The sequence below is a fragment of the Actinosynnema sp. NPDC049800 genome, assembly GCF_040656635.1.
In the GTDB taxonomy this organism is placed as follows: Bacteria; Actinomycetota; Actinomycetes; order Mycobacteriales; family Pseudonocardiaceae; genus Actinosynnema.
On record NZ_JBFAMT010000004.1, the window covers coordinates 115344 to 173014 of the forward strand.

General features: G+C 67.9%; 48 protein-coding genes (2 of these 48 cut by a window edge). 28 read left to right on the forward strand and 20 right to left on the reverse strand.

Annotated elements, in window-relative coordinates:
• Nucleotides 1-556: the 3' portion of a zinc ribbon domain-containing protein gene (locus AB0I91_RS07575; protein WP_498776632.1), read on the forward strand. 8 nt of this gene lie to the left of the window's left edge; the window shows 556 of its 564 coding nt (coding positions 9-564); its start codon lies off the left edge, out of view; its stop codon occupies nt 554-556.
• Nucleotides 557-733: 177 nt separating this feature from the next.
• On the opposite strand, the gene AB0I91_RS07580 is transcribed toward AB0I91_RS07575, so the two are convergent.
• The 3 genes from AB0I91_RS07580 to AB0I91_RS07590 all read right to left on the reverse strand — a co-directional run bounded on the left by AB0I91_RS07580 (nt 734) and on the right by AB0I91_RS07590 (nt 2284).
• Nucleotides 734-1072 (reverse strand): hypothetical protein, encoded by a 339-nt coding sequence (locus AB0I91_RS07580; protein WP_499635836.1) that lies wholly within the window; start codon nt 1070-1072, stop codon nt 734-736.
• Nucleotides 1073-1183: 111 nt separating this feature from the next.
• Nucleotides 1184-1366, reverse strand: a complete 183-nt coding sequence (locus AB0I91_RS07585) for a hypothetical protein (protein WP_499635839.1) — start codon at nt 1364-1366, stop codon at nt 1184-1186.
• 339 nt (nt 1367-1705) lie between these two features.
• Nucleotides 1706-2284: a hypothetical protein gene (locus AB0I91_RS07590; protein ID WP_499635842.1), complete on the reverse strand. Its 579-nt coding sequence runs from the start codon at nt 2282-2284 to the stop codon at nt 1706-1708.
• 23 nt (nt 2285-2307) lie between these two features.
• Here AB0I91_RS07590 and AB0I91_RS07595 point away from each other — a divergent pair, with 23 nt between their 5' ends.
• Together AB0I91_RS07595 and AB0I91_RS07600 are read left to right on the forward strand one after the other, a co-directional pair.
• Complete coding sequence (locus tag AB0I91_RS07595) at nt 2308-2613, forward strand: hypothetical protein (RefSeq protein WP_499635845.1); 306 nt, start codon at nt 2308-2310, stop codon at nt 2611-2613.
• A 476-nt stretch (nt 2614-3089) separates the two neighbouring features.
• Complete coding sequence (locus AB0I91_RS07600; protein ID WP_499635848.1) at nt 3090-3458, forward strand: serine hydrolase; 369 nt, start codon at nt 3090-3092, stop codon at nt 3456-3458.
• Nucleotides 3459-3605: 147 nt separating this feature from the next.
• Here AB0I91_RS07600 and AB0I91_RS07605 read toward each other — a convergent pair whose 3' ends face one another.
• The 5 genes from AB0I91_RS07605 to AB0I91_RS07625 form a co-directional block, all read right to left on the reverse strand.
• Nucleotides 3606-4187, reverse strand: a complete 582-nt coding sequence (locus AB0I91_RS07605) for a dihydrofolate reductase family protein (protein ID WP_499635850.1) — start codon at nt 4185-4187, stop codon at nt 3606-3608.
• A 67-nt stretch (nt 4188-4254) separates the two neighbouring features.
• Nucleotides 4255-5076, reverse strand: coding sequence for an AraC family transcriptional regulator (locus tag AB0I91_RS07610; RefSeq protein WP_499636141.1), 822 nt, complete (start codon nt 5074-5076; stop codon nt 4255-4257).
• Nucleotides 5077-5175: 99 nt separating this feature from the next.
• On the reverse strand, nt 5176-5583 hold the full coding sequence (locus AB0I91_RS07615) for a hypothetical protein (RefSeq protein ID WP_498776620.1): 408 nt from the start codon (nt 5581-5583) through the stop codon (nt 5176-5178).
• Complete coding sequence (locus AB0I91_RS07620) at nt 5561-11668, reverse strand: RHS repeat-associated core domain-containing protein (protein ID WP_499635852.1); 6108 nt, start codon at nt 11666-11668, stop codon at nt 5561-5563. The genes AB0I91_RS07615 and AB0I91_RS07620 overlap by 23 nt, the downstream gene beginning before the upstream one ends.
• Nucleotides 11669-12159: 491 nt before the next feature.
• Nucleotides 12160-13317 (reverse strand): mandelate racemase/muconate lactonizing enzyme family protein, encoded by a 1158-nt coding sequence (locus tag AB0I91_RS07625; protein WP_498776616.1) that lies wholly within the window; start codon nt 13315-13317, stop codon nt 12160-12162.
• Between the two features lie 123 nt (nt 13318-13440).
• On the opposite strand from AB0I91_RS07625, the gene AB0I91_RS07630 reads away from it, so the two are divergent.
• The 4 genes from AB0I91_RS07630 (at nt 13441) to AB0I91_RS07645 (ending at nt 17837) form a co-directional block, all read left to right on the forward strand.
• A complete protein-coding gene (locus AB0I91_RS07630; protein WP_498776614.1) occupies nt 13441-14133 on the forward strand; it encodes a FadR/GntR family transcriptional regulator in 693 nt (230 codons plus the stop codon).
• A gap of 48 nt (nt 14134-14181) precedes the next feature.
• Nucleotides 14182-14313, forward strand: coding sequence for a hypothetical protein (locus tag AB0I91_RS07635; RefSeq protein ID WP_498776612.1), 132 nt, complete (start codon nt 14182-14184; stop codon nt 14311-14313).
• A gap of 96 nt (nt 14314-14409) precedes the next feature.
• Nucleotides 14410-15831, forward strand: coding sequence for an ABC transporter substrate-binding protein (locus AB0I91_RS07640; protein WP_499608363.1), 1422 nt, complete (start codon nt 14410-14412; stop codon nt 15829-15831).
• Nucleotides 15832-15833: 2 nt separating this feature from the next.
• Nucleotides 15834-17837 (forward strand): ABC transporter permease, encoded by a 2004-nt coding sequence (locus AB0I91_RS07645; protein ID WP_498776608.1) that lies wholly within the window; start codon nt 15834-15836, stop codon nt 17835-17837.
• On the opposite strand, the gene AB0I91_RS07650 is transcribed toward AB0I91_RS07645, so the two are convergent.
• Nucleotides 17745-18623 carry an Imm52 family immunity protein gene (locus AB0I91_RS07650; protein ID WP_499635855.1) on the reverse strand — a complete coding sequence of 293 codons (879 nt, stop codon included), beginning with the start codon at nt 18621-18623 and terminating at the stop codon, nt 17745-17747. The two genes, AB0I91_RS07645 and AB0I91_RS07650, sit on opposite strands and share 93 nt — an antisense overlap.
• Before the next feature lie 354 nt (nt 18624-18977).
• On the opposite strand from AB0I91_RS07650, the gene AB0I91_RS07655 reads away from it, so the two are divergent.
• From AB0I91_RS07655 to AB0I91_RS07665, 3 genes are read left to right on the forward strand one after another with little or no spacing between them, the layout of a single operon-like run.
• On the forward strand, nt 18978-21332 hold the full coding sequence (locus AB0I91_RS07655) for a xanthine dehydrogenase family protein molybdopterin-binding subunit (protein ID WP_499635858.1): 2355 nt from the start codon (nt 18978-18980) through the stop codon (nt 21330-21332).
• The gene (locus AB0I91_RS07660) at nt 21329-22174 is read left to right on the forward strand and encodes an FAD binding domain-containing protein (protein ID WP_499608372.1); all 846 of its coding nucleotides are present in this window, start codon (nt 21329-21331) and stop codon (nt 22172-22174) included. The genes AB0I91_RS07655 and AB0I91_RS07660 overlap by 4 nt, the downstream gene beginning before the upstream one ends.
• The gene (locus tag AB0I91_RS07665) at nt 22171-22668 is read left to right on the forward strand and encodes a (2Fe-2S)-binding protein (RefSeq protein WP_499635860.1); all 498 of its coding nucleotides are present in this window, start codon (nt 22171-22173) and stop codon (nt 22666-22668) included. The genes AB0I91_RS07660 and AB0I91_RS07665 overlap by 4 nt, the downstream gene beginning before the upstream one ends.
• 158 nt (nt 22669-22826) lie before the next feature.
• Here AB0I91_RS07665 and AB0I91_RS07670 read toward each other — a convergent pair whose 3' ends face one another.
• The 4 genes from AB0I91_RS07670 to AB0I91_RS07685 all read right to left on the reverse strand — a co-directional run bounded on the left by AB0I91_RS07670 (nt 22827) and on the right by AB0I91_RS07685 (nt 26764).
• Complete coding sequence (locus tag AB0I91_RS07670; RefSeq protein WP_499635862.1) at nt 22827-24860, reverse strand: hypothetical protein; 2034 nt, start codon at nt 24858-24860, stop codon at nt 22827-22829.
• A 496-nt stretch (nt 24861-25356) separates the two neighbouring features.
• Complete coding sequence (locus tag AB0I91_RS07675; RefSeq protein ID WP_499635864.1) at nt 25357-25650, reverse strand: DUF3027 domain-containing protein; 294 nt, start codon at nt 25648-25650, stop codon at nt 25357-25359.
• Nucleotides 25651-25693: 43 nt separating this feature from the next.
• Nucleotides 25694-25948, reverse strand: coding sequence for a hypothetical protein (locus tag AB0I91_RS07680; RefSeq protein WP_499635867.1), 255 nt, complete (start codon nt 25946-25948; stop codon nt 25694-25696).
• Nucleotides 25949-26083: 135 nt separating this feature from the next.
• Complete coding sequence (locus AB0I91_RS07685) at nt 26084-26764, reverse strand: SDR family NAD(P)-dependent oxidoreductase (protein WP_499636144.1); 681 nt, start codon at nt 26762-26764, stop codon at nt 26084-26086.
• A 23-nt stretch (nt 26765-26787) separates the two neighbouring features.
• Here AB0I91_RS07685 and AB0I91_RS07690 point away from each other — a divergent pair, with 23 nt between their 5' ends.
• Together AB0I91_RS07690 and AB0I91_RS07695 are read left to right on the forward strand one after the other, a co-directional pair.
• Entirely contained in the window at nt 26788-26931 is a 144-nt protein-coding gene (locus tag AB0I91_RS07690) for a hypothetical protein (protein ID WP_499635870.1), read from the forward strand.
• A complete protein-coding gene (locus tag AB0I91_RS07695; RefSeq protein ID WP_499635873.1) occupies nt 26928-27731 on the forward strand; it encodes a tetratricopeptide repeat protein in 804 nt (267 codons plus the stop codon). The genes AB0I91_RS07690 and AB0I91_RS07695 overlap by 4 nt, the downstream gene beginning before the upstream one ends.
• Nucleotides 27732-28220: 489 nt before the next feature.
• On the opposite strand, the gene AB0I91_RS07700 is transcribed toward AB0I91_RS07695, so the two are convergent.
• On the reverse strand, nt 28221-28544 hold the full coding sequence (locus AB0I91_RS07700; RefSeq protein WP_499635876.1) for a hypothetical protein: 324 nt from the start codon (nt 28542-28544) through the stop codon (nt 28221-28223).
• 676 nt (nt 28545-29220) lie between these two features.
• On the opposite strand from AB0I91_RS07700, the gene AB0I91_RS07705 reads away from it, so the two are divergent.
• The 3 genes from AB0I91_RS07705 to AB0I91_RS07715 all read left to right on the forward strand — a co-directional run bounded on the left by AB0I91_RS07705 (nt 29221) and on the right by AB0I91_RS07715 (nt 34504).
• A complete protein-coding gene (locus AB0I91_RS07705) occupies nt 29221-29742 on the forward strand; it encodes a hypothetical protein (RefSeq protein ID WP_499635879.1) in 522 nt (173 codons plus the stop codon).
• 317 nt (nt 29743-30059) lie between these two features.
• Complete coding sequence (locus AB0I91_RS07710; RefSeq protein ID WP_499635881.1) at nt 30060-32969, forward strand: AAA family ATPase; 2910 nt, start codon at nt 30060-30062, stop codon at nt 32967-32969.
• Nucleotides 32970-33109: 140 nt separating this feature from the next.
• Entirely contained in the window at nt 33110-34504 is a 1395-nt protein-coding gene (locus AB0I91_RS07715; RefSeq protein WP_499635884.1) for a hypothetical protein, read from the forward strand.
• Nucleotides 34505-34582: 78 nt separating this feature from the next.
• On the opposite strand, the gene AB0I91_RS07720 is transcribed toward AB0I91_RS07715, so the two are convergent.
• On the reverse strand, nt 34583-34759 hold the full coding sequence (locus AB0I91_RS07720; protein ID WP_499635887.1) for a hypothetical protein: 177 nt from the start codon (nt 34757-34759) through the stop codon (nt 34583-34585).
• A gap of 1338 nt (nt 34760-36097) precedes the next feature.
• Nucleotides 36098-36943 (reverse strand): MarR family transcriptional regulator, encoded by an 846-nt coding sequence (locus AB0I91_RS07725; RefSeq protein ID WP_499635890.1) that lies wholly within the window; start codon nt 36941-36943, stop codon nt 36098-36100.
• 243 nt (nt 36944-37186) lie between these two features.
• Here AB0I91_RS07725 and AB0I91_RS07730 point away from each other — a divergent pair, with 243 nt between their 5' ends.
• The 9 genes from AB0I91_RS07730 to AB0I91_RS07770 all read left to right on the forward strand — a co-directional run bounded on the left by AB0I91_RS07730 (nt 37187) and on the right by AB0I91_RS07770 (nt 48013).
• Nucleotides 37187-37363 carry a hypothetical protein gene (locus AB0I91_RS07730; RefSeq protein ID WP_499635893.1) on the forward strand — a complete coding sequence of 59 codons (177 nt, stop codon included), beginning with the start codon at nt 37187-37189 and terminating at the stop codon, nt 37361-37363.
• Complete coding sequence (locus tag AB0I91_RS07735) at nt 37360-37509, forward strand: hypothetical protein (protein WP_499635896.1); 150 nt, start codon at nt 37360-37362, stop codon at nt 37507-37509. The genes AB0I91_RS07730 and AB0I91_RS07735 overlap by 4 nt, the downstream gene beginning before the upstream one ends.
• A 1303-nt stretch (nt 37510-38812) precedes the next feature.
• On the forward strand, nt 38813-38935 hold the full coding sequence (locus AB0I91_RS07740) for a hypothetical protein (RefSeq protein WP_499635897.1): 123 nt from the start codon (nt 38813-38815) through the stop codon (nt 38933-38935).
• Between the two features lie 407 nt (nt 38936-39342).
• On the forward strand, nt 39343-40653 hold the full coding sequence (locus AB0I91_RS07745) for an N-6 DNA methylase (RefSeq protein WP_499635898.1): 1311 nt from the start codon (nt 39343-39345) through the stop codon (nt 40651-40653).
• Nucleotides 40625-41824 (forward strand): restriction endonuclease subunit S, encoded by a 1200-nt coding sequence (locus AB0I91_RS07750; protein WP_499635900.1) that lies wholly within the window; start codon nt 40625-40627, stop codon nt 41822-41824. Before AB0I91_RS07745 ends, AB0I91_RS07750 begins: the two co-directional genes overlap by 29 nt.
• Nucleotides 41815-42771 (forward strand): hypothetical protein, encoded by a 957-nt coding sequence (locus AB0I91_RS07755; RefSeq protein WP_499635903.1) that lies wholly within the window; start codon nt 41815-41817, stop codon nt 42769-42771. The genes AB0I91_RS07750 and AB0I91_RS07755 overlap by 10 nt, the downstream gene beginning before the upstream one ends.
• Nucleotides 42772-43236: 465 nt before the next feature.
• Complete coding sequence (locus AB0I91_RS07760) at nt 43237-44907, forward strand: DUF262 domain-containing protein (protein ID WP_499635906.1); 1671 nt, start codon at nt 43237-43239, stop codon at nt 44905-44907.
• Nucleotides 44907-47177, forward strand: coding sequence for a DUF262 domain-containing protein (locus AB0I91_RS07765; protein ID WP_499635909.1), 2271 nt, complete (start codon nt 44907-44909; stop codon nt 47175-47177). The genes AB0I91_RS07760 and AB0I91_RS07765 overlap by 1 nt, the downstream gene beginning before the upstream one ends.
• Before the next feature lie 284 nt (nt 47178-47461).
• Nucleotides 47462-48013, forward strand: coding sequence for an IS110 family transposase (locus tag AB0I91_RS07770; protein WP_499635912.1), 552 nt, complete (start codon nt 47462-47464; stop codon nt 48011-48013).
• Nucleotides 48014-48878: 865 nt separating this feature from the next.
• Here AB0I91_RS07770 and AB0I91_RS07775 read toward each other — a convergent pair.
• Entirely contained in the window at nt 48879-49853 is a 975-nt protein-coding gene (locus AB0I91_RS07775) for a hypothetical protein (protein ID WP_499635915.1), read from the reverse strand.
• A 383-nt stretch (nt 49854-50236) separates the two neighbouring features.
• On the opposite strand from AB0I91_RS07775, the gene AB0I91_RS07780 reads away from it, so the two are divergent.
• Both AB0I91_RS07780 and AB0I91_RS07785 read left to right on the forward strand, forming a co-directional pair.
• Nucleotides 50237-51001, forward strand: a complete 765-nt coding sequence (locus AB0I91_RS07780) for a hypothetical protein (RefSeq protein ID WP_499635918.1) — start codon at nt 50237-50239, stop codon at nt 50999-51001.
• Nucleotides 51002-51432: 431 nt separating this feature from the next.
• Complete coding sequence (locus AB0I91_RS07785; RefSeq protein WP_499635921.1) at nt 51433-52626, forward strand: pentapeptide repeat-containing protein; 1194 nt, start codon at nt 51433-51435, stop codon at nt 52624-52626.
• Between the two features lie 81 nt (nt 52627-52707).
• Here AB0I91_RS07785 and AB0I91_RS07790 read toward each other — a convergent pair whose 3' ends face one another.
• Complete coding sequence (locus AB0I91_RS07790; protein ID WP_499635924.1) at nt 52708-53631, reverse strand: 3'-5' exonuclease; 924 nt, start codon at nt 53629-53631, stop codon at nt 52708-52710.
• 188 nt (nt 53632-53819) lie between these two features.
• Between AB0I91_RS07790 and AB0I91_RS07795 the strand changes: the two genes are divergently transcribed.
• Nucleotides 53820-55970 carry an ATP-binding protein gene (locus AB0I91_RS07795; RefSeq protein WP_499635927.1) on the forward strand — a complete coding sequence of 717 codons (2151 nt, stop codon included), beginning with the start codon at nt 53820-53822 and terminating at the stop codon, nt 55968-55970.
• A gap of 22 nt (nt 55971-55992) precedes the next feature.
• Here AB0I91_RS07795 and AB0I91_RS07800 read toward each other — a convergent pair whose 3' ends face one another.
• Together AB0I91_RS07800 and AB0I91_RS07805 are read right to left on the reverse strand one after the other, a co-directional pair.
• Nucleotides 55993-57111 (reverse strand): ThiF family adenylyltransferase, encoded by a 1119-nt coding sequence (locus AB0I91_RS07800; RefSeq protein ID WP_499635929.1) that lies wholly within the window; start codon nt 57109-57111, stop codon nt 55993-55995.
• A gap of 74 nt (nt 57112-57185) precedes the next feature.
• Nucleotides 57186-57317, reverse strand: coding sequence for a hypothetical protein (locus AB0I91_RS07805; RefSeq protein WP_499635932.1), 132 nt, complete (start codon nt 57315-57317; stop codon nt 57186-57188).
• Between the two features lie 325 nt (nt 57318-57642).
• Between AB0I91_RS07805 and AB0I91_RS07810 the strand changes: the two genes are divergently transcribed.
• Nucleotides 57643-57671: part of an AfsR/SARP family transcriptional regulator coding region (locus AB0I91_RS07810; RefSeq protein WP_499635935.1), annotated on the forward strand (this coding region is incomplete at its 3' end). 2159 nt of the annotated region lie beyond the right edge of the window; the window shows 29 of its 2188 annotated nt.

The following is a 57671-nucleotide window of genomic DNA, read 5'->3' on the forward strand; positions in this document are numbered from 1 at the left end:
CACGTGTCCGAAGTGCTTCACCGCCGATGACGTGCTGCCTCCCCGCAGGCTGCCCGACGGCGTGCTGCAGTACCGCTGCACCAACCGGCAGGCGCACGGCGACCACGAATGGCTGACCACCCGCAAGGCGGTCCAACCGCCGAGCGAAGTGCAGGAAGGCGTGACCGACGACCTGCTCGAACCACTCGACCACTGCATCGACCCCGACGACCCCTTCCTCGAGTACGGAATCGTCGAGCACCGCCTGCGCACCCGCTTCCCCGACCTGTTCGCCGCGCACGTCGCCGAACAGGGACATTCCATGTTCGGCTCCCGCGCCTACACCGCATCCAGCGTCCGCTTCGGCGTCGCCCTCGGTCGACTGGAACGCACCGGCACCCTCATCAGCCAGTACGGACCGGCGACAGGCGCGTGGCGCTACAACGGCCAGGTCACGTACTGGACCAGGGCAGCACCACCGACCCAGCACCGCAAGACCTGGGCCGAGTACTGCACCGAGACCGGCCGCTCCCCCGAGTGGACCGACGACGACCGACACGGCCTGACCCACCCCTGAATGAGCCTTCCCGACGAAGGCACGGCCGGCGCGAGGAACCAGTCGGCGTCACGCCACGACTGCCCCTGGACCAAACCGCTGCTGCCCCACCACTGCCGCGTGGACCTGAGATGAGCGATCAACGGCAGGTACTTGCCTGCCAAGCCCTTCCTGCGTACTCGGGCGATGCAACGGAAGCTACCCCGCTCCCGCGGGATCCGGCAAAGCCTCGATCAGCATTCTCAGGCCTGTTGGCGCCCCGCCCAGATGGCCAATTGCCGACCTCTTCACGAGCCTGGCCGCGACGATCAGCTCCACCAGATCGCCACTCTCGTAAACTTCCGAAAGGATGCCCAGTGGCGTGACAAGAGATGATTCGAGGGAATCACCCAAGGAGTCGAGCAGGGCCGTGTCATCGGTGAACACCATATTGATCAGCGAGCGAACCACCGCCCTCAATACCACTACGTCGACCTCTTCCGCAATGCGTCCAGCACCGCTCCAGTCGGGCAGCCAAGCCGGCAGTCGATCAACCAATCCAACACCCCCGAAAGATCATTGCGCCGAAGAGCTGTACACCAGCGGCTGAAGCCCAGTATGTCCTGCAACGCGATCGAAGCGGTGTTCGCGGACTCAAGTTCCGACACGTCATGTCCTGCGCAACTCCCAGTCAACGTCGACGGTCACGGCGTAGCCCGGTTCGAGGTGCTGGTACCGGGCTACGGCGGTGACCGTCGGCGAGGTGCCGTCCACGCTGCCGTTGGTGCTGTCCTCGCCGGCCACGGTCAGGCGGGTCATGTCGCCTTCGCCGTCGACGATGGTGGCGACCACGGCGCGGTCGGTGGGGTTCGTCAGTGACGTTCAGCAAAGGCCGACACTCTACTGGTAGGTCTACTGGAGCCTTCGTCACCAATATCGGGTCGGAAAGGCCACTGCCAGCGGAACGCACCTGGTCATCAAGTGCGGCCGGAACGCCAAAACCGCTGCCACAGCCGGCCACCGACCAAGCAGCCGTCACCCGACTCGGCGGCCGCCGACGGCAATGAGTGCACGGCATCCTCAGCGGGTACCACCACGCTGCCAGATCTGCTCGGACGAGACTCGCGCCGGCACAGCGTCACCGCGGTGACACGCCCGCCGGTCCGAACCCCATGGCCGGGCGGCTCCGGATCACACAGTCGCCCGCACGCAGCGGCTGTCGGTGGCCTCCAGGTCGGGGTCCAGGAAGTACCCGAGGCCCTCTGCTTCCACGAACGCCTCCGGGACCGTCGAACCCAGCCCCGCGCTCAACCTCAGGTAGTCCAACCGCGGCACCGGCCGCGGACGGCGGAAGAGCACGATGGCCGACAACGACCCCACCGACGAAGCAACCGACTCGACCAACTCGCCCGGCGTCGTGGCGGTCACCTCCAGATCCGGATAGACCAACACCTCCGCGCCGACCCTGAGCCCGGACACCACGTCGTCCAGATCCTCGGCACCAACCAGGTACCAATCCTCACCGTAACGCCCGCCGGCGCGCCGCTCCATCAGCAACACCGGCCCGGCGGATGGCCCGACCGCATCGCGCACCGCAGCCCAGAAGCCGTGGTCCGCCCGAGGAGGTGGGATCTCGTCGTCGTCCGGATCACCCTCTTCCTCGAAGTAGTCGACGTAGAGCCCGCACTCACCGACGACTTCGACGAGCGCCGACAGCTCGCCCGGCGCATACACGTTGAGGTAGAAGTCGAAGCTGACCTGTACACCCACCCGCCGCCCAGGTCGAGGTGGGTGTGGTAAGCCGCTCCCCTGAGCATGGCTCGGACCAGGAGCTCGACCTCCTGTCGGCCTACGACACGCCCGTTGTACAGCTCACCCAGTTCTTCCGACGGAAGCTCATCCATGAAGACGTGCCGCAACACCGCCTGATGGGCACCGAACGACTCCATGACCGTGCGCACCGCGCAGACATAGCGGTCCTCGACCTCGATGTAGTCCCGCAGAGTCAGTTCCCGACCGTCGAAGACCTGCCCGACCTCGTCGAACGACGTCCAGCCCCACTCACCCCCGGAACGCGCACGCGCGCGCTCGAACGGTGAGTGCTTCGAGATGCTGAGGTAGTACATCACTTCCTCATTCGTTGCAGCGGAACTGGCGAGCGACACCGGCAGGTCGACCGGTCGTGACGCGGAGAAGAGGACGCCACCTGGCACGCGACGGACGAGTTCCACGCCGCAGGCCGGCCACCGCGCTCATGAACAGCCCTGCGATCACTGAACCACTACACCACACCGGATTCCACACCCTGTTGGCTTGGTCGCGAAGGCGATCGAGCGAGGAGCGCACAGGTGAGCCTCGGCGCTGCCGTGCCCGGCCGGTTCACGGTGACCGCCTCCGAGACGGTGTCGGCCTGGCCGGTGACGGACAGGTAGGCGTGGCCTGCGCATGTCCCTTGGCCGCCAGGGCCAGTCCTCCCGTCCAGCAGGAGCCCGGCGACCGGTAGGAGCGTGGAGACGATGACGACCACGAACATGGTGATCCCACCTTGGTCTTCGCGGGCCCCTAGCCGGACCAGGTGGGCCGCAAACGTCAGCCGTGGACGGGTGAAGCGCTGGGACCGGCCGGAGGCATCCGAGCTCGCATCGACGACCTGGCCCGCCTCGCCTCAGCCCTCCTCGACGGCACCGCGCCCGGCACCGCCGCCCTGCACCCCGTCGAGAACTTCACCGGCCCGGTGGTGCGCATCGGCGCGGCGTGGCTCACGATCGAGCGCAACGGGCGCGCCATCACGTGGCACAACGGCGGCACCGGCGGCTTCCGCAGCTGGCTGGGCCTGGACCTCGCGGCCGGCACCGCGGTGGCCTTGCTCTCCGCGACCGCGATCCCGGTGGATCAGCATGGTTTCGCCCTGCTCGAACAGCTCACCGAGGACGAAGGCCGCTGACCGGACCGGCAGCGATGTACGACGGAAACCCCTGCCGCAGGGAGGTGCTGATGCGATCAGCGGCCGCCCGACACAGTACGGCGATGCGCACACACAGCCCCGATCTCGCGTAACCATCCACAGTGGACGTGGACCCGCTCGGCTTGGTCAACGGCACACCCGATAACGCAGGTGAAGCACCCGGTTGCCCTGGATCGCCACGTCGGGATCCTCCAGCAGGTGCTGCGCGTCGACCGACCCGAAGTAGCGCTTGCCGGACCCGAACACCACGGGCACGACGTCCATGCGCACCTCATCGACCAGACCCGCGGCGAGCACCTGGCCGCCGACGTCGCCGGCAGCGACCTCGACCACGCGGTCACCCGCGAGCTCCTGCGCCTTGGCCACCGCGGCCTCGACGCCGTCGACGAAGTGGAACGGCGCCGCGGGATCCCAGCCCTCCGGCCGCGGCCGGTGCGTCACGACGACCACGTGGTCGATCCCGCCCGGAGGCTTCCCGTCCCAGCCGTCCGTCAGGTCGAAGACGTGGCGGCCCACGACGGTCACCCCGATCCGGTCCCAGTACGGCCGGGTGTAGTCGTAGGACGTCTGCGACACCTTCAGCACGCCGCTCTCGTCCAGCGGGACGTCACCGTTGGACAGCCAGTCGAACAGCGGTCCGGGCTGGTCGGCCTCGTCCGCGATGAAGCCGTCCACCGACACCGAGCTGTACAGGACCACCTTGCCCACGGGACTCTCCTCTGCTTCGGGGTGGGCTCAAAACTAGCCTGCCGTGAGCGGTCGCTCTTGTAAGAAATCAATCGGCCGGCAGCGGCCAGCCGTCCAGCGCGTGGCCGGGGTGTTCGCGCAGGAACCGCCGCCGGACTTCGACGTACCGGGTCGGCGTGAGCCCGGTGAACGCCCGGAACTCGTGGCCGAAGTGGGCCTGGTCGAAGTAGCCCGCGCCACCGGCGAGGTCGCCCCAGTCGACCGGTTCGGCGGGGTTGATCGAGAGCACGGTGGTGGCGAAGCGGTGGGTGCGGGCCAGCCGCTTCGGCGTGACGCCGACGACCTCCTTGAACCGCCGTGCCAGATGAGTGCTGCTGACACCGGCCGCCGCGCTCAGGTCGCCGATCGCCACGGCCCCGCCGGTCGCCGCGATGACGCTGCTCGTGTGGCGGACCAATCCCAGGCCGGCGGTCTCGCACAGCCGGCGCATCAGCTCTTCCTCGAGCAGCGTCAGCATCTCGTGCGGTCCGTCCGCCGTGGCCAGCCGGTCCCGCAGCCGAGCGATGGCGGGCCGGCCCCACACCTGCTCCACGGTCACCGGCCGGTCGCACAACTCGGCCGCGGGCATCGGCAGGAACGGCGCCAACCCCCACGGCTTGAAGTGCACGCCGACGGACCGGGTCCACAGTGGATAGCCGAACTCGAACGCGCGGGTGGGCGTGGTGACCACGCAGCCGTCGGCGTACTCGGCCGTCGCGACCTCCGCGCCGCCGCGGATGCGGAACGGCGCCCCGAGGTTGACGATGAGCAACCCGGCCGGCATCGGCGGCAGCGTCAGCCGGGCGTACGGCGGCGCACCCTCCAGGTAGTAGAGGTCGTCGATCAGCCCGTCCAACGGCGGTCGCGGCACTCTGGACACGTACTCCACGCCCACAGCATCGCCGACGCCCGCCGGCACCGCGCGCCGGGATGGCCCAGGCCCGCCGCCGACCACGGTGACAAGGTTCGGTTATTCGAGGAAGAACGCCACGCTCATTCGACTGGCGAGTCCGGGCTCGTCCACGTTCACCCTGACCCTCGCTCGACCACTGGGTTGACGAACGGTGAAGCACATCACGTCGTTGGCATCGTGAATGACGAACCGGCCGGACCTCGTGACGATCTCGCCGTCGAAATACGTGACACCGTCCACGAGGCCCGCCTCGGACCTGAAGATCCCGATCTCGACCGGCCCGTCCACGGACGGCTGCACCGAGAGGTAGACGGAATCCGGACCGGCGCTCACGTACTCGGCGGCCGGATCCCAGAGGTCGTGGAGGAACGCGCTCTCGGGATCTTCGATCATGATGAGCCCGTGGTCGACGAAGAACGTCGCCCGCCCGATGAGCGACTCGTCAGGGCTCGATTGGAAAGTCATAGTTTCCCCGGTTGATCTGCGTCACCACACCGGCCTGCTGCCGGGCGCAGGGCCAGCAGTGCGGGTACCCGGTCTGGAAGGTGTCGAACGGAGCGTCCTCGACCAACCTGGTCGCGCCCTGGTGGTCGGTGATCCAGTTGCCCTGCGGCCGGCCGGGCTGCGCCTTGGTGCCAGGTGTCCTCGCATCACAGGTGTGGCACCCGTGCCGGTCTCCGGCCTCATTCGTCAGATCCTGCACGCCCGGCGCGTCCTTGTCACCACCCGGCAGCGCGACACCCTCCCTGGCGTTCGGCCCCGGACCGAGCGTCAGGTCGCAGAGCCGTGACTCGTCGACGTTGTGCACCAGGAGGGAGATGGGGCCGGCCAGCACGTAGTAGGTGTGGACGTCGTCGACCGTCAGGTCGAAGGTCCGCTGCGCGGTGCTGTGGGCGCGGACGGCGCCGACCCGGGCACGGGCGCCGGTCGCGGTGCGAAGCAGGTCGCCCGCGCGCAGGTCGCCCGCGTCGGTCCAGCGGCCCGGTGCCACGGACCAGAACGGGTGGTTGGCGGTGGTCGTGATCTTGTGCTCCACCCCGCCGCCACCTTGGACCACGAGGTCGACGTACTCCTTGTCGTGGTCGGTGCGGATCGCACGGGTCACCTGTCGGTTCTCGGTACGTCCGGTGGCGGGGTCGGTGACGCGCACCGCGTCACCCGGCGTGACCGACTCGATCGTCTTGGTCGTGCCGTCGGCCATGAGAACGCGCGTGCCGGCCGTAAAGCTGTGCTTGCGCCGCACCGGGCAGGATTCGGGCGCTTTCTTCTTCGTCGCCGCTTTAGCCTTGGCGGCCAGTGCCTTGGCCCGTTCCGCCGCCTGCGCCGCGGCCTTCTTGGCGGCCGCCTCCGCTGCCGCGCGCGCCTTGGCGGCTTTCTCGGCGGCGGCCTTCGCGGCGGCAGCGGCGGCGGCCTTGGCGGCTTCGGCGGCCTTTTCCGCGCCCTGGATGATGGCGCGGGCCCACTTGATCTCCTGGAAGAAGGTGACCACGGCCTTGCCGGCGCGGAAGATGGCTTCGGCGATCTTCTTGGCCTTGAAGATCTTGCCCCAGGGCAGGGCGCCGATGACCATGGAGACGCAGGCGCCGATGTCGCCCTTGAGGCAGTTGACGATGTCGTTGATCCCCAGGAACTCCATGAGGATCTGGCCGCCCGCCTCCAGGATGACGTCGAGCAGGCTCTTGCTCTGGATCTGCTGCGCCTTGGCGACGTCCTCAGGGCTGGGTCCGGTGGGCTGGGCGGCTCCGGTCTCGGACGGTGAGCCGCTGCCGCCGCCCGCGTCGACCACCGCGCCGGTCGGGTCGGTGTAGGACAGCGGGTTGTTCTCGGCGTAGGCGTAGGCGGAGATGGCCGGCCCTGGTTGGGGCATGGGGTCGGTGCTGGTGAAGCGGCCGGTGTCGGGGTTGTAGTTGCGGGCGCGGAGGTAGTAGTTGCCCTCGCCCGAGGTGGAGTCCTGGTAGGCGCCGGTGTACTCCAGCGGGTTCGCGGGACCGGAGGGATCACCGGGCTTGAGGGTGTCGCCCTCGCGGGGGTTGCCGAACGGGTCGTAGTCGTAGCCCGCCTCGGGGACGCCGTTGGGGCTGAGCATGTTGGCCACGCCGCCGAGCCAGTCGTGCGTGTAGGCGTGCGCGCCGGTGGTGGGGTCGAGCAGGACCAGTGGCTCGTCGTCGGGGCCGTAGGTGAAGCCGCGGCGCTCCGTGACCGCACCAGCGGCGTTGCTGGTGGTGTCCAGGGCGATCTGGGGCAGCGTGCCGTTGACGTCCCAGCTCCAGCGCTGGGTGGTGGCCGCTTGGCCTTCACCGGACGTGGCGGTCAGGCGCAGGCCGGTGGCGTCGTAGGCGAACGCGGTGGTCCGGCCCCCGGTGGTGGCACTGGCCAGGGTGTTGTCGAGGTGGTAGGCGAACGTGTCCCGACCGGCCTTGGTCTGGTTGCCGTTGAGGTCGTAGTCGAAGTCGGTGACCGTGCTGGGCCAACCGCTCGCCTCGCCGTCGGGGCGGTTGCCGGTGTGCTGCGGCGTGACGATGCGCTTGCGCAGCTGGTCGGCGGCGTCGTAGAGGTAACGGGTGGTGTCGCTGCCGGCGGTGCCGGTGCGCTTCTGGGTCAGGCGGTTGCCGACCAGGTCGTAGCTGTAGTCGATGCGCCCGGCGGCCTCGGCGTGCCGGTCGCAGCTGGTGGCGGCGTAGCAGGCGGAGGTGACGCGGTCGGCCGGGTCGTAGGCGTAGGCGACGGCCTCGGACACCCCGCCGCGGGTCGTGGTGACCTTGATCGGGTTGCCCACGGGGTCCAGGTCGAGCCGGTAGGCCGAGATCGGGTCCTGCACGTCGACCGGTGGTCCGGTGCCCGGGGTGCGATCGGTGCCGATGCCGGTCAGCCGGCCGGCGTCGTCGTAGGTTCGCCGCTCCACCAGGCCGGTGCCCTGGGGCAGGGTGGTGCTGGTGCGACGGCCCGCGACGTCGTAGCCGAACCGCCACGTGGCCGCGTCCGGGCCCGCGGCGCCGCCGCTGACGGTCAGCTCGGACAGCCGGCTGTCGGCGTCGTAGCCGCTGGTGACGCGGGTGCCGTCGGGGTAGGCGCGGGCGGTGATGTTGCCGCGCACGTCGTAGTCGTAGTCGAACGTCTCGCTGCGCCCCGCCGCCTCCTCGCGGGTGACGCGAGTGATCTGGTCCTCGTCGTCGTAGGACACCTTGCGCACGCCGAGCGGGTCGCCGTAGCCGGTGACGCGGTCCTTGGCGTCGTAGGCCCACGTGTACTTCGGTCCGCTGTTGCCCAGAGCCCGCTCGGTGCGGCGGCCGACGATGTCGTAGGTGTCGACGATGGTGCGCTTGGCCCGTTCGGCGTCGCTGATCCACTCGTGCTCGCCGCGGGTGAGCGCGGCGACGAGGTTGTTCTCCACGTCGTAGGTGGCCTCGACGCGGCGGCCCAGCGGGTCGGTGGTGCTGGTGGGACGTCCGGCCCGGTCGTAGTCGATGCGCCGGACGTGGTGGTTGGGGTCGCGGATCGCCGCGAGCAGGCCGTCCGCGTGGTAGCTGTAGACGGTGGCGTCGACGTGCGGCGCGTGCGGGTGGAACCGGGCGTCGGGGGCGTGGACGCTCTCGATCTGGTTGTCCTCGCGGTACCGGTAGTGGGTGGTGTGCTCGTTGGCGTCGGTGACCGAGGTCAGCCGGTTGTTGGCGTCGTAGGTCGAGACGGTGGTGTGGTCGAGGGGGTCGACGACCTTGGTGCGGTTGCCCGCCAGGTCGTACTCGAAGTGCGTGGTGAACCGCTCGCGGTCCGCGCCCTCGACGTTGCCGCGCGGCTCGGTGACGCCGGCGAGCAGGCCGTCGTCGGTGTAGGTCCACGTGGTGACGCCGCCGGTGGCGTTCTCCTGGCGGATCTTGTTGCCGGCCTCGTCGTAGGTGGTCTTCGTGGTGTTGCGCCCGGCGTCGGTGTTCGCGGTCTGGCGGCCGTTGCGGTCGTAGCCCATGGTCAGGCTGCGGCCCAGCGCGTCCTTGCTCTCGGTGACCTGGCCGGTGTTGTCGCGCTGGAACTCCGACGGCTTGTTGAACTCGTCCACTGTGGACGTGGTGCGGTCCAGCTCGTCGACCTTGATGTCCTTGTGGACGACCTGACCGCCGGGGTACGGGCGGGAGATGCGCACGAGGTTGTCGTTGGCGTCGTAGCGGTACGTGGTGGTGAAGTCCGCTTCGACCGCCCCCGGCACGTTGCCTCGCGGTGAGATCGTCTGGTGCAGCAGGCCCTTGGCGTTGTACCGGTAGGCGGTGACGATGTCCTGCTCACCGCGCCCCATCTCGATCCGCACCGCGGCTCGACGCCCGGCGTTGGTGTAGGTGATCGAGGTGGTCTTGCGCGGATCGGAGACCTTCGCCAGCCGTCCGTTGTCGAGGTAGTGGTACTCGACCTTCACGTGCTCGGGGTTGACGGTGCTGGTGACCCGGCCGACCTCGTCGTAGTTCGTGCGCCACGAGTGGTGCTTGCCCGGTTCGGACACCTCGACCACGCGGTCCTGCGCGTCGAAGCGGTACTCGGTGGTGAACGCCCGACGGTCGGCGCCCCGCACCGTCCCGCGCGGGTCGGTCGAGGCGATCCGGCGACCGGTGGTGTCGTACTTGGCCTCGGTGCGCCGCCCCTCCGGTGAGGTCACGGCCGCGAGCAGCCCGGAGTTGGCTTGGCCGGGCGGGATGTGCTCATAGCGGGTGACCTTGCCGCGCTGGTCGGTCGTGGTGGTGCGCAGGCCGCGCTCGTCGTAGGTGTGGTTGATCGAGTGGTTCTCGGCGTCGGTGCTGCGGACCAGCTCGTTGAACTCGTTGTAGGTGTTCTTCCAGACGTTGCCCTTGGCGTCGACGAACTCGATCGGGTTGTTGCGCTCGTCGTACTTCGTCTTCTCGTCGAAACCCTGCGGCGCGGCGCGTCGAATCGGGTTGCCGTTGGCGTCGTGCTGCGACTCGTGCTGGTTGTGGCTGCCGTTGACCAGGAGGTTGCGGTTGAGCGAGCCGTCGTAGCGGTGGTTGTCGGTGTCACCCGCCCCGCGCCTGGTGTAGAGCAGCACGTTGCCGCGATAGCCGTCGCGGACTATCACACCGTCCGCGTCGGTCGTGGTCGCCTCCTGCTCGTCCGCGTTCCAGGCGAACGCGGTGGCGTTGCCGACGGCGTCGAGCTGCCGCGCCATCCGCCCGGACGCGTCGTACTCGTTGCGCACCAACGTGGTCCGGTGGGGCTGCGGGTCCGTGACGTCGACCAGCCGCCCCTCGGCGGAGTAGCCGTAGCGCCATTGACCGGCGCGGGCGTCCTTGTAGACCGCCAACCTGCCGGCCTCGTCGTACTCGTACTGGACCTTGCGGTGGTCGGGCAGCGTCATCGAGCGGATCAGACCGCCCTCGACCCGCGCGCGCACCACCCGCCCGGACGGGTCGGTGATCGTGATCTCCTGCTCGCCGTACGCGAGGGTCACGCCCACGCCGCGCGGCGTGCGGATCGACACCAGGCGACCCTGCGCGTCGAACCCGTACACCTGCTGGCCCACCGTGACCAGTTCCCAGCCGGCGTCGGTCTTGCGCAACGTCGAACGCACACCGGGCGGACGCCGGTAGCCGCCGTCGACCAGCCGGTACAGCACGCTCGCGCCGTCGTCGGCCAGCACGATCGCGCCCTCGTCGGTCTGCGTCACGCGCATGCCGTACGACCACGCCCACCCCGGCCCGAACAGCCCCGGAGCGGTCAACGTCGAGGAGTACACGCGCGTGGAGGAGAACGGGACGCCGAACGACGCCATCACCAGATCGGGCTCGATCCGGGTGAACGCGCCGGTCGCCGTGTTGACGCCGTCACCGCGGAACGCCTGCCGCGCGGCGGTCGTGCTCAACGCCGACCCGCAGCCACAACCGGACGTCTGCTCGACCGGGATCTCCGGTGGCACGACCGTCGTGCGCGGACGCGTGTTCGGCCCCGGCGCGGACACGAGCTCGCCGCCCTCGTCCAGGATGGCCGCCAGCGTGACGAAGTACTCCTTGCCCGGGTCGAGAACCCAGCCCTCGCCCGCGCCGAACGTGCGGCAGAACTGGCGCACCGCGCCGCACGGGGTCTGCAACTCCGAGCGCGGCAGCACCGTCGAGGACTGCTCGGCGCCCGTGGCCGCGTCGAACACCCGCGCCCGCCACGACGACCACGCCCGGTCGTCCTCCCGCACGTCGAAGTAGGCGACCAGCGAGGTGTCGCCCAGCGCGAACCCCGGTCGCGTCAGGACTCCGGCGAACACCTCCTCGGCGTTGTCCGCGGCGGCCTGGCCCGGCTTGCGCACGCGCTCCCAATCCTCAGTGGACAGTCGCACGGGCTCACCACCGGCCTTGACGCCCGCGGGCACGACCGGCGGCCACTTCTCGGGCGGCACCGCCTCGTCCGGACGTGCGGACGAAGGCGCCGGCCTGTCGACCGGTCCCGCCCCCGCCGTCACCCCGGGCACCTCGCCCGCCGCCGCACGCGCCCACGTCACCGGTTGCAGCAGGCTCGCCGCCACCAGCAAGGCGCACGCCGAAGCCAACCAGCGAGTCCGGCCCATCCGAATCGTGCCCGGTTCCGTCACCGCTCCCCCACATCCTGAATTCGATCGATACGCGAATCGCGCGCACTGCGAAGCCGGACATGAAGGAACCAGCCGAAACCGACGTGGCACGTCGAATCAGCCGACACATGCCAGGACAGCGACCACAGGAAAAAGACCCTGGAGCCACCCGGACGAGCCGTTGCCGCCCACGCCAACGACTACAACGTCAGAGATTCCCAACCGAACAGCATGGACATCCCCCCGGATGTCAGAACGATCACCCCACCGCCGGCACAGCGGTGCGGTGCCATTGAAGCGGAAACCCGGCAACCGGAGACACAGCCGACCGAGTGAATCCACGACGAGCAGTCACCACCACCAGGAATAGTCCGCGAAATCGATGAAGAAGCTCCCGACCTGCCGCAACGGCTCGTTAATCCCCGCGAGCACAGCAGTGATCCGCAGAATTCGGACACCACCCCCGCGGGACTCGGTGATCGGCTCCGCTACTCGAACACCCCGTAGCCCGCGACGGCGTGTGCCCGGACGCCGTCCATGTCGAGCTCCACGCCGATGCCGGGGGTGTCGGGAATCGTGATGTAGCCGTCCTTGACGATCGAGCCGCTTCCGTCGGGGGCGTGGACGTAGCTGTCCCACACCGCGCGCTCCTCGAGGGCGTGCCATTCCTGGACGAAGAAGTTGGGGATCGCCGCGCACTGGTGCGACGTGGCCATCGTGCCCAGCGGCGTCGAGACCAGGTGCGGCGCGAAGGGAACGTAGTGGAGCTCCGCCAGGTTGGCGATCTTCTTGGCCTCGGCGAGGCCACCGCACTTCGGCACGTCCGGTTCGATGACGTCCACGGCGCCGCGTTCGAGCAGCTCGCGGAATCCCCACCGCAGGTACAGGTTCTCGCCCGCGCAGATGGGCGTGCGGGTCTGCGCGCGCACCCGCACCAGCGCGTCGACGTTCTCCGCCGGCAGCGGCTCCTCGAGCCACATCAGGTCGAACGGCTCCAGTTCCCACGAGATCCGGCACGCGCTCGGCACGTCGTAGCGGGCGTGCAGGTCGATGGCCAGGTCGACGTCCGGCCCGATCGCCTCCCGCACGGCCGCTACGCGCGCCACCATCGATCGCAGCTCGGCGGCGTTGATCGTGTGGTTGAAGGCGTCGAACTTGGCGGGGTGGTGCAGGTCGTCGACGTCGAACTTGATGGCGGTGAAGCCCTCGGCCACCATCCGCTGGGCCCGGTCGACGCACCCCGCGATCGAACCCGCCGGGTCGTCGCCGTCGCCGCAGTCGGCGTAGAGGCGGATCCGGTCGCGGAACTTCCCGCCGAGCAGCCGGTGGACCGGCTGGCCCGCGGCCTTGCCCGCGAGGTCCCACAGCGCGATCTCGATCCCGGAGAGGGCGATCACGGACACCCCGCCCTGGGCGCCCGCGAAGACCCTGCTGCGCCGCAGCTTCTCCCAGCACCGCTCGACGTTGCGCGGGTCCTCGCCGATCAGGAGGGGCGTCAGGAAGTCGATCATCCCGACGACGGCGCCCGCGCCCGCATCGGGATTGGCCTCGCCGAACCCGCTGAGGCCCTCGTCGGTGTCGATCCGCACCAGCGTGGCCTCACCGTGGTAGGCCACCACCGCCGTCGTGACGTTCACGATCCGCATTTCTCTCCCGCCGCCGGGTAGTGCAGGTGAACGGACTGTCGCGGTGTCCAACTTGTCCTATAAGCTGATGACATGCAAAGGGGACAAGAGTCTCCGGAAGCTGTCAGGGTCCGGACTCTCCCGGTGCAGGTGGCGGCACACCTGACCCGGCGCATCGTCAGCGGCGACCTCGATGACGGCCGGGCCCCGTCGGAGCTCGACATCTCCCGCGAGTTCGGGGTGTCCCGCGTGGTGGCGCGGGAGACGCTCAAGATCCTCGCCTCGCTCGACATCGTCACCGTCTCGCAGGGCCGCCGCGTCGTCGTGCGCCCCGTCGCGGAGTGGGACTACCTGAGCCCGTTGCTGGTCGAGTGGCTGCCCGCGGAGATCGTCGGCGAGCTGCTCCAGGAGCTGCACCAGTTGCGCATGCTGCTCGAGCCCGAACTCGCCGCGATGGCCGCGGCCGGCATCACCGACGGGACGTTGAACCGGCTCAGGGACGGGATCGACCGCATGTCGGCGCTCGAGGCGGACCCCGACGCCTACCTCGAGGTCGACCACGAGTTCCACATGGAGATCTGCCGGGCGGCCGACAACCGGATCCTCGACCGGATCATGTACTCCGCCCGCTGGCTCGGCACGGCCAGTCGACGCATCACCAACGAGGCGCCGGCCGCGCTGCGCAGCGCCACCGCCGACCACACGGAGATCTACGAGGCGCTCGTGGCGCGCGACCCGGCAGGTGCCCGCGCGGCGATGCGCAGGCACCTGAGCAACAACTCCACGCTCCTCGCGGAGAGGGAGCAGCGGACCAAGCGGGCCGCCCCGCCGCGCTAGCGCACTGCACGACCGAGATCCGGAACCGATGACGAGGACGGACGAGGCATGGCAGAACCTGCGATCCCGCCGATCCGGCCGGGGCTGATCGGCGCCGGACCCACGCCGCACCGGCCGGCGGTGCACAGGCTCGCCGATCGGCACGTGGTCATCAGGAGATCGGCCTCGTTCGCCGCGTGAAACGCCCCGCAGCGCGGCGCTCGCCCCGCTGTCCCGCCGGTCGCAACGTCGCCCCGTCGGTACGCGTCCGCCCGACCGGACGCGAGAGGAGTGGTCATGGCAGAGAAAACGGACTTATCGAGGCGCACGTTCCTCGGGATGAGCGCGCTGGGCGTGCTCGGTCTCGCCGGCTGCGGGAGCGGCCCCACCGCGCCGCAGGTCGACGTCCAAGTCCCCCAAGCCCTGCTCGACCAGGCGGCCGCGCTCCGCGGCGGGTCGGTGGGCATGCTCTCGCAGAAGCTGTACTCGGAGACCGCCAACCAGGCCCTGGACAAGTCGCTGCAGGCCTTCGCGCAGGCCACCGGCACCACGATCCACAACGACCTGGTCTCCGGCGACGCCGGCGACATGGTCGCGAAGATGGACGCCGAGGTGCGAGCGGGCACCAGCCGCGATCTGGCCTTCCTGAGCGACCGGCGGTTCGTCGGCCAGCTCCACAACCTCGGCCACCTCACCGACGTCACCGACGTGGTCGAGGAGATGCGCGCGCTCTACGGTGAGCCCGCGACGGAGGCGACCAACTTCTGCGTGTTCGACGGGCGCTGGTTCGCGATCCCCTACCACTTCATCGCGACCGCGATGTACCTGCGCAAGGACTGGTACGAGGAGAAGGGTCTCCCGCTCAAGCCCCACTACACGTGGGAGGAGCTGCGCGACAACGCGTTGGAGGTCTCCGACCCGGCGAAGCGGCGGTTCGGCTGGGGCCTCACCGTGAACCGCTCCGGCGACGCCAACGGCTTCATCACCAACGTCATCAACTGCTACGGCGGGGCGATCGCGGACAACACCGGCACGAAGGTGGTGTTCAACTCGCCGGAGACCGTCGCCGCCGTCACGTTCATCGGCGACATCTACACGAACCCGAAGTACGCGCCGATGCTGCCACCCGGGATCGGGAGCTGGACCGACTCGAGCAACAACGAGAACTGGCTGGCCCAGATCCTGGGGCTCACGCTCAACCAGTTCAGCGTCTACGCCGACTCGAAGACCAAGAACAACCCGGTCTACGCCAACACGCACCCGTTCAACGGCGCCACCGGGCCGGCGATCGACCGGCCGCTCGCGTTCGGCGAGTCCAACTCGTTCGTCGTGTTCAAGGGTGCGAAGAACCCCGACCTCGCCAAGCTGGTGGCGAAGTTCATGGTCGGCGGGAGCGCGCTGCTCGGTGTCGCGAAGGGGGCACCGTGCCTGGTCAACCCCGCGTGGGACAAGGTGTGGGACTCCGACCCGTACTACACCAGCGGTGACCCGGCCTTCCCCGCGCTGCGGGAGCAGACCCGCGTGCCGCTCCCCCTGACCACCAAGACCGGCTACGCGTTCCCCCAGGCCCCGAGCCCCGGCGAGCAAGCCGCGACCGCCGCCTACCTGCTGACCGACATGATGCAGTCGGTCATCCAGGGCACCCGGCCGGCCGAGGCCGTCGCCTCGACCCACGCCCGGATCGTCCAGGTCTTCGAGCAGCAGGGCTACCCGCAGTGACGGTGCTGCGTCCGCGCCCGGCGCCGGTCCGTCCGGCGCCGGGCGCGTCGTCCTCGCTCACCGCGTCGCAGCGCCTGCTCGGGCGCGACTGGCGCCTCGCCGCGGTGTTCATCGGGCCGACGCTGGTGCTGGTCGCGGGCCTGATCCTGTACCCGATCGCGGGCTCGGTCGTCACCAGCACCACGGAGCGCCACGGTGCGGAGACGGTCTTCGTCGGGCTGGGCAACTACCTCGACCTCATCGACGACGCCGTGTTCCACAAGGGCGTGCTCAACTCGTTCGTCTTCACCGCGTACGCCGAGATCTTCAAGGTGACGCTCGGTCTCATCGCGGCGTTGATGCTGCACCACATGCGCCGTGGCCGGACGATCCTCGCCGGGGTGATCCTGCTGCCGTGGGTGGTGCCGACGGTCGTCACGGCGTTCACCTGGCGGTCCTTGTTCGACCCGATCTTCGGCAGCGTGAACGTCCTGCTCACCGACTCGGGCATCGGGCCCGCCCTCGCCGCGATCGGGCTCGTCGACTCCTGGCCCGCGCAGTGGCTGTCCGATCCCGCGCTCGCGATGCCCGCGGTCATCCTGGTCAACGTCTGGAAGGGCGTCCCGTTCTTCACGGTGACGTTCCTCGCCGGGCTCAAGGCCATCGACGGCGGTCTCTACGAGGCGGCGGTGGTGGACGGCGCGTCGCCGTGGCAGCGCTTCGTGCACATCACGCTGCCGGGACTGCGCAGCATCATGATCGTGACGGTGCTGCTGTCGTCGATCTGGACGTTCAACAACTTCGACCTGATCTGGCTGATGACCCAGGGCGGACCGGGCGACGCCACCGCCCCGTACGTGATGGTGGCCTACTCGAAGGCCATCCAGCAGCTGCAACTGGGCGCAGGCGCCGCGGTCACCCTGGTGATGCTGCCGGTCATCGCCGTCCTCGTGGTGATCCTCGTGCGGATGATGCGACGCGGCGACTCGCCGGGCACGGGCGACCTGGGGCGCAGGCGGCTGACGCCCGCTCAGCGCCGAGCGCTGCCCTGGGTGGTCGTCGGTTTCTCGGTGCTCGTGCTGGTCTGGGCGTCGCCGGGGATCGTGTGGAAGGCCGCGCTGGTGCTGGGCGTGTTCGTGGTGCTCGCGGCCGCCGTCGGACGGGTCGTCTCCGTGCTCACCGCGCGGGGCAACCGGCGGGCCGCGCGCCTGGTCGGCGGCGGCGGCACGGGGATCGCGCTCGTGGGCCTGCTGGGCTTCGTGCTCGTCCCGCTGTACTGGATGACGGTCACGGCCTTCAAGTCCGACGACCAGATCGTCGCGCGCACCGACGACCTCTGGCCGACCCCGTGGAGCACCGAGCAGTTCACCAACCTGTTCACGGGCAGGGCGTTCGGCACCTGGTACGTCAACACGATCCTGGTGTCGGTGGCGTCCACCGTGATCGCCCTGGTCTGCGCGGCGCTGGCCGGCTACGCGCTGGCGCGGCTGAAGTTCCGGGGTTCGGAGAGCTTCACGGTGACGATCCTGCTCACCTACGTGATGCCGGGCGCGCTGCTGTTCATCCCGCTGTACCAGATGATGAGCGGGATCGGGCTCAACGACTCGTTGTGGTCGCTGGTGCTCGCCTACCCCACGTTCACCCTGCCGTTCGCGACGTGGCTGCTCGTCGGCTACTTCAAGTCGATCCCGGCCGACCTCGAGGAGGCCGCGCTGGTCGACGGCTGCACGCGGTTCGGGGCGTTCATCCGGATCGTGCTGCCGCTGGCCAAGCCGGGCCTGCTGGCGGTCGCGCTGTTCACGCTCACCAACGCGTGGAACGAGTTCCTGTTCGCCTTCGTGTTCATCACCAAGGACGACTACAAGACGCTGCCCGTCGGCATGCAGTCGATGATCTTCGGTGACGTCGTGCCGCAGGGGCAGCTGGCCGCGGCGTCACTGCTGATCAGCATCCCGGTGGCGGTCATGTACGCGTTCGGGCAGCGGTTCCTGACCGAGGGCCTCACCGCGGGGGCCGTGAAGGGCTGACGCGCAGGATGACGACGACACCGCACCATCGGCCCCGGAATCGGAGTCAGAAGACCGCACGCTCCTTGCCGATGGATCGCAAGGCTCCTGTCCGTTCGAGGCGCTTCCTGAGCTCCAGCACCTCCGAGTCCGACGGCACGCCATCCCCGTCCGGATCCAGCAGGGACAGGACCAGCCCTCCACCCGAAGTGGTGCGCGACGACGCGCCGACGTCCCCACCTGCCACGAGCTCCGCACGTCCCGACGACAGGTACTGGGCGTACCCACGTACACCGTGCCGGGAGGAGCAGGGCGTTGCAGCGACCTCAACCCCGGGTTCCCGACGAACCCCCAATCGGGCTCCCAGCACTCCGCCACGCGGCCGAGCACGTCGACGACCGAACCCCGGAAGCCGGGGTCGACGCCGGCCCCGGCGGTCCCCAGCCGCAACACCAGCGCATTCGGCCCACCACCAGGGCTGTGGTTACCGACGACCGCCCGGAAGTGGGTTGCGCGAGGGCCGGCGCCCGCGCCCCAGCTGACCAACTGGAACCCGAGCTCCTCGAACACCGCCGCCCCGTCACGGTTCCGGCCCGCCTCGACCAGTTCGACGAAGTCGGCCGAGTCGAGGTCGAGCCGGAGCGGCCGGTCATCCGCCACGCCCGGGTCGTCGACGTACCACGTGTCGAACATCGTGGGATTCACCGCGGTCATCCCGCGGAGGAATCGTCGCAGCCGATCGGCGATCTGCTCCGCCGTCTCGCGGCGTGCGCCCCAGTACGCGTAACAGGTCAACGCTTCCGACACAGCGGCTCTACCTCACAGGCCTGTGGAACACTGGAATGTCAAAGTCCGAGTTCGTCGAACGTTCCTTGGAGGGCTTCGGCCACCCTCGGGTCGGACGCGCGCCATTCTAGTGACTTGCCGCGCTGTCACCCGACCTTGGCCCGCGGGCGTCGCGTCGTCGACCAGCGCACAAGGCCCGAGCTGCCGTTCTCGAACCACGGAAGCCATTCCGGATTCTGGTCGAGGCAGGGCCGAGGGCATGATCCACGCAGTTCCGCCGGATCCGCTCTAGGCAGTGGACCTGTCTCGATGTAACCCGACTGAGTGCTTCCCCGCCCTTCCGTTCAGTGCCATGGTCGAGGTGGACGACAGGGGGTGACCGTGGGCGGTGGGTTGATCGGCGCACGCGTGAGCCGTGCGGAGGACGTGCGGCTGCTCACGGGGCGGGCCGTGTTCATCGACGACGTGCGGCCGCCCGGTGTGCTGGAGGCGGCGATCCTGCGCAGCCCGCACCCGCATGCCCGGATCGTGCGCATCGACACGACCGCGGCCGCCGCGCACCCCGGTGTGGTCGCCGTCGTCACGGGCGCGGACGTGAAGTCGATGGTGCGGCGACCGCAGCCGCTGATCTGGCGGTCGGCGCCCGACGGGCTCGAGACGGTCGCGTACCCGCTCGCGGTCGACAAGGTGCTCTACACCGGGCACGGTCTGGCCGCCGTCGCCGCGGTCGACCGAGCCACGGCCGAGGACGCGCTGGAGCTGATCGACGTCGAGTACGAGCCGTTGCCGGCCGTCACGACGTTGGAGCAGGCGCTGGCGCCGGACGCGCCCCGGCTGCACGAGGACTGGCAGGACAACGTGGCGGGCCGCGCCGTGGTCGCGCAGGGCGACGTGGAGGCGGCGTTCGCGCGGGCCGACGTGGTGCTGCGGGAGACGTTCCGCTTCGCCCGGCAGTGGGGCGCGTCCCTGGAGACGCGCGGTGTCGTGGCGACGTGGGACCCGTTCACCTCGCACCTGGACGCGTGGGTCAACACCCAGAGCCCGCACCTGATCCGCGAGCTGTTCGCCGAGGTCCTCGGCCTGTCGGTGGACAAGGTGCGGGTGCGCGTGCCCGACATCGGCGGCGGCTTCGGCAGCAAGTCCGGCTTCTACGGCGACCAGGTGGTGGCCGCGGTCCTGTCCCGCGTGTCCGGGCGGCCGGTGAAGTTCCTGGAGGACCGGCGGGAGAGCTTCGTCGCCACCGTGCACGCGCGGGAGCAGCGCATCGACGTCGAGGTGGCGGCCCGGTCCGACGGCACGATCACCGGTCTGCGCGGCACCGTGCACGGCGTGCTCGGCGCCAACTTCAGCACCGTCGGCCTCAGCCCGTGCTGGACGACCGCCGCCGTCATGACCGGGCCGTACGCCATCCCGGCGGTCGAGCTGAACGTCGTCGGCGTGGTCACGAACAAGCCGCCCTACGGCGCGTACCGGGGGTACGGGCTGCCCAAGGCGAACTTCGTGCACGAGCACGTGGTGGAAGCGCTGGCCCGACGCCTCGACCTCGACCCGCACGAGGTGCGGCGGCGCAACTTCGTGACCGAGTTCCCCTACCAGAGCCCGGTGTTCGTCTACGACACCGGTCGGTACGCCGAGTGCCTGGACCTGTGCCGCGACGCCGTGCGCCGTGCCGGGTGGGCCGACCGGGTGGCCCGTGCGCGTGCCGAGGGCGGGCACGTGGGCATCGGCTACGCCTTCCACAACGAGGTGTCCGCGTTCGCGCCGTCGCGGATCGTCAACATGTCGGGGCTGGACCACTCCGGGTTCGACGAAGCCGCCGTGCGCATCGACTCGACCGGGCGCGTGACCGTCCACACCGGACAGACCTCGATGGGTCAGGGCATCCACACGGCGCTGGCGCAGGTCGCGGCGCACGCGCTGGACGTGCCGCTGGACCACGTCACGGTGATCTCCGGCGACACCGACTCCGCTCCGTACACGGGGTACGGCACCGCGGCCAGCCGTGCCGCCGCGGTCGGTGGCGCGGCCGTGCTCAACGCCGCCACCCGCCTGCGGGCCAAGGTGCTGCGCATCGCCGCCCACGTCTTCGAGGCCTCGCCGGACGACCTGGAGATCAGCGAAGGCGTCGTATCGGTCAAGGGCGTGCCGGGCCGCGGCGTGACCTTGGCCGACATCGGTGACGCGGCCTACCGGCGACCGCACGGCGTGCTGCCCGACGACGAAGATCCGACGCTGCACGAGCGCGAGGTGTACGACCCCGTCAACGTCGCCACGGCGTTCGGCTGCACGGCCGTGCTCGCCTCCGTCGACGTGGAGACCGGAGTCGTGGAACTCCTCGGCTACCTCATCGCCCACGACTGCGGCACGGTGATCAACCCGATGATCGTGGAGGGGCAGCTCCAAGGCGGCGCGGCGCAGGCCATCGGCGGCGCGCTGTACGAGCGGCTGGCCTACGGCGGCTCGGGGGAAGCGCTGACCCGGTCGTTCGCCGAGTACCTGCTGCCGACGGCCGGCGTGGTGCCGCCGTTCGGCATCGACCACCTGGAGACACCCGCCGACCACATCCCCGGCGGTTTCAAGGGAGCCGGGGAGGCCGGGGTGATCGGTGGCGGGGCGGCGATCGCGCACGCCGTGGAGGACGCGACGGCGGAGTTCGGCGTGCGGATCACGTCGCTGCCGATCACCCCGCCGGACCTGCTGGCCGCGATCCGGGCGGGAGCCGAGCGGTGAAGGCGGCGCGGTTCGACTACGTCCGGGCGGCCACCGCCGACATCGCGGTGGACGCGCTCGCGCGGGGCGCCGTCGCGTTGGCGGGCGGCCAGAGCCTCATCCCGCTGCTGAACACGCGGTCGCGACGGCCGGAGGTCGTGGTCGACGTGTCCCGGTTGCCGTTGACCGGCGTGGAGGAGGACGGTTCGACGCTCGTGCTCGGGGCGCTGACCCGGCTGCGCGCCGCCGAGACGTCCCCGGTCGTGCGCCGGGCCGTGCCACTGCTGGCCGAGGCCCTGACGCACGTCGGTCACGTGTCCGTGCGCAACCGCGGCACGGTCGGCGGCAGCGTCGCGCACGCCGACCCGGCGGCCGAACTGCCCGCGGTGTGCCTGGCGCTGGACGCGGTCTTCACGGCCCAGGGGCCCGGTGGCACGAGGGAGGTCGACGCCCGTGACTTCTTCCGCGGCCCGCACCGCACGGCGTTGGCCTCCGACGAACTGCTCACCGGCATCCGCGTCCCGCTGCCACCGCCGACCGCCCGCCACGGCATCGCCGAACTGAGCCGCCGCCCCAACGACCTGGCGATCACGGCGGTCTTCACCTCGATCACGCTCACCGACCGCGTCGTCGCCGAGGCCCGCATCGCCGTGGCCGGTGCGGCGCCCACCCCGATCCGCGCTCACGCGGCGGAAGAGCTGCTGCGAGGCCAAGCCCTCACACCGGAGGTGTTGACCGCGGCGGCGGACGCCGCGGCAGCCGCGACCGACCCCGTCGACGACGTGCACGCCCCTGCCGCGTACCGCCGCGACATGACGGCCGTGCTCACCCGCAGGGCGCTGCGTCAGGCGGTGGTCGGGTGAAGATCACCGTCACGGTCAACGGCCACACCCGCACCGCCGACTGCGAACCCCGCCGCACGCTCGCCGACTTCCTGCGCCACGACCTGGGCCTCACCGGTGTGCACGTCGGCTGCGAGCACGGCGCGTGCGGCTCGTGCACCGTGATGCTGGACGGCGCGACGGCCCGGTCGTGCTGCGTCCTGGCGGTTCAGGCGGAGGGCAGCGAGATCACCACGGTCGAGGGCCTGGCGACCACGTCCCTCACCCCCTTGCAGGAGTCGTTCCGCCGCCACCACGCCCTGCAGTGCGGCTTCTGCACACCGGGGGTCCTGGCCGTGGCGACGGAACTGCTGCGCGACAACCCCTCCCCCACCGAGGCCGAGATCCGCACCGCCATCTCCGGCAACCTCTGCCGCTGCACGGGCTACCACAACATCGTCACCGCCATCGCCGCCGCCCGCGACCACGGCGACTCGTCGAACGCCGACGCGCCACCGCAGCCTCCCGGGACCTGACCACGACCCTTCCGCCCCTTCGGGCGGAGGACTGGACCGGGTCGGTGATCGTCCTCATCCCTGTTGCGTCGAACTGCGGCGCACCCGGACACGCCGATGCCGCACACGCGACCGAAGTTGCGTGTGCGGCATCGGTTACCGCCGGAGGTGGCCTGCCCTCAGCTCGCGACTGCGCGACGCGGCGAGGTCAGGGGTTCCGCCTTCGGGGCGGGGATAGCGCCCTGGACCGACGCGGACGCGGTCGGCGACACCCCGTCGAGGTAGAAGGTGCCCACCACGTCCACCAGGACGTGGGTCGAGCCGCGGTTGTTGTAGACGTGGAAGCCGTAATCGGGGCCGATCATGGTCTGCACGGCGTTCGGCGTGATCGCGCCGGGATCCAGGTTGAGGTTGGACGTGTTCGGGCGCTCGATCCCGGTGTAGCCCGCGGGCCACACCGTCAGGAAGGTGGCCGCGGTCGGCTGGACGGCGGTGACGTTGGTGGCCACCGCCCAGGTGTCGGCGCCGACGACGGAGTCGGGCACGACGATGGTCGCGGTCGTGGCGTTGCCGATCGCGGACGGCCAGTTCTGGCCCGTGCGGGTGTCGGCGATCCGCTTGGGCACGACCGGTTCGAAGCGCAGCCCTTCCGGCAGCGAGCTGTCGTCGTAGAAGCCGACGATGTCCACGATGACGTGGGTGTCCTGGTTGGTGTACACGCCGATGGACGGCAGGCCGTGCCCGCCGCCGCCGCCGCAGTCGTAGCACCTCATGGTGGGCACCACCGCGAAGTTCGTCACGGTGCTGCCGGTCCCGTAGTTCAGCGTGGACGTGCTCGGCAGGCTGGCGCCGGAGCCGTTCCAGGCGGCGAGGAAGCCGGGTGCGCGGGTGTCGGTCGCGGTGATGTTCACCGCGAAGGCCCGGATCGTCCCGTTGGTCGAGGTGTCCCACGACGCGGCGACGTTGACGTAGTAGCCCGCCGGCAGTCGGCCGATGCCCCACTCACGGGTGTCGGCCAGGCGCACCGGCCTGGCCAACGGGTGGTACTGCCCACCCAGGTAGCTCGCGCGGCCCTTGGAGTAGAAGCCGTTGACGTCGGCGACGAGGTGGACGGACGCACCGTGGTTGTAGAGGTACACCCCGCCGTCCGCGCCCACCTTCACCGTGACCGAGTTCGCCCCGGTCCAGCCGGGCGTGTAGTTCAACGACGACACGGTCGGCCGCGCCACGTCGGTCGGGTAGATGGAGATGTGGCCCGGGCCGGACGGCCCGGTGACCGTCACGTTCAGCACGACCGTCGACGCCTCGACCGGCACCCCGCCCTGGCTTGCCAGCTGCAACCGGACCGACTGGCCCGAACCGACCGCGACCGCCGGCGCGCCGTGACCGGATCGGGTGTCCAGCACGCGGTACGGCGCGAGCGGGAAGTAGGTCCCCCGGTCGCCGCGCGCGTCGTAGCCCACCAGCGTCAGCTTGCGCGTGATGCTGCCACCGACGGAGTCCTCCGGCAGGGTCAGCAGCGCCGTCTGCTCGCCCTTGCCGATGGCCGTCGGCGTGATGGTCAGCGAGCACTTCTGGCCGTAGGAGAGCGTCTTGCCCGAGCAGGTGTCCGCCGTGATCCGGAACGAGGCGGGATTCGCGCCCGTCACCGTCGCCGCGCCGAAGGTCGTCGGCAGGGTGCCGTTCACCTCGACCGGGACCTCCTTCGGCGTGCCCGTCCGCCCCCACGGCTGCTCGCCGAACCGGAGCGCGTGCTCCCCCCAGGTGTCGGCGGCCCGGTAGCCGAGACCGGACTGGAACCGGATCTCACCCTTCGCGAAGACCTCGGTGGTCCCGCCGCACTTCACCGAGTAGTCGGCCGCGAACACGGTGAACTGGCCGGTGGCGTCGTCGTAGACGGCCTCGTGGACGTTCAGCGTGCCCGAGGACGTGCCGGAGGCCGAGCACCCCCGCCCGTCACCGCTGATGTTGAACACCGTGATCGCGTCCAGCGGCGAGTAGGAGCTCGTCGTCGGGTACGACCGGCCGGCCTCGAACCGCGTCCCGTTCGGCGGCGACACGTCGAGGTGGTGCCAGTGCGCGTGGCCGCTGGTCGACCCGGACATCGCCAACGCGTACCCGTTGGTGGTCTGCTGGAAGACCTGGAGCGTGTTGCGGGACCTCTCATACGAGAAGTTGCCGTCCACGTCCCAGCCCTCGAAGTGCACCGTCATGGCCGTGTACGGCGCGACAGGCGGCTCCGCGGCCACCGCCACGGGCGCCCCGACCGTCAGGGTCGTCCCCACCAGAAGCGCGGCGGCGCAGGCTCTAGCGCCGCGGAAAGTACGCACGATATCCCCCCGGGAAAATGGTCGCGGCAGAAGGAATGCCCGCGTCCCGCACAGGATAGGTACCCGAAGCCGCGCCGGGCAACAAACATCAGTCCCACCCTGCGCCCTGCGAGACGGCGCCCTCGTGCCTGCCGACCACCCCGTCCACGCAGGCGAGGCGGGAGCACGACGAGACCCGGGGACAGCCGTTGACGTGCTGCCGCCCCACTGCCTCGTCGACCAACACGGCATGGATGCCCGGCTGTGCTGATCCGACTGGTCTCCTGAGCGTGACCAACGCCGTTGGCGCCGCTGCGCCTAGGGCTTCTTTCTCGCCCCGGGTTGAACGCCGCTTACCCACTGGCACCGGAGTGCCCCGTGGAACTTCGGTCGAGCCGGTTCAGGCGATGTCGTCGGGACTCACCCATCGACCCGCATCTACGAAGACGCCACAGCCGTCGTGTTCGAACCGCACACGCCCGTCGAACGGCGATTGAGCGTTCGAGCAAGCGCCGTAGTCGTTGCCCACCCGGCCCGCCAGCGGGATCCAGAACCGACAACCACCGCACTGTTCCTCACCCCAGGACTCCTGGTACTCCTGGTCGTCCCGCCCTCGGTTGCGGTCGCGGATCCACCGGCCGTGGATCGAGTCGAGTTCCGCTTCGCTGAGGGTCACGTGGTCGAACTCATCCATCAGTTGGCCGCTGTGATGACGCGCGGGATCTCTTCGGGAGAGCTCACCCGTCGATCGAGCCGGATAGCAAGCGTGCCGAAACCGCCGTCCATCTGCCTTCCCCTCTCCCGGTCACCACGTTGGCGCCCAACTGCTCGGCCACCTGCATCAACTTGTCGTCCTTGGTGCCGCTGAGTCTCAGCCACTGCCCGTTCCCGGAGAAGCCGACCTTCTTGGCGATCAGCTGCCGCAGTGCGCCGGCAGCACCTGCGCGCACACCCCAGGTGGCCGACGCGGTGGTGCCGCGCCAAAGGACCACGGCTGTACGACTGGGCCACGGCAATCCTTCCACCGGACCCCGACCAGTACCGCGATATGACGCGATGGCTGCGCCTCACCCTCGGCGGGGTCCGACATCTCCTGGCACACCTGATCACCAAGTGCGGCCGGAGTGCTAGAGCTGTGTGACACCGCCGTCGACGACCAGTTCCGCGCCGGTGGTGAAAGTGCTCTGGTCGCCGGCCAGGTAGACGGCGGTGGCGGCGACCTCGTCGGGACGGCCGGCGCGCCCGAGCGGGGACGGTTCGGCCGCGGTGGGCCCGTCGCCGTGCGGGAAAGCGGCGCGGAGCTCGTCCCCGCCGGGGGTTTCGACGAAGCCGGGAGTGAGGGCGTTGACGCGGATCCCCCGGCCGGCCAGCTCGGCGGCCCAGGTGCGGGCGAGGTTGCGGATCGCGGCCTTGGTGGCGGCGTAGACCCCCAGGCCGGGGACGGCCCGCAGGGCCGCGCTGGAGGAGAGCAGCACCACCGAGGCACCGGCCGTCAGCAGCGGCAGCGCCTTCTGGACGGTGAAGATCGTGCCCTTGAGGTTGATCGAGGTGGTGCGGTCGTACTCCTCCTCGGTGATCGCGCCGAGCGGACCGTACTCCCCGACCCCGGCGTTGGCCACCACGACGTCCAGGCGACCGCTGCGGTTCGCGATCTCGGCGAAGAGCAGGTCGAGGTCGCCGAGGTCCGAGACGTCGCCCTGGACGGCGATGCCCCGGGCACCGACCTGCTCGACGGCGGCGTCCAGCTCGGCCTTGCGGCGGCCGGTGAGGTAGACCGTCGCGCCCTCGGCGGCGAAGCGGCGGGCGATACAAGCTCGCCAAGGCGATGGGCGTGAACCGCTCCACCGTCGCGCGCGTCCTGTCCGGCGACCTCCGACCCGGCGCCGCGTTCATCGCCGGAGCCCTGGCCGCACTGTCACCGATGCAATTCGACGACTTGTTCCACGTGATCACCAACGCGGGCGGCTCCGCATGACCAACTCTGGGCCCATCGCCGCGCAACCACGCCGAGCATCAACCGACCCGAACACCGACGCCCGCCGACGGTTCGGCCCCGACGACGTCCTGGCAAACCTGCACTCAACCATGAAGCGACCCGAGTCGGCGGTGACACTGCTGACCGAGACATGGCGCACCGTCGACGTCGACGTCGATCCGGCATGGCTCCGCAGGCTGTGCGACGTCGGAGCCGAACTGGCCACCACCCTGCCCGCATCCCTCCTGCTCGCCACGGCCTTCCGCCACGCCGCACGGACACTGCGCACCCACGGCCTCCTCGACCTCGCCGCAGTCCAGGGCACGCGCGAACTGGCCATCCACCGCCTCCACGACGACGACCCCGACGGCACCGCCGCCGCCCTGCACGACCTCGCCCGGACCTACCGCACCCAACACCGCCTGCACAAGGTCATCGACTGCGCCGACGAAACCCTGGAGACCTACCTACTACACCGCCACGACACCGGCACCGCCCGCACACTGCTCCACCTCGGCGCGCTCATGATCGACGCAGGCCGACACGACTCAGCCACCAAATACCTCACCCGCGCCGACAGGAAGTACCACCACGCACTCACCACCACCGAACGAGCCCACGGCCTGGCCGCACTGGGACAGGCACTGTGGCTCTCCGGTGAACACCCTCCGGCGCACCGCGCATTCAACCGGGCCCTCGCTCTGGCCATCGGTATCAATGGCCCGGCCGGGCAACAAATTCGGGCCCTCGCCGCGAGACCGGACGACATCACCAGAAGCCCGCTTCTACGGTTTCCATGACCTCGGCGACCGCGTGAAACGGGCGGTCGCGTGCCGCCGGTCCGCCGGCCCTTCCGCCAGAGAGCGTGCCGCCTCGGCGCCCCATCCCTCGACCGCGCCCGACGCCAGCTTGCGTGGCTCGCCGACCGCCCGGAGGACGTCTTCGTCCTCACCGAGACCAGAGCCACCCCGGGTACGAAGCACGAGGCCCGCAGCTTCACCGCAGCTGGCCGCGTTGCGACCCTGCCCCACCACGCCGACTGCGAACTCGGCGTCATGATCGTCAGCAAGGCGGCCACCCGCCCCGACCCGCTCACCGACGCAAGAAGCGCTGGATCGCCGACCGACCGAGAGCGAGAAACGCGGCCTCATCGAACGCCGCTGGCGCACCCACGGCACCGACAAGCTGCTCCCCGCCGAACTGCCCGACCTGCTGCGACAAGTCCTTGACGGCCGCCTCCTCATCACTCCGCTCGTCCTCACCGGCTGACGACCCACCGGGTGACCGACCTAAGACCGTCGAGGCGTGGGCTGGGGTTCGTCACCGAGCCGGAGCGATGTCAGAAACGCGACCGCGGCCCGGTGCGCCGGCCCGTCCGGTGGCACGGCCTCCAGCAGTGCGACGAGGGCGAGCAGGCGGTCCTTATCCACAGCTTCGAAGTACCGGATGAGGTAGGTGTTCCAGCGGCTGTCCATCCGCCGCAGCACACCACCCCCGTAGAGCGCGTCGACCAACACCGGCATCCCGTCGTGCTCCTCGACGCGCCAGCCCGGCAAAGGCGCCACCAGGCGCCGGAACCGGTCGACCATCCGCTCGTACTCACGCGGCTCCACCCGACCACCCCTCGATCACCGACCGCCCGCCCACACTTCACCGGCAGGCACACAGCGGTCGGGGAAGAACCGCTCCACGATCATCGCACAAGCGTTCGATTTCACGTCAAGACGGATCACCTCACCGGGACCACCGCTTCCACGGCCTAAGTGGTCAGCGGCCGGGGGGCGTGGCCGTCGCGCAGTCCGCGCCAGGTCGGGTGGCGGAGCCGGTGGTCGGTGGTCCAGTGGCGGAACTCGACTCGCCGACGAGCACCGGCCCGACCCACCGCGCGTCGCGGGCGAACTCGCGGGGGACCGGCGTGCCGAACGGGCTGGGTGATCGCCGGGCAGCTGCAGCGCGGTGAGCATCGCCCGCCGCTCGTGATGGGGCAGGTGCTGTGTCGATCTCCCATCGTGGACCAGCAGATCGACCACGTAGTAGGCGACCGGCGCGACCCGCAACGCACGGACACAGACGGCACTGCGAGTGCGTCGCTGAAGCAGCCCGAAGTCGGGACGCCGATCGTGCCCCAGGGCGAGGACGCACTTCACCGGGGGTATTTTGGTCCCGGCAGCCGACGCTGGCGATGACGTGGCTGACTGACCAGGGTCGGCGTGGCTGGTGACGGAATGTCGGGACTGGGGCGTACCGTGCTGCGGATCAGCGGTACCTCAGCACCACCAGGAGGCAACAGTGGCCGGTGATGGAATCGATCGTCGGGCGCTCGACCAGTTCGTCGACAATCTTCAGCGCGAGTTCGACAAGCGACCGATCCGGATCGCGGTCGAGGCCGACATGCCCGAGTTGCCGCAGGTCGGTGGGGCGACGGTGAACAACTACAACGGTCCGGTGTTCAACGGCGACGTCACCGGTGCCCAGATTGCCTGGAACAACGACACCGTCACCCAGAACCAGCAGCACACCAGCACCGTCGCTCCTGGCTACGAAGAGCTGGCCAAGTTCGTCACCGACCTGATGCGCCAACTGCCCCAGCTGGGCTTGGACGAACAGGACCTGGCGGATGCCGAGGCTGCGGGCAACGACCTGCTCACCGAGGTCACGCAGCCTGAACCGGAGAAGGGGCGCGTACGTCGCGCGATCATCGCCCTGCGTGGGGTGCTCGCGCCGGTGGCTACCGGCGCTGTAACCGGTCTCGCGGCTGGGGCTCAGGACTTCGCTCAGACCGCGATCACTGGACTGACCGGCATCGCCTGACCAGGCATGACGAAGGGTGCACGCCGTTCGGATGGTGCGTCCCTTCGCTGAAACAGGCCTGCAGCCACGTCGCAGATGCGAACCACTCCATCGTAGCTCGCCAAGGCCTGGCCAGCTCCGACTCGGCGCACCGTTAGCGCGTTCACTCGCCGTTGCCGGAGGGAAGGCGGCAGCCGCGTTCCAGTGGTCAGCGCTTGACAAGAGCTGCGCCGAGGAAGTAGGCGCTATAATGGTCGATCAAAACTACTGTAGGCGGACAAGTCATCCTGGCGCTGGAGGTTTCCATGAGTCCACGCCCTGGCGGCGAGTCCGATAAGTTGGGGAATTACTACGAAATTCTCTGGACCGCTCGCCAGATACTGACGGTCATCGCCGGAAAGGCGGACTCCATTACGGTCGAGCCGCTCGGAGAGCTCGGCGAAGGCGTGGAGTTCGTCGTACGACGAGGCAGTGATCTGGCACTTTATCAGCTCAAACGCCAGATTCGGAACGCAAATGAGTGGACGCTCGGCTCTCTCAGGGAGAAAGGTGTTCTGCGCCATGTCGCTCGTCACACCGCCATGGGACGCGACTTTCACTTCGCATCAATGGTTCCTTCTCAGGTTCTAAAGGAGCTCTCCGAGCGTGCTCGCGGTTCGACGGATGTGGCCTCATTCGCTGCTGATCTGACGTCGAACAGGAAGCTGTACAGCGAGTTCAATGGCCTGAGTGAGGACGCGGACTTCGGTTCCGAGTCGGCAGCATGGGAGGCCTTGCGCAGGGTATGGGTGCACTGGCCCGATGAGCAGGTGCTGCGAGAACTCAACGCGGCGCTAGCCGCAGCACTTCTAGAAGGACTACCGCCGGAAGCGGCGGTCCTTGCGTTGGGCGATATTGCCAACACGAATCTTGGCCGTGAGCTGGACGTGGCAGCACTCGACATTGAACTCGCAAAATTCGATCTTCACCGCATCAAGGCCGAGAAGCGCACGGCCGCGCGGGACAAGGTGACCGCGCTAGTCGCCACCTGGACGGTGGGTGTTGAGGCCGAGCTGCTTATCCCGGCGATCCCGAGGTCGGCCTCCGGATCGATCATCGAAGCACTCGGCAGTGACGGGCAGCGCCTTGTCTTCGTCGCCGGTCACGCGGGGAGTGGGAAGACTGCGGTGCTGTACCAAGTGGCCACGCAGCTCCAGCGCGAGGACTGGATTGTCGCCCCCATCCGGCTCGACCGACTGGAGCCGTTCGCTTCGACGGCACAACTGGGCGCTCGGGTCGACCTTGGCGCTTCACCAGTGGTGACCCTGGCGAGAGCGGCGGCCGGCCGTAAGTGCGTGCTGATCATCGACCAACTCGACGCCGTCAGCAGAGCCTCGGGCCGGGCCCCCGGTGCGATGGATGTGATCGCCGCACTCGTGCAGGAGGCCGAGGCGTTCCCGGAGATGCGCCTCGTTCTCGCCTGCCGCAAATTCGATATCGACAATGATGTCCGCATTCGTCATGTCTCCAGCGACACCCGCGCGCGGCAGGTCGAGGTTCCGCAACTCGCCGACGACGACGTAGCGTGGGCATTGGGGGCCATCGGCACCGCTGCCGACACCTTGGAACCTCGGCAGAGAGAACTGCTACGCACGCCGCTCAATCTGAAGCTGTTCTGTGATCTGACACGCTGTGCCGACGTACCGCTGTTCAACACGTCGAAGGACCTTCTCGATGCGTACTGGGAGCGGAAGCTTGAAGACTGTAAGACGCGATACGGCGCATCGTTTCCTTTCGTCGAGGTAATCGACGTGCTTGTCGAGAGTTTGAACGCTCGACAGCGCCTGTCTGCACCGGTTAACGTTCTCGATAACCAGGACTTGCTGCTAGCCTCCCAGCAGTTGACATCGGAGCATATTCTTGTACGCACCGGTGGCCAAATCGCGTTTTTTCATGAGTCGTTTTTCGACTACGCGTTCGCCCGGAGGTGGATGGCACGTAACGTCGATCTCGTTGATTTTCTGACTGCAGGCGATCAGGAGCTTTTTCGGCGTGCACAGGTCCGACAAGTACTTCTTCACCTTCGAGACTATGACCCACAACGCTTTGTCAGAGAAGTCGAGAGGCTGCTCGTCAGCGCGGATGTTCGATTCCACATCAAGGATGTGGCTGTAAGCCTGCTGCGGCTGATCGAGCAGCCGACTGCGGCTGAGGTCAGCATGGTCGCACGGCTAGTAGATCAGGAACCGACTTATCTCAAGCGGCTTGGTCAAGGTTTGCGGAACGCGGGTTGGTTCACGGCACTCGATACTGAAGGCGCGCTGGACGACTGGCTGGCGAGCGATGATGACCAAGTGCGGTCAACGGGTTTCTTCGTGCTGACCGCAGGAGTGTCCGCCAACCCCGAACGCGCTTCAGAAATATTGACACCATATCTCGACCGGGAGAGTCATCGCAATCAGATCACTTGGATTCTGCACTTTTCGGATGTTGGCAAGTCGCGGGCACTCTTCAAGTTCGTGCTCAAGATGGTTGAGCGGGGACACTACGACACCGGCGAACACGATCTGTGGATGCTCTCGGGCCGCCTGCCGGCGCAACGACCGTCATGGATGATCGAACTGCTTGACGTCTGGCTCACCCGATGCGTCGGGCGAATGGACAAGGCGGAAGAAGTTGTCGTCGCGGCGTTGAAGACACGTGATAGCCAAGCGGCCGAGGTAGCGATGGCCAGCGCACAAGCCGACCCCGTCCAGTTCTGCAAAGTGGTCGTTCCGCACCTGCTGGGAATCATGGCTCGCACGGCCTACCCGAGAGACCATCCGCCCTACGCGGATCGACACTTCGCCGGTTGGCGTCCAGGCGGCGAGGTCCACGAGGTGGACGACGGCCTCATCGAGGCGGCGGTGGTGGCGGTTCGACTGAGCGCGCGACAGGATGCGGCAGCGTTGCGTCCGGTCCTGGAACTGTTGGAAGCCGATGACCACGCCGCGGCGCAGATGTTGCTGTACCAAGCGTTTGCCGCCGCGCCGGAGCAGTTCGCCGATTGGGCCGGTGAAACGCTGCTGCAGGGCGATCACCGGTTGGAATGCGGGTACGATGGGGCCTCGATGTGGCTTACGCGTGAGCTGCTGCTCGCCGTGAGCCCGTTCATGGCCGAGACGTCGTTCACTGCCATCGAAGAGCGGTCCGAGACCTGCGCTTTCCGTGGGAAGGACGTCCTGGCCCTCCTGCCGGATTCTATGCCTTCACGCTCCTCAGCGGGCTGAACGCGGAGCGCTTGTCCGAGCAGGGTCGCCGACGGCTCGGAGAGCTACGCCGGCTGTTCGGCGCGCAGGAGCCCGCCGAACCGTTGCCGATGCACTTCAGCAGGGTCGTCTCGCCTATTCCACCGTCCGCTGTACGGCACATGTCCGACTCCAACTGGCTCCAGGCGATGGCGAAGTACAACGCCGACCGTGCGGACTACGCGACACACGTCGGCGGTGCCGTCGAACTCGCACACATGTTGCAGGCCGAAACAGCCAGCCATCCTGATCGTTTCGCCAAGCTGGCGCTACTCCTGACCTCAAGCCATGATCCCGCTTACGCTGAGAGCCTGCTGCTGGGTCTTGCAGACGCCGCCGAGCCGGTGGACACCTCGGTCGTTTGCGACGCGATCCGCCACATCGCTTCGCTCGCACAACCGTCGACGGAACGCTGGCTCGCCTACCCGCTTCGTCATCATCTCGACGGCGACATCCCGGACGACATCATTGAACTGGTACTCGACCGCGCCCTGCACGCCCCCGAACCGACAACCGACGTCTGGTCGAGATCGACCTCGTCCGATGACCGGCGAGGCGTGGGAGAGACCATCTACGGCAACGGCATCAACGTCGCCCGCGGCAAAGCGGTCGAGATGCTGGGTGACCTACTCGTGCACGATACGGACGGTCACCGCACGGCCCTCGCCGAACCTCACCTCCTACAGCTCGCCGCCGACCCTTCAGTCGCCGTTCGCTCGTGCACCGCCCATCTAATCGGCGCATCCCTTCGCCACGCACGTCCTCGCGCGATCGAAGCCTTCGCGGTACTCGTTGAGACCGATGACCGCCTACTCGCAACACACACCGTGGAGCGTCTCACCCTCTACATCACCAATGGCGACGGTTCGGGTCTGACCATGCCCGTGATCAGGCGAATGCTGGCATCCGCGCACGACGATGTCCGACAGGTGGGAGGCCGGTTCTCGACCTACCTCGCTCTCAGCAAAGATGAAGACGAGCTTCTCCAACAGCACAGGTCAGGACCCGATCCGGCCATCCGGCGCGGCATCGCGGAAGTCGCTGCCGAGTTGCTGACCCGAAACCTGAACGTCCCACTCGCCATGGACGTTCTCAGCCAGCTGTTCAACGACACCGACGCGACAGTGAGACAGGCAGCGGCTGCGGTTGCCGTAGCCCTCCGGGGCCAGCGTCTACGGCCCTTCAGGGCACTACTCACTGGACTGATCGACTCTGCCGCGCTCGTGGATGCTCAAGCCCAGCTGCTCATCACACTGGACCGCGCGCCGGACCGAGTGGACGACCTCGTCATGCACTGCGCTCAGCGATTCGTGGCACTCCACGGTGACGGACTCGCCAACTTCGCGACCGCTTCGGCCAGCGACACACAGCAACTCGCCACCCTGCTCGTCCGTGCCTACGCCCAAAGCGCCAATATCCAGATCCGCCAACAAGCGCTCGACCTCTTCGATCAACTTCTCGAGCTCGACGCATACGGCGTCCAGGAAACGATGGACAGTGTCGAACGCGACTGGTGAGCCGTCCCACTGGCCCCGGCCAACTGGACAGTGGTTGACCACCACGAGGATCCCTCGTCCGGCACTGTAGAACCGAGGTCAGTGGTGCTCCGCGTTTATCGCGGTCATGCCGCTGTCACCTGCTGCCAGGGGTTCGGGCCGGTGGTCGGCGTCGAGGAGTTCGGCGAGGTCGTCGAGAAGCCCGGTCACTGCGTCGGCGACCTGCAGGGAAACCACGTCGTTGCCCAGCGCACCCAGGGGCGCGGTGTGGGGCACGGCAACGTCGGTGACCTACACGGCGGGCGAGCCATAAGGTGATCGACGAAGGCGGGCGCGAGAACCGGGGCGGACGTGATTGCGGGCTGCTCGGGTGCAGCGGCCGAGTACCGCCTCCCAGCGGCGGATCACCACGTTGTAGACACCCAGTTCGCCGACTCTGACGCCGACGGCGATCCGGTGCCGGATGGCAAGCCGGGCTCAGAGTCAGGGCCGGGAACCGCTACGACATGAAGTTTGATCCTGATTTTATGTATGGCAGGGAAAGGCATCGCCGATTGGCCACTGTTCGCTGAGACCAATCGCGGTGTGGACCGGGGCCGCCAGCGGCCGGCGTTCGACCTGATCGCCTACGAGTTGCACCGATGCCCAAGTCGGGAGAACTGGGGCCTTGGTCGAGTTCGGATCGGGGCTATGCCGCAGGGCAGGACTGTTCCACGCCCAATTCCACGGTCCCGGGTTGTTGACGATGAGTACGCCGCTTACTCGCATGTGACCGTGGTCGCCGGGAGTTGTCCAGTAGCCGTCACGGAGCCGAACGAAGGGTGGCGTACCAGAGGGCTGGGTGTACTCGATTGCACTGCCGTACAGTTCGTTCCGTTCGCCGCGCTGCGCGAACGGAGGTAGTTCGCACGCCACCTCCTACTCGGAACCAGTGGTCGTCGGGTCTCCCAATATGCTCGTGCGCGGCGATCACGCCCTCCCGACTTCGAGCCGGAACGCCCACGCCACAGCCAGCAACCGAGGACAAGCCGTCTCCGACGCAGCGTGCTACTTGAAATCGCCTGCCCACCTTGTGGGGCGGCGTGGGAGTCCCGTTGGGGAGTGCGTGATGACCAAATCCAACAGAGCTCGTACCCGAGCAGTGCGACAGCACATGACTGAGTCCGGCACGAACTACGCGCGCGCCGCTCACGAGGTAGGCGATCCTCGCCAGCCTATGCCGAACCGTACCGACTCTGTCCGCGCCCATGTTCGAGCGTTGTTGTCGGGGCAAGCCGAAGACACGCGGCGACAGAGATCGCCGAATTCATCGGCTGGTCTGTGGAGAAGGTTCGCGACCACAGGTGAGCACCAACATGGCGAACGCGAAGCCCTAACCGCCTTGCTTCTCACCTTGAGGTAAGCGTCGTGGGGTGGGCGGCCGGGTGCGCGGTTTCCCCATCAGCACCGCTGCCAGGTCTATACCGCGATCCATCACGTCGAGACCGTACTGACGGCAGGACTGGCCAAACGGAAACGCGACTATGACCAACAGCATGACGAGCAGAACCAGTATGGCTGCGGGAACTACAGCCAGGAACGGCCGAGCGGCCGCGAAGGTGGCACCGCCGAGCATCACGCGTTCACCTCCTTGGCCGCACCCTCGAAGTTGGCCTTGGCCACTGCTGCGGCGATGTTTCGGGCGTCGGTGGAGTACGGGCCGAGCAGCCGGTAGGTCCACCGCTGCGTGTACCCGATGTCCGACTTGGGTTCCTCGACCCATGTCTGTTTGACGTGCAAGAGCCCCGCGTTGCGCAGCTCCCGAAGTCCACGGTCTGCGCTGTCAGCGGATATTCCGTACCAGGCGTGGGCGCGCTCCTGGGGCAGCGGAAAGTCATCCGGCCGCTCCAGAGCGATCAGCAGGACGACCTTGGCCGCAAGGCTCAGCGTCCGGTAGTGGCCCTGGTACCAGTAGGCGTGCGGCAACGCGAACCATCGTTCATCAGCATCGAACGGCCGCTGGTACGAGTGCCCCGAGCCGTCCTCACACAGCAACGTGAGCGAGGCACGGCGTTTGTCACGGGTCCGAGAGATCAGCTTGCGGTCTACGAGCCGCTTCATGATCTTCGAGACTGCGGGTCGAGCCTGGTCGATGGCTTCGACCGAGAGAGCCTTGCCGCGCGCCAGGCCGAGCGCACGAACCCAAAACCCTGAGGGGTAGTTGCAGTTCCACGGCCAGGCACTCGCAAGCGCGTGAATGAGCAGGTAGGCGTCAAGGCCTCGCTGATCACGGGAGGTCAGGAACTCGGCTAGCGGCCCAGGTGTCGTGTTCTTGCCGCGCCCCTGCTGCACGAACGTCTTACGGATGGGGACCTGAGCCCGATGGGTGCCACGCAGCGTCGCCTCGATCGACTGCTGCTGCCCGAGAGGTGCGGGCGGCCCGTCGACAGGCAGGGCCTGAAGGGCACGTGCCGTGGTCATGTCTCCAGCCTTACACAGAACGCATCGTGGCTTGGTTCCGCGAGTGTAGCTGACTTGCCGCTCAAGCGGGAGCTATGCAACTACGTTCTGCGACCATGAGGCCGCGACGCGACCCCCTGCAAGGGCCGCAGGCCCGTTCCAACCCCCCGTTTTGTCGGTGCCCCGCTGGTCCACGGCGCGGATTTCGGTCGTCGCAGGCAGTTGTCACCTTCTGGTCGATCACGCTCTTTCCAAGGGATGGCCGTGAACGAACCCGTCTTGCTGGCCACCGCAGACGACGTCCAGGCACGGACTGAGCAGGAGTTCACGCCGGCCGAGCGCACCAGCGTCACGGTCCTGTGCGCGGACGCCTCGGCGATGGCGCGCAGCCTCGTCCCGTCGATGCCGTTCCGGCTCCGCCCACGGCGGTCGGAGTGGTGAGCGCCGTCGTGCTGCGCGCTGGCCACCCGCCGGAGGGGCTGGAAGACGAGGCGATCGGCGCCACCCTGCGCGTCACCTTCCGCAACCACTCCGCCAGCACCTGCTACATCGTCACCACCAGCGGTACGCCGTCGCTGTCGATCTGATCCCAGCGCCTCGCCTCGGAGACAGGCCGCAAGGCCAACCACCGCCAACGGGCGGTTCATACCGGGACACAGCGTGTAACCGCATCGTTCCGACCTGAGCCCCCGACCAACCACGCCTCGTCGGGATGGGGTGAAACCCCGTTAGACCTTGTCCTGTGAGAAGGCGACGCGGAGTTCGAAAGCACCCTGATAGCGGTGCGGCACGACTGGGCGTCCCCGGACGTCTACAGGGGGCAGCGCTGGACTCACGTCCCAGCGAGGATCACAACTTCGACGTCGAAAGACCGCGGTCGTAGTCCAGGCGCAGCGCTGGGACTCGCGTCCAACGCCCCACGTGGGGACGGGTCGGAGCCCGCCCCCAACGGGTGCTACTCGGGCGTGGACAGCCCGAAACTTGACTCCACCACCAGGCTGCCAGTGTGAAACCGCTGGTCAGCCCTGTTCCCATCCTTTGGTACTCCCGCCCGACGTCCGGCCCTCCGCAGATCGATCTCGCGCAGGTTGGTGCCCTCCCCGACGTCCGGCCAGGGCGGCGGCACGTACCGAGATCACCAACCGACAGGAGGCAATGCCGCCGCCACTGGCCTCCGAACAATGCCTCGACCTCCGTGGGACGGCGCGGCAGCTGCATCTGATGAGCTGGGCTCTTCGCCCCGTCGGACCCGAGGAACCAAGCCGAGACAGGCCACGAGGCACCGATCGTGCGCACCGCGGTCATGCCACCGCCAGCGAGTTCCAGCCCGTTGACTCCTACAAGGGTGAAACACTCTGGTCGTGCATTAGGCCCGCTCTCACTTCACGAGCACCCGAGGGTTCGAACGCTCGCTCCCGCGGCAGAAGCGGATGTTCGCTTGTTCGGTGGTTGATCGATGTGTGCTCGGGTGGCACACGATGTTCATGTGTTGAAGGGCAAGGTGGGGCGTGGTCGCCAGGGCTGTGGTGACGGGCGTGCTGGTGCGCTTGGGCGCGGGGGGCGGGCGGCTTGGTCGCCGGGGTTGTCAGGCGCGGTCCCTGCGGGGTAGGTGGTGGTGGCCAGGCGTCAGGGCCGAGAACCAGCGCCGCGACGTCGACGCCGAACGCGCCGTCGCGGCGATCAAGCAGCCAGCGCAACGATCTCCGATTGCCTCGTCAACCGCGAGCCTGCAGGCCACGAACCTGGGCGGGGACGTCTTGGACGCCTGTCCGCACCATCCTCACGTGCATTGCTGCTATAACGCCGTGTAACACGCGAGTGCCTCGCCACGGTTAACGGCGGGACGGTCGGATCATGTGATCGGCGGGCGACGCGGCGGGGAGGTTCGGGATGGGTGAGCAGATCGACTTGTTCGAGGCGTCGGCGGTCGGCTACCTCTATCAGCTCCGCAAGGCGCTCTACCTCTGCGTCCAACAGACAGGAGCCGGTCCCGACTGGTCCGTGGCCACCTAAGCGGGCGACGACATCGAGGTCCACGAGGACGCGGGACCGGGCCTCTACCGGCTCAAGCACCGCGCCCCGGGAACCGAGATGACTGACAAGGCCACTGACCTGTGGAAGAGCCTGCGGATCTGGGCCACCGGTTGGGCCGAGTCTGCAGCCGGCCAGGATCGCCCAACCTTTTTCCTGCTCACGACCGCAGAGGCCGCCGCAGAGGGCGCCGCCTACCATCTCCGGCCTCCGGGCCTGACGCGCGGCGTTGCGCGCGCGTTGAGCTACGCGTCAGACGACCACATTCAGCACCTTGGGAGAGGTGGTATGGACGGCATTGTGTAGCAGCCTGCAACGGACAGTTGCGGTCAACGTTCGTTTGTGTAACGATTCGCAGCTTTGCTCAAGACGAACGGGGAGTACTGCTTGTGAACAGCGAGAGAGAGCTGCTGGCCCGGGTCCGGGAGGACCTCCGGGCGGCTGGCTACCCGCTCGTCCTCGCCGACATGCGCTTGCCCACCACCCGCAAGGAGCATCGCCTCGACGTCGTCGCGTTCGCCGCAGACAGCACCGGCGCTCTGCAGCCCGCTGTCGTCGTCGAGGTCAAGCAGCGAAGGGTTCACGACCCGCAACTCGTCCTCGACCAGCTCGCCTTGGCCCGCGACATCCTCGGAACCCGATTGCACTACCTCGTCACCCCCGACGGCTGGCTCGAGGCTGATGGCGGCCTGCGCCGCCTGCAGCAGGTCGACGGCCCTGCCGAGGCGGACCGGCCCGGCGGCGAACTGCGTGACATCTCCACCGTCGAGCTTCTGCTGCAGCAGTACCTGTGGGCCGAGAGCAACCGGCACCGCAACGAGGCCGGACCCGATGCCGCCCTGGGCGCGGTTCGTGATTTGCTGATTCGCTTCGCCAGCCCGGCCACTGTGCCTGCTGACCAGACCGTGCCGATGGACCCGGCAACGCGGTGGCTCGCCGTGCGCGACGTCGTCCGCAAGTACCTGGCTCGCGACAGGCATCTCGAGCCGCTGCTCAGCCAGCCAGCGCTCGCTCGGCCAGTGGCTCAGCTCCTCGGCGACGTCGTCCCTCCGCGCGTCGAGGATCCGTTCGCTGGCCTCGGCGCCTTCCTGTGGGCGGTCGCGGACCGAGCAGTGGAAGCTGGCACCGTGGTGCAGCTGTCCGGCACGGACATCAACTCCAACGTGGTTGAGCTCGCTTCGGCGGTGGGTGCGCTCTGCCCAGTGCCGCTGAAGTTCCGCGTCGGCGACAGCTTCCGCCTACAGGATGGCGATCCGGTCGACGCGGTCCTCACGCAGCCGCCGCTGGGCCTGCGACTCCCCGACCCGTTCCGTCTGTCCAGCGGTGCGACGACGAAGGACGGTGAGCTGGCCGCGATCGACGTCGCCCTGAGCCGCCTCACGCCAGGCGGCCGCGCTGTCCTGCACATCAGCCGTGGGTGGACGTTCCGCAGCGGAGACGCGGCGCGGTACCGCGCGTACTTGGCGGCGGAGTGGCGCGTCGCTGCGCTCATCGGGCTGCCAGCCGGGGCGTACGCCGGCACGAGCATCCCGTCGGCGATCCTGGTCGTTGACCGTGCTCAGCCCGGCGAGACGTTCGTCGCGAACCTCGAGGCGAACTGGGCGGAGGAGCTCGCCCCCGGCGGCTCGGTGCTCACCGAGTGCCTGAAGCATCTCGACGCACCGCACATGCTTGGCAGCGCTGGCGGCCGAGGTGAGTAGTCCCGTCACTGCTGTTCTCGATCTGCGGGAGCGAGCAACCTGGGACGTCACCGCGTTGCTCGCGCCGACGCCCGACGAGCTGTGGGGTCAGCAACCGCTCGTTCCGCTCGGTGCGCTCGTGCAGGTGCGCACGCCGCACAACGAGACGAAGGAGGACGAACCTGTTGTCGGTCCGGGGAGCGTTGACACCGTCACTGGTGACGTCCGCACCCGCCGTGGCCGTGGCGCCCATCGACTTGTCCTGCGCGTCGGGAATACGGACGCCGCCGCCCACCTCGGTGACGTCCTGGTGCCGCAGCTCGGCGACGGCCCCTGCGTGCTCATCGGCGAGCAGCACCGCGCCCTGACCTTCGTCAACTTCGTCGCGCTGCGCCCCGAGCAGCCGGCCACCGGCCTCTGGCTGTGGGCCGCGCTGAGCTCTGCTCGTGGACGCGCGCTGCGCCGAACCCTGACGGTCGGCACTACCGGGCGACTCCCGCTGACCGCGCTGCTCAACACGCCCGTTCCGGTACCGCTCCCGCCCACCGACCCGTGCTACGCCCAGCTCTCAGCGCTGCACGCGCGGACCAGCGTCGCCGTGAGCTCCGAAGGGCGCAGCTGGTGGCGCGTCACCACGCTGCCAGTTGACGGCCAGTGGCACCGCTACCTCGTCACACCCACACCCGAGGTCTTCAACGACGGCGTTCCACTGAGGGAACTCGCCACTATCATCGCTGGCCGCAACCCGCCTGGCGTCTTCGAGCAGCCGCGGCCAGGCGCCCTGCCCGTCCTCAACGGTCGGTCGGTCGATGGGAACAAGGTGCAGCGCTGGGCCGAGCCGGGGACCGGTGTAGTCGCGGAGCCCGGTGACGTCGCCGTTGTCGAGGTCGGGGTGCGCGGACGGGCAGCCCTGGTCACGCAATCAGCCATCGCCGGGACGGGCGTGCTGCTGGTCAAGCCGCACGACCGCAGCCATGGCGAAGCGCTGGCCGCCTATCTGCGCAGCGAGCCCGCTCAAACGCTCCGCGGCACCCTCATCACCGGCGGCGTCATTCCCAGGCTGAGCCGTAGCACCCTGGCGCAGCTGCCCGTGCCGCACGACGCGCTGTCCGCCTCCGGGGATGCCCATGCGCAGCAGCCGTCTCCCCACGCCCCACTGAGCGAGCAGTTGGAGCAGCTGCTGTGGAACTGACCGCACGGCTGGCGCCCGTGGTGTTTGCTGAGCTGTACCAGGAGCTCCAGAGCAGCTGCGCCACACAGATGGCTGACCGGCTAGCCGACATCGACCGCGATCTCGACTGGCTCAGCTTGACCATCCAGCGGTACGAGGCGCTCTGGGCGTACCGGCTCACCCTGCCGGACCCGCAGGAGCGGTACCAGCCGCTCGACGCCGACCACGCAGCCCTTGCCGCCTGGATCGCTGCCGGACTGCGCGGCTACGGCCCGAGCAACGAGATCAACCAGGCCGTGCAACAGGCCGTGCGCGACCGGACCGCCAGCGACCCGCCGGAGCTCGTCCGGGACCACAGCCGAGTCGCGCTCGTCGCCTGGAGCCTCGGGCAGGTGGTTGGCGACTACGACCGCTCGCTGCCCGTTGTGTTCTGCGAACCGCTCGCTGACCGCAGTGTGCAACTGGCCTACGAGGGACTCGTGCAGCACGTAGTCGGGCTGCCGGAGGTGGACGAGTGGCCCGAGATGCTTGGCAGCGCCGTGCTGTGGCGGGCGTGCGGGCTCGCCGACGGCCTACGCCCACAAAAGGGCGGCAGATCCAACCTGGAAGCGAGCGTGAACGAGCTCATCGCCGGTATGCGCCGCTACGTCAGCTCCACCGTGCTCCTCCAGTGGGCGAAGGAGTGGCCCGAGTACACGAAGGTCCGCAACGGTTTCACCCACGTCGCCGGGGAGAACGGCGCGTACTCCTTCGCTGACGTCGCCTCACGCATGCGCAACCGCAGCGAGGTGGCGCCCGCCCTGACCAGCGCCACCACGTTCGTCGGTCACAGCCTTGCCGAAGAGCTTCTCGACAGCCCGCTGGCGCGGTGGCGAGCCGTCGTAGACAACCTCGAGTGGGAACTTCAGGCCTACGAAGACTTCGCGCCCGGCGGGTCCGACTCATGGACGTCCCCGCATTCCGGCTGACTTACAGAACTGGGGTCCGGCCCTCCGCACAACGACCTCGCGCAGGTTGGTGCCCTCCCCGAGGTTTGGGCAGGGCGGCGGCACGTACCGAGATCACCAACCGACAGGAGGCAATGCCGCCGCCACTGGCCTCCGGTAAGCCCAACCTCCGTTGGATGGCACGGCAACCACATCTCACGAGCTGCGCTCTTCGCCCGATCGGGTCCGAGGAACCGGCACGGGTTTCAAGCCACGATGTGGCCGATCGTGCGCACCACGGTCATGCCACTGCCAGCGAGCTCCAGCCCGCTGATCTCCTGCAGGGGTGAAGACGCCCTGGTCGCACATAGGCCCGCTCTCACTGCACGAGCACCCGATGGTTCGACCGCTCGCTCCGGGCATCAGCGGACGTGTGGTCGCTCTAGGCCATGTCAACTGTCGACCCCGGGGACGTCGCCGCTTGGCTGGCTCCGTTAGCCTCGATGTGTGGAGCGTGAGACGGTCACCACCGATCTACGGCCGGAGTTGGTGGGGAACATCACCGGTGAGTTCTTCGTGCCGAGTTATCAGCGCGGCTACCGCTGGGGATCCGATGAAGTCACGCGGCTCCTCGATGATATTCACGAGAGCGCGGGAAACAAGTATTTTCTGCAACCGGTCGTGGTGAAGCGTCGGGACGATGAGAAGTGGGAACTGATCGACGGTCAACAACGCCTGACGACCTTGTTCCTGATCCTCCGCTACATCCGACGCCACCTCCCGACGGCGAGTCTGAAGTATTCGCTGGAGTACGAGACGCGCGCTGCCAGTGCGGAGTACCTGCAGAATCCGACATCGGAGGATAGCCAGAGCAACATCGACTTCTTCCACATCTTCGGCGCCTTCGAGTGCATCCGAAAATGGTTCGAGGAGCAAGACAACCCCACGCTCGCAGCAATCAACTTTTACAAGTACCTCTCGGAGTCGGTCTACGTCATCTGGTACGAAGCCCCTCCGGAGGTCGAGTCGACCACGTTGTTCACCCGGCTCAACATCGGGCGGATACCCCTCACCGACGCCGAACTCGTCAAGGCTCTCATCCTGACCCGCAGCCGCCAGGTCAAACGCGACCGCGAGATCGCCGCGCAGTGGGACAGCATCGAACGTGACCTGCGCATCCCGGAGGTGTGGGCCTTCGTCACCGGCAAGTCCGCCCCAGAGGCAACACACATCACCCTCCTGCTCGACACGCTCGCAGGCAGGCCGCAAACGTACCCGCGTCCGTTGTTCCACACCTTCGAGACGCTCCGGCCGCAGATCGAGAAGTCATCTGAGGATCTTTGGAACCAGGTGATCGATCTTCACTCGCTTGTCATGGGGTGGTACGACAACCGCGATCTATTCCACAAGATCGGCTATCTCATCGCCAGGGGTCAGCACTTCGACGACCTGGTGGCGCTGTCGAACGACTGCACGAAGCACGAGTTTGATGCACGCCTGGACGCGCGGATCCGCGACGACCTAAGCCTGTCTCCGTCCGACGTTGCTGAGCTTCGCTATGGAAACTGGAGGGCCGAGGCTGTCCTGTTGTTGATGAACGTCGAAACCGTGCGGTGCATGAAGCTGTCCTCCGAGCGATTCTCCTTCAAGGAGCATGCGACCCGGAAGTGGAGTATCGAACACATTCATGCTCAGAACGCCGAGCCGCTGAATCGCGCGGCCCAGTGGGAGGAGTGGCTCCGCCTGCACCGTAACGCCCTGGCTGGCCTTCCCACGATCGACGACTCCCAGCGCGCCGACCTCACGAGGCGCATCAACGGCGCCCTCGACGACATCTCAGCCGAGACCTTCCAGCCACTCGAGCAAGAACTCAGCAGCGTGTTCAGTCGGGCCGGGGAGGGTGAGGACATCGACGCAATCTCAAACCTTGCCTTGCTGTCGAGTGAAGACAACAGCGCGCTGAGCAACTCGGCCTTCGAGGTGAAGCGCCGGAGCATTCTCGAACGGGACCGCGAGGGCTCCTACATCCCGGTCTGTACCCGCAATGTCTTCCTCAAGTACTACACCGACGCGGAAGGGCAGCAGGTCCACTTCTGGGGCGAGCGCGATCGCGCCGGATATCTCGCGGCCATGCAGAGCTACATCGCTCCATACCTGCTCGAGGAGGATGCTCCCTGATGGCCAACTACCTGACGTCCTACACCGGGCTCTTCTCATCGGACGCCACCGCCGACGCCCCCGCGGTGAGGAGCATCGAGATCCCGCTCATCCAGCGCGACTACGCGCAAGGGCGCACGGACGGCCGCGTGCAGGAGATCCGGGCGCGGTTTCTCGACGTACTCTACGACGCACTCGCCGGCGACGAGAAGGTGGGACTGGACTTCATCTACGGGGATGTCGAGGACGGCACGCTACGCCCATTGGACGGACAGCAGCGCCTGACCACCCTCTTCCTGCTGCATTGGTATCTGGGCTACCGGGCAGGGCAGATCGCCGAGCAACAACCCTGGATGAGCTTCTCGTACGCCACTAGGCCCAGCGCTCGCCTGTTCTGCCAGCGGCTGGTCAAGGCGGTGGCACCGCCGAACGTGGCAGATCCTACGGCGTGGATCGTCGATCAGCCATGGTATCTGTACGTCTGGAAGCACGATCCGACCATTCAGGCGATGCTGGTGATGATCCGCGCCATCCACGAGCGTTTCGGCGACTGCGATGCGCGCCTCGCGTGGGAGCGGCTGGTTTCCGCTGATGACCCGGCCATCTCCTTCCAGCTCCTGCCGATCGACGAGATGGGCTCCGGCGAAGAGCTTTACATCAAGATGAACTCGCGGGGCAAGCCGTTGACGGCGTTCGAGAACTTCAAGGCCCGGTTCGAGCACTCGATCTCGTGGGCCGGGGAGAAGGCCATCGCCTTCGATCAGCGGGTCGACGGGGTGTGGTCCGACATCTTGTGGCGCTATCGCGGTAATGACGACATCGTGGATGACGAGTTCATGCGTTACATCGCATTCATCACCGACGTGTGCGAGTGGCGCTTGGGGCGAGTTCCGAACGGCAGTTCTTTCGAGAACCGCGCGTTGCGGCTGTTCGGAACCGAAGGAGTGGAAGCGGATGAGTGCCTGACCTTTCTCTTCCACGCGTTCGACACCTGGGTTGAGGTCGATATCGCGGAGGAGTTCCGACGGATCTTCACTTTCAGGCCGGTTAGCGCCGATGATGAGGGGCGACTGCTGCTGCTCTTCGGTACCGACGCGAACGTGAACCTTTTCGATGCTTGCTGCCGCCACTACGACAGCAGATACAAGGGACGATTCAACTACGGTCGTACGCTGCTACTCCTGGCCGTCATCCTGAATCGTGCTGATCCCTCCGACGAATTCCCGCGCCGCCTGCGGGTGCTGCGCAACCTGATCGAAGCATCCGAGAGCGAGTTTCGTCCGCATCGGCTACCCGCGTTGGTTGCCGACGTGGAGCGCATTATCGTTCACGGCTCACTCGAGGAGATCAAGGGTTTCAACAAGGCTCAGGCCGAGGACGAACTCGCCAAGTGGGCTTTCCTCGACGAGCATCCCCACCTTGCCCCGGCACTTTTCCGACTCGAAGATCACCAGCTCCTTCACGGGTCGCTGCAAGCATTCGAACTTGACGCGGATACGTTCGGACACCGCGTGACCGCCTTCGAATCGCTGATGGCCGCGCCTGTCAAGTGGCGCGCTCTCACCGGAGCGCTCCTCGCGGCGGGCGAGTACGCGCGCCGTCGCAACGCTCGGGATCTGCAGTTCGGTTCGCCGTCGAACGGTGAACCGTGGCGCAACTTGCTCACCGGTACTGCTCGTGCGAACTTGGTGAACACTGCCACGGCAATGGGCGCGGTCCTCGATGCCGTCGCGGCGGGGACGGCATCGGACACCTCGCTCCGTGAAGTCCGAGACGCGTTCCTGCGCGAACGAGAGCAAGAGGGATACTTCGATTGGCGTTACTACTTCGTGCGCTACGAAGCGATGCGCGAGGGCGCTTCCGGAATTTACGCCAGTGTCGGTGGCGCGATGGGTTATCGCGTCTGCATGCTCAACAAGACCCAGATGAACGGTAAATACCGTGATCCCTATCTCACCGCCCTGGTCCGAGAGGCCGGAGCGAGCGGGGACGTCATCGACGGGGAGGAAGGTCCGTTTTTCATCGGCGGCTACGTTGAGGAAACGCGATCGATGTTCCTGCGCAAAAGTGGCACTGGCCTGCGCTGCGCAGTGGATGGTTTCGTTCTGAAGCCTCCGTCGCACAGCGAGTTTCTCGAACGCTTCCGTGAGATCCGCGCCAACTTTGGCCTGGACGAGCAACTCAAGCTGGTCATACTGCAAGAGTGGCGTGACAACCGACACGTAGACACCGAAGACCGCATCCAGGCCGGTGCAAGGTTACTGCGAGACCTTGTCGCCGCGGGTCTCTAAGGGATTGTCAATCGACTTAACTGCGTCAGCTGACTTGCGTGGTGTGAGAGCAGATATCTGCTGCCCCAACATCCGCTCATCGGCTTCTTGTTGACTGAGGTTTACGACCGGTGCCCGGCCAGGCTCGGTCAAGGTGACCGTCGGGATGCTCTCACGTCAGCTGCCCACCCAGGTCCGGGTGTGGCTCACTTCTTGCGTGCGTCCCGTCGGTCGCCGCGACGGGGTGTGGCGCAAGAGGGGTCTGCCCAACTCGAAGAAGAGTTGCCCTCCCCGTCCTCGAACCGTTGCGACGAAGGAAAGCTTATGGCGTCGGTGGCCATCGAAGTCGACCCGCACAAACGCTGGCCACGATCGCGGTCCTCGACCAGCGTGAACGCCTGCTCGATCAGGGCCGCTTCGGCACAGACAACACCGGCTACCAAGCCACGCTCTCCCAAGGGCGGGCCTGGCCGAAACGGGTCTGGGCGATCGAGGGCTGCAACGGGATCGACAAGCACCTGTCCCAACGCCTGGTCGCCGACGGCGAGACCGTAGTGAACGTCCTGGCGAAGCTCTCGGCCAGGACGCGGGTGTTCTCTACCGGTCATGGCCGCAAGACCGATGACACCGACGCCCGCTCGGTCGCGCTGCGCACCGAGGAGCTCAACCGAGTGGTGGAAGACAACCACATGGTCGCCCTGCACCTGTTGGTGGACCGCCGCGATGAATTCGGCCGTGGCCGCACCGATGCGGTCAACCGCCTCCACAAACTCTTGGCCAAGCTGATCCCAGACACTGCGCGGCCTCTACGGCATCGGCCCCTCCAGCGCCGCCTGCCTCCTCGACGACGTCGGTGACATCCGCAACGACACTCCAGGCCGCGCCTACTACCGGCGCAAACCCGCCGCAGTCAAGTCGCCGATGGAGGCCATCCGATGCCTCAAACGCCGCCTCTCCGACATCGTCTACAGACAACTCGCCAATGACGCCAAGGCAGCCCCACACCAGCCCTCTTGACATAGAGGGGAGCCAGAAGCGGACGTTTACAGCACGCGGAGCGAAGGCCTGTCCGTAACGAGCGGTCCTGCCGAGCCGGTCAGTACCTACCCTCCGCCGCCTCCTTACACATCCAGCCGCACCAGCGCGAATCGCGCCTCCACAACCAAGCTGCCGTCACGAATCCCCAGGTCAGCCCCGTTCCCATCCTTTGGTACTCCCGCCCGAGGTCCGGCCCCCCGCAGAACGGGTCTCGCGCAGGTTGGTGCCCTCCCCGAGGTCCGGCCAGGGCGGCGGCACGTACCGAGATCACCAACGGACAGGAGGCAATGCCGCCGCCACTGGCCTCCGATAAACCTCGACCTCCGTTGGATGGCGCGGCAACTGCATCTCACGAGCTGCGCTGTTCACCCGGTCGGACCCGAGAACCGGCGGGATTCAAGCCGCGGCAGGCCACGACACGGCCGATCGTGCGCACCGACACGGTCACGCCACTGCCAGCGAGTTCCAGCCCGCTGATCTCCTACGGGGGTGGAGACGCTCTGGTCGCACATAGGCCCGCTCTCACTGCACGAGCACCCGAGGGTTCGAACGCTCGCTCCGCGGCATGAGCGGACGTTCAGGCGGCCCGAACCTGGCTGCCGATCTTGATAGTGCGGGCCAGCGGTCGAACTGCGCCTGGGAACACAGTGAGTGCTGGGCGGCAGCAGCGACCGCGGTGGGTTCTCAGACCGTGCGGCGCTCTTGCCGATCGAGTTCGGCCAGCGCGTGCAGCGGATCCACGATCAGATCGAACAGGCAGCTCGTCCGACGAGCCCATCGCATCGGGTTGTCACCCTCGTCGAACATAGTGGCAGACGCGAACTGGTCCTGGAGGTTGACCGGCAGCTTGCCAGCCAGAGCCGCACCGAGCTCGCGGCCCAGGAAAGCCCGCGGAGACGACGGCCGCGTGAATTGGCCAGGCCTGCCGGTCGCCGGGACGAGGGCGTCTGAGGCGCCATCGAGGTCCGCGACGGCCTCTCGCACCCAGTCGTTGTTGCAGGCGTCACGGAGGGGTACGGCGACCTGCTGGACGCTGGCGACCGCGCCCCGTCCCAGGGCGAGCGAGAGCCCGCCGGGGTCCTCGTGGTAGTTGAGGTAGCGGGCGATGTCCACGCCCGGAGGGCAGACCTCGTCGAGAACTACGTCGCCGACAAAGTTGGCGGGATCGATGAGCCAGCCCTCCCGCACCACGACGGACGGCATCAGCAGAACGCGGTACAGGTAGAACTGGCTGCCGTGGTCGGCCTGATCGCGCATCCGCCTCAGCATGTTGTGGATCGCGGACTCGTACGTGCCGACGTGGAGGGCCTTCCCGCGCTGGCGCGCGGCCCACGCGGCGACCTGCTTGGAGCCGCCCATCAGTCTTCGCGTCTCGGGCGTGAGATCGGCCGCCGGGTCGAAGTCCCTCGTCGGCCAGTCCGGCAGCGTGCTTGTGTGGTACCAGGCGAGCTGAGCGATCTTGTCGTCGTCGAGCGCGAGGTCGTCGGGATCGACCGTCACCCGGGGGGCGTTTTCGTGCTCGCACGTCGTACCGCACCCAGGACACACCTCTCTACTCTGCTCCCAGCGGTCGATCCACTCGAGGTCGACCAGCCACTGGTGGGCGCAGATCCCGCACAGCATGCGGCGGTCGCGCGAGAAGTCGATCGGCCGTTCCATGGCTCCATTATCCGGAGGAAGGTCGACGACGGGGTTGTGGGAGCGGATCGAGCCGTCGTTGCCGCAGGTGCAGCGCCAGCGTCGGTATCCGGGTCGTAAGCGGTTGGATGACCGGCAGGCGTTGTGTGGGATCTTGTACGCGATCGCGGTCCGCATGTGTTGGTCCGGGCCGCTCTCGTCCTCCTCAGCGAACGCGCATGGTGGCTGCCCCGTTGGCTGCGCTGGCTCTCCGACCTCGACGTCGAAGGCACCGCCCTCTCAGCCGCAGTCAGGTAATGCTGGAGTTCGCGGGCGGATACCGACCATGATTCCCTGCGATTGACTTTTCGCCGCGAAGGCCCACTACGTGCCCGAACAGATGTTCCGCGCTACAGTCCCTGCCCATGATTGGCGGCAGCAAGACCGAAGACAACGCTGGCAAGGGCCTCCTGCTTGGCCGGCTCCCCGACGTCGAATTGCACCTCGACGGGCGGTCGTTCCTCGATGGTACGGGCATGAGCGACCGTGGCAGCATGGACTGGTGGGCCTCGGCTGTGATCCGCGAGTCCGATCCGGAGGACTACGGCGAGGACGCGCAGAGCAACTGGAGGTCGCTACCTGACGCGTTTCTGGCCGCAGAAGAACGACCTGATTCGATCGAGTACACGATTTTTCGGATGAACGGTCTCAAGTTGGATCTGGAGGACGTCGTTGACACCTTCGACGCTCTGGATGCCCGTACGGCAGAGTACGCCGAGTTCATACCGCTCTTCGCCGGCACGAGAACCTATGGTTTCGTAGACGTCGACCCCGGGATCGAGGACACGCTCGAACTGCCGTGCAGTGAGATAGTGATCGTCGATTTCGCGGAACTGGCACCGGGGTGGCGTGGCCTTGGTGGCGCGGGCAGACTGCTGGCGGGCAGGCTGCTGCGCTGGTTGTGCTCCGCTCAGTCATGTGTCGCGTTGAAGCCGTTCCCGGTCGAGCTGAGCCAAGCCGAGAAAGACGACCCGGCGATATTTGATCCTGCCCTTGAGCGAGCCCGGCACGTGTGGCGTTCGCTGGGATTCAAGCCGTTCACCGACGATCTCTTCTTCATGGAGAGTCGAAACATGCCGCATCGCCGGGCCGTGCAGAACCTTGAGCGGCGTCTTGGTCTGCGGCAATGAGGGAGCGGTGAATCGGATGTCCGGCCGCTCGGATGGAGGAGTGGCCGGAAGGCCGTCGGTGTCGGTCATGGGGTCGAGGGAGCCGAGCAGGCCGTCGAGGGGCGGTGCTCGCCTTATGGAGCCGGCTCCGAGGGGGTGCAGGCGGTGGAGATCCCTGCCTTCTACCTGACGCTACCGGACGTCGCGAGTGGTGAGATAGAGCAGTACCGCGATGGCTGTGACCGGTTTGCGCCCTGACCGTCTGGCGTCGCGTCCGCCGGGCTCGGAGCTGCGGCGCCGGCCGCGCACCCTGGCACATTGGTTGCTGTGCGCACAGCTGCGAAACTCTCCTCGTGACATCCTCAGACGCGCTTGGTGCCTCGAAGTCGCCACAGGTGGCCACTAGGCAGCGGAAGCCTCCCGGTGAGCTGACTCCGCGGTTGGTGGGAGCCGTGATTGCCGTGATTGTGGCGATCGCCCTGGGCGCGCTGTGGTGGTGGGTGCTGGGCCTGTACCCCACGGACGCGGACAAGCACACCAATGCGCTGCTGGAGGCGGCCAAGATGTCCACCGGCTTACTACTCGGCGGTGCTGGCATCTTCACGCTCTATGTGACTGCGCGGCGGCAACACACGCAGGAACTCGAACTGGCGCAACGCGAGACGGCCCACAATCACACCGTGACGGCGTTCGAGCAAACCGTCGCAGACACTGAGAAGAGCCGGAAGCTCGCGGAGCGGATCGCTGATTCGAACGAACGTGACGCGGCCGCTCGCCGCGTCACCGAGTTGTTCGCCAAGGCCGTCGAGCAGCTCGGCTCCACGGCGGCAGCAGTGCGGCTCGGCGGGCTGTACGCGTTGGAGCGGCTCGCTCAGACCAACGAAGACCAACGTCAGACCGTGATCAACGTGATCTGCGCCTACCTCAGGATGCCGTATGACGCCAGGACGCCATTGGATCTACAGCGCCAGCTTGAGACCGAGGGTGACGTGAAGCAGTCAGGAGATGACCGAGTGCGTAGGGAGGAGAAGCAGGTCCGGCTCGCCGCGCAACGCATCCTCGTCAACCACATGCCCACTCGCGGGGCCGTTGATCAACCGGCCTCGTGGGGGACCTTCACTCTCGACCTCACTGGTGCCGTGCTGTTCGAGCTCGATCTTGATGGCAGGGAAGTCGGACCGGCCCGATTCCGCGATGCGACCTTCCACGGATTCACCAGCTTCCGCTCCACCGTCTTCACCGGGCCAGCCGAGTTCAACGTCGCCACGTTCGCCAACCATGCGATGTTCCAGGGTGCCGAGTTCCTTGACGCAGCGGACTTCTACCGCACACGGTTCGAATCCGTACATCGCTTTCGTAACAGCGCGTTCCGCTCTAAAGCCCGCTTTGATCACGCTATCTTCGAAGGTGAAACCGACCTGCACACCGCACACGTCACCGATGATGCTCAGCTCTCGCTGCAAGACACCACCCTAAGGTTCACCCCGGGCCCAGGAAGCGAGTGGAAGACTGTCGATCCTCAATATCCGGTAGGCTGGGGCGTGAAGCTCACCGAGACCGACAGTGAGGGGACCCGCCTCGTAACTATCGGCAAAGTGCGGCCCAGCCAAAATGGTCGTCGACCTGGAACTGAGGCCACGACCTAAGCCCGCATGCGTCGCTTGGTGGACGAAGTCGATACATCGTGCCTAGGACGGCGGTCCATCGTTGTCCGGCCGTTCGGCATCTCAGGCGTCGTTGTCGGCGTAAGCCAGAAACTGGCTATAGGCGGTTCGGTTCTCCCGCCAGCGCTTGACCGGAGTGCTTGGCCGCACCCTGAAGTCCGTGTGCGTCAGAACGAGTTCGTTCTTTGCCCGCGAGATAGCAACGAAGAACTCCGACATCGCAGCATCGCCCCAGAAGAGCTCCCGCTCGACACCGAACACGACAACCTTCTCGAACTCCAGCCCCTTGCACTTATGAATCGTGAGAACACGGACAGCATCAAGCTCGGACAGCCGCTTGAGCGCCTCGACCGGATCCCCGTCCATGCCAAGCTCCTTGCCGAATGCCTTCAGCGCATCCTCGATCACGTCATCGAGCCGAGAACCCTGCTGATATGCGGGTGCCAGGGCATTGAGCACCGGCCGTGACACCAGTTCCAGCAAAGCTGAGATGACAGGCCGCCAGGCATCCAGATCCTCCTTGGCGAATGATGGGTCACGCACGGTCGCTCGGGAATCTCGCAGGAGCCGCTTGAGCTGGCTGTCGAACTGAAGCGCCGCCTCCTCCGTTGCGCCGCGACGCGAGGCGACTCGCATGAGTTCGGCGTAGGCGTCAGGTCGTCGGTCGGTCGTGATCACGCGGATGAAGTTGAAGATCAGGACTGCGGCCGGTTCGGCGGCGAGATCCTGACTGTCCTGTTCGTTCCGGTACGGGATGCCTCGATCATGCAGTTCCTCCCCGAGTACCTCGGTCACCTGCTGGGACTGTCGACGGACGAGTACCGCGATCTCGCTCGGCGGTACGTCTGCTGCGAGCCAGCCTTCGATCAGGTTGGCGACGGCCTCCGCCTCCTCGACCTGACTGTCGAAGTGCAAGACCTGGACGACGCCCTCGTCACCGACGACCGCGTCGCCGTCGCCCGGCCCTTCTACTCGGGAACACCGCATGCACGGAGTGAACCCGCAGGTGTCGGCGCGATTTCAGACGTGGCCGTGTGTGAAGAGGTGGAGACGGTGCGGGGATTGTTGGCTGGTCTGGACGGTCTTGGGCCGTAGCACCTTGCGGGATGGTCCGACTGGGTGGTGCGCATTGTTGGCGGGTGGTTCGGGGACAGGGTCGGGTGAGACTGGGGTGCGTGGACGAGGCGGAGGTGCGCAACCAGATCGGTGGCACTGTGATGGGTGCGGTGGTGCAGGCGGGCACGATCGACCAAGTGGTGCTGTATCAGCAACCGCGGGCGGACGTGGCACCGGTACCACGTCAACTGCCCGCGGTGGTGCGGGATTTCGCCGGGCGTGACACCGAGCTTGCCGCCCTGGACAGGGTTCTGTCACCCGATGGCGTCGTCGCGGAGTCGGTGGTGGTGGCGGTGGACGGTACCGCCGGGGTGGGAAAGACGTCGTTGGTGGTGTGGTGGGCGCGCCGGGTGGAGCAGCGGTTTCCCGACGGCACGTTGTTCGTGAACTTGCGTGGGTACGGGCCGAGTGCCCCGGTGGAGGCGGGTCTGGTGCTCGCGTCGTTCCTTCAGGCGCTGGGGGTTGCCGAGGACCGGGTGCCGGCCGACCTGGACGCGCAGGGTGCGTTGTACCGGTCGTTGTTGGCGGGTCGGCGGGTGTTGGTCGTGCTGGACAATGCCGCTTCTGCCGAGCAGGCCCGTCCCCTGTTGCCCGCTGCGGCGGGGTGTGCGGTGATAGTGACGAGTCGGGCGGTGTTGACCGGGTTGGTGGTCATCGACTCCGCGCGTCGTCTGCCGCTGGAGCTGTTCAGGCCCGAGGAGGCGCTTGGGTTGGCCACGCGGGTGATCGGCCCGGATCGTGTGGCTGCGGAGCCGGCCGCGGTGGTGGAGTTGGTGCGGTTGTGCGCGCGGTTGCCGTTGGCGGTGCGGGTGGCCGCGTCCCGGGTCGCCGCCCGCCCGCACACCGCGGTCGCCGATGTCGTCGCCGACCTGGTCGACGAGCATGACGGGTTGGATGCCTTGAGCGCGACAGGAGATGACCGTAGCGCGGTGCGGACCGTGTTCGACTGGTCCTACACGCGGCTGTCCGCCGAGCACGCGCGGACCTTCCGTCGCCTGGGCCTGCATCCGGGTGTCGAGTTCGGTGTGCATGCCGTGGCCGCGCTCACCGGTCTGGACCGCAGGACCGCGTCGCGGCACCTGGAGGTCCTGGCCGACCTACACCTGGTCGAGCCGGTGGCGCGTGGGCGGTACCGGTTGCACGATCTGCTGCACGCCTACGCCGCCCACCGTGCCCTGCTCGACGACACCTCGGAGCAGCGGCGGGCGGCGGTGGATGCGGTGGTGTCCTGGTACGCGCGCACCGCGGTCGAGGCGGACCGTCGGGTGTTCGCCGCCCACCCGTCCCCGGACCTCGGCCTCACCGGAAATGCGGCGCCGATGGAGCTGGCCGATCGAGGACAGGGCTTGGCCTGGCTGACCGCGGAGCACGCCACGTTGGACGCCGTCCAACAGCAGGCGGGTGCGCACGGTGCGTACCGGGAAGTGATGGCCGTGGCCCTGGCGATGCGGTTTCTGGTGTTCCGGTCCCGCGTCCTGTGGCCGGCGCGGAGGCGGGCGGAGTCCCGCGGCATCGACGCGGCGCGGGTCTGTGGTGACCGGCAGGTCGAGGCGACGCTGCTGGTGAGGCGGGGGGACACTCTCCAGCAGATGGGCGAGTGGGACGCCTCCGACACCGATCTGCACGCCGCCCTCACGCTGGCCGGGGAACTCGGGGACGAGGCTCTGTACGGCAAAGCGTTGGCGGGCCTGGGACTCAGCCGGGTGCTGCAACAGCGGTTCGCCGACGCCGAACCGTACTACCGGCGGGCACTGCCGCTGGTGCGCGGTCTGCCCAGTGGCTACTACGAGGCGACTGTGCACGCCAACCTGGCCCTGATCACCACTCGGCTCGGGCGGCACCGGGAAGCGCTCGACCACGCCGAGCAGGAGTTGGCGCTGCGCCGGACGATCGGTGTGCCCGATGGCGTTGCCTACGCCCTGCACAACGTCGCCAGGGCACGACAGGGCCTCGGCGACGATCAGGCCGCGATCGATCTGTGTCGGCAGGCACTGGCCCTTTATCTGGCCGAAGCCGGTAACGACCTGTACGTGGCCGCCACACTGGAGACCCTGGCGACGTCGCTGCGGCAGGTCGGCGACCACGAGGGCGCGGTGCGGTGTCTGACCGAGGCGGTCACGGTCCTCACCGACCTGGGCGATCCGCACGCCGACGTGCTGCGCGGGCGGCTGTCCCAGGACGGACAGCCGCCCGCCGACCCTCACCCCTGACCGACCTGCTCGCGCGGGTTGTTCAGGGATGCGGACCGCAGGTGGGGCACAGCGGGCTGGGTGCGCTCAGCCCGACCACCCTGGTCTGGAGCGTGACGATGTTGTACCCGTACTGGCAGTCGGTCCGCAGCGCGGGCACACCGGTGATCAGGCTCATCACCGCGTGCGCGGCCTTGCTTCCCGCGATCGTCGCGGTGATCGCGTTGACCGCCTGCGGCGCCGCCCCCGAACCGGTCCCCGGAGACCACTCGGTCCGCGGCGGCAGCGTCGCCTGCCGTGCGTCCTGCTCGGCGTAGAGGCAGTCGTGACATGGTCCGCCCCCGCCGGGCCGGTACAGGCCGATGCTGACCTGTGGTCCGTCGTAGCCGCCGTGCACCCACGCCGTCCCGGTCTCCCGGCACGCCAGGTTGGCCCACGATCGGATCCGCCCGGCGGGCTTGTCCGCCGCCAGCAACAGCACATCGAACCGCGCCGCCAACCCTCGCAGGACAGTCGGGCCGTCGACCACGAGCCGTTCACCGGTGACCTGCACATCCCGGTTGTGGGCACGTAGCCGTTGCACCGCCGCCTCGACCTTGGACCTGCCCACGTCGTGCTCGGTGAACAACAGTTGCCGGTTCAGGTTCGACAGCTCCACCACGTCCGGCTCGACACAGTGCACATGCCCGACCCCGGAGGCCACCAACGCCCACGCCGCGACACCGCCCACGCCACCGACGCCGACCACCACCACCCGCGCCCGCCGCAACAGCAACTGCACGTCCCAGCTCGTCCGGCGCGGCGTGCGGTCCATCCACCGCCACAAGCCACGCCCGCGCCCGCGCCCGCGCCCGTAACGCTCCCGCTCCGCCGCCGACAACCTCTCCGGCACCGGCTCAGCCGCATCCTCCAGATAGCCCTCGCGGATGAGATCGCTGATCGTCGCACGCACTTCGACCTCGGACCGGTCGGGGAACGCGTGGACCAGGTCGGCGACCACCCGGTCCATCGTCCGCGTCCCGTCGAGGGTCTCCAGCAACGCCCACACCCACCCGTCCGGGTCCACCACGGCGGCCTCGATCCCACGGACCGAGCCGATCCGGATACGACCGTCGCCGAGACGAACAGGCCGGTGCTCCCACTTGATCCTCGGGCGAAACATCACAACCCTCCCCATCGACTAAGAAGCGCCGTTGTTGCTGAACGTCATCTCCTCATCCACCTCAAGAAACTCGATCACCGCTGCCACCTCCCTTCCCGCGTCGTGGAGTCGACGCCGGCGTGGGCGGCGGCCGTGGTCGCCGGGCCCAGGCAGTGCGGTCCGGTCGGGTCGTCCGGTTCCGGCGGGTGGTGGCCGTTGGCGCTCATCGCGGTTCGCCTCCGTTCCGTCCCCCGGTTCAGGAGGACGGGGCAAGCATCGCCGGCAGGACCGGACAGGAACCGGGACGCAAACCCGGACAACGGTCCGACACCGTATCCGCCGATCGGGTGAACTCGTTGTCCGGTCGGCCGATCGAGTAGGGCGTGACACGACCGGCGCAACGCCCCCCGTGTCGAACTCACCCACCGTCAGCGCGGCGACCACCGGTCGGGCGTGCCGATGGTGCGGCCGTGTGGACGAAGACGCCGAGGACCTTCTGGACCCGGCCATGCCGGCACACTGCCTCCGGACAACGCCTACAGGGGGCCAGGGGTGGAGATCCGACTACTGGGCAACGTCGA

Excerpts from the sequence above, each read along its gene's own strand:
- AB0I91_RS07615 (WP_498776620.1), bottom strand. The coding sequence starts at position 5,583 with ATGACTTTCCAATCGAGCCCTGACGAGTCGCTCATCGGGCGGGCGACG.
- AB0I91_RS07620 (WP_499635852.1), bottom strand. The coding sequence starts at position 11,668 with ATGGGCCGGACTCGCTGGTTGGCTTCGGCGTGCGCCTTGCTGGTGGCG.
- AB0I91_RS07625 (WP_498776616.1), bottom strand. The coding sequence starts at position 13,317 with ATGCGGATCGTGAACGTCACGACGGCGGTGGTGGCCTACCACGGTGAG.
- AB0I91_RS07635 (WP_498776612.1), top strand. The coding sequence starts at position 14,182 with ATGGCAGAACCTGCGATCCCGCCGATCCGGCCGGGGCTGATCGGCGCC.
- AB0I91_RS07640 (WP_499608363.1), top strand. The coding sequence starts at position 14,410 with ATGGCAGAGAAAACGGACTTATCGAGGCGCACGTTCCTCGGGATGAGC.
- AB0I91_RS07670 (WP_499635862.1), bottom strand. The coding sequence starts at position 24,860 with ATGACGGTGCACTTCGAGGGCTGGGACGTGGACGGCAACTTCTCGTAT.
- AB0I91_RS07675 (WP_499635864.1), bottom strand. The coding sequence starts at position 25,650 with ATGGATGAGTTCGACCACGTGACCCTCAGCGAAGCGGAACTCGACTCG.
- AB0I91_RS07695 (WP_499635873.1), top strand. The coding sequence starts at position 26,928 with ATGACCAACTCTGGGCCCATCGCCGCGCAACCACGCCGAGCATCAACC.
- AB0I91_RS07715 (WP_499635884.1), top strand. The coding sequence starts at position 33,110 with ATGTCCGACTCCAACTGGCTCCAGGCGATGGCGAAGTACAACGCCGAC.
- AB0I91_RS07725 (WP_499635890.1), bottom strand. The coding sequence starts at position 36,943 with ATGACCACGGCACGTGCCCTTCAGGCCCTGCCTGTCGACGGGCCGCCC.
- AB0I91_RS07740 (WP_499635897.1), top strand. The coding sequence starts at position 38,813 with ATGGGTGAGCAGATCGACTTGTTCGAGGCGTCGGCGGTCGGCTACCTC.
- AB0I91_RS07765 (WP_499635909.1), top strand. The coding sequence starts at position 44,907 with ATGGCCAACTACCTGACGTCCTACACCGGGCTCTTCTCATCGGACGCC.
- AB0I91_RS07775 (WP_499635915.1), bottom strand. The coding sequence starts at position 49,853 with ATGGAACGGCCGATCGACTTCTCGCGCGACCGCCGCATGCTGTGCGGG.
- AB0I91_RS07780 (WP_499635918.1), top strand. The coding sequence starts at position 50,237 with ATGATTGGCGGCAGCAAGACCGAAGACAACGCTGGCAAGGGCCTCCTG.
- AB0I91_RS07790 (WP_499635924.1), bottom strand. The coding sequence starts at position 53,631 with ATGCGGTGTTCCCGAGTAGAAGGGCCGGGCGACGGCGACGCGGTCGTC.
- AB0I91_RS07800 (WP_499635929.1), bottom strand. The coding sequence starts at position 57,111 with ATGTTTCGCCCGAGGATCAAGTGGGAGCACCGGCCTGTTCGTCTCGGC.
- AB0I91_RS07805 (WP_499635932.1), bottom strand. The coding sequence starts at position 57,317 with ATGAGCGCCAACGGCCACCACCCGCCGGAACCGGACGACCCGACCGGA.